The organism is Streptomyces sp. NPDC005775, assembly GCF_042871565.1.
GTDB lineage: Bacteria > Actinomycetota > Actinomycetes > Streptomycetales > Streptomycetaceae > Streptomyces.
Genome location: NZ_JBIAIU010000007.1, coordinates 171456 through 227382 on the forward strand (window position 1 = coordinate 171456; position 55927 = coordinate 227382).

52 protein-coding genes (2 of these 52 only partly in view) are annotated in these 55927 nt (G+C 72.1%); 21 read left to right on the plus strand and 31 right to left on the minus strand.

All coding sequences use genetic code 11. The features are described from left to right. A protein-coding gene (locus ACFYPA_RS18395) for an amino acid adenylation domain-containing protein (RefSeq protein ID WP_389132866.1) crosses the window boundary here: on the plus strand, positions 1-411 show its final stretch. Its footprint begins 10473 nt before the window's first position; the window shows 411 of its 10884 coding nt (coding positions 10474-10884); its start codon lies off the left edge, out of view; the stop codon is at positions 409-411. Further along, entirely contained in the window at positions 398-2098 is a 1701-nt protein-coding gene (locus ACFYPA_RS18400; RefSeq protein WP_359079223.1) for an ABC transporter ATP-binding protein, read from the plus strand. The genes ACFYPA_RS18395 and ACFYPA_RS18400 overlap by 14 nt, the downstream gene beginning before the upstream one ends. On the opposite strand, the gene ACFYPA_RS18405 is transcribed toward ACFYPA_RS18400, so the two are convergent. Continuing rightward, positions 2074-3204: an alpha/beta hydrolase-fold protein gene (locus tag ACFYPA_RS18405; RefSeq protein ID WP_389132869.1), complete on the minus strand. Its 1131-nt coding sequence runs from the start codon at positions 3202-3204 to the stop codon at positions 2074-2076. The two genes, ACFYPA_RS18400 and ACFYPA_RS18405, sit on opposite strands and share 25 nt — an antisense overlap. Before the next feature lie 155 nt (positions 3205-3359). On the opposite strand from ACFYPA_RS18405, the gene ACFYPA_RS18410 reads away from it, so the two are divergent. From ACFYPA_RS18410 to ACFYPA_RS18420, 3 genes are all read left to right on the plus strand, one after another. After that, positions 3360-3572 carry an MbtH family protein gene (locus ACFYPA_RS18410; protein ID WP_359079228.1) on the plus strand — a complete coding sequence of 71 codons (213 nt, stop codon included), beginning with the start codon at positions 3360-3362 and terminating at the stop codon, positions 3570-3572. Between the two features lie 207 nt (positions 3573-3779). Beyond that, positions 3780-4535: an IclR family transcriptional regulator C-terminal domain-containing protein gene (locus ACFYPA_RS18415; RefSeq protein WP_359079230.1), complete on the plus strand. Its 756-nt coding sequence runs from the start codon at positions 3780-3782 to the stop codon at positions 4533-4535. A gap of 79 nt (positions 4536-4614) precedes the next feature. Next, on the plus strand, positions 4615-6408 hold the full coding sequence (locus ACFYPA_RS18420; RefSeq protein ID WP_359316649.1) for a protein kinase: 1794 nt from the start codon (positions 4615-4617) through the stop codon (positions 6406-6408). 74 nt (positions 6409-6482) lie between these two features. Here the strand turns inward: ACFYPA_RS18420 and ACFYPA_RS18425 are convergent, their stop codons facing one another. Beyond that, a complete protein-coding gene (locus ACFYPA_RS18425; RefSeq protein WP_359079233.1) occupies positions 6483-6896 on the minus strand; it encodes an organic hydroperoxide resistance protein in 414 nt (137 codons plus the stop codon). Between the two features lie 115 nt (positions 6897-7011). On the opposite strand from ACFYPA_RS18425, the gene ACFYPA_RS18430 reads away from it, so the two are divergent. Beyond that, on the plus strand, positions 7012-7554 hold the full coding sequence (locus ACFYPA_RS18430) for a MarR family transcriptional regulator (protein ID WP_359079235.1): 543 nt from the start codon (positions 7012-7014) through the stop codon (positions 7552-7554). Between the two features lie 29 nt (positions 7555-7583). On the opposite strand, the gene ACFYPA_RS18435 is transcribed toward ACFYPA_RS18430, so the two are convergent. From ACFYPA_RS18435 to ACFYPA_RS18465, 7 genes are all read right to left on the minus strand, one after another. Beyond that, positions 7584-8264 carry a hypothetical protein gene (locus ACFYPA_RS18435; RefSeq protein WP_359316651.1) on the minus strand — a complete coding sequence of 227 codons (681 nt, stop codon included), beginning with the start codon at positions 8262-8264 and terminating at the stop codon, positions 7584-7586. 191 nt (positions 8265-8455) lie between these two features. After that, positions 8456-8803 (minus strand): DoxX family protein, encoded by a 348-nt coding sequence (locus tag ACFYPA_RS18440; protein ID WP_359079239.1) that lies wholly within the window; start codon positions 8801-8803, stop codon positions 8456-8458. Between the two features lie 174 nt (positions 8804-8977). Continuing rightward, complete coding sequence (locus ACFYPA_RS18445; RefSeq protein ID WP_359079241.1) at positions 8978-9610, minus strand: methyltransferase domain-containing protein; 633 nt, start codon at positions 9608-9610, stop codon at positions 8978-8980. 49 nt (positions 9611-9659) lie between these two features. Continuing rightward, a complete protein-coding gene (locus ACFYPA_RS18450; protein ID WP_359079243.1) occupies positions 9660-10445 on the minus strand; it encodes an SAM-dependent methyltransferase in 786 nt (261 codons plus the stop codon). A 147-nt stretch (positions 10446-10592) separates the two neighbouring features. Then, positions 10593-11606 carry an NAD(P)/FAD-dependent oxidoreductase gene (locus ACFYPA_RS18455; RefSeq protein WP_389132876.1) on the minus strand — a complete coding sequence of 338 codons (1014 nt, stop codon included), beginning with the start codon at positions 11604-11606 and terminating at the stop codon, positions 10593-10595. Then, positions 11603-12124 carry an isoprenylcysteine carboxylmethyltransferase family protein gene (locus tag ACFYPA_RS18460; RefSeq protein WP_359079247.1) on the minus strand — a complete coding sequence of 174 codons (522 nt, stop codon included), beginning with the start codon at positions 12122-12124 and terminating at the stop codon, positions 11603-11605. Before ACFYPA_RS18460 ends, ACFYPA_RS18455 begins: the two co-directional genes overlap by 4 nt. Before the next feature lie 12 nt (positions 12125-12136). Continuing rightward, on the minus strand, positions 12137-13192 hold the full coding sequence (locus tag ACFYPA_RS18465) for a 3-oxoacyl-[acyl-carrier-protein] synthase III C-terminal domain-containing protein (RefSeq protein WP_359079249.1): 1056 nt from the start codon (positions 13190-13192) through the stop codon (positions 12137-12139). Positions 13193-13311: 119 nt separating this feature from the next. Between ACFYPA_RS18465 and ACFYPA_RS18470 the strand changes: the two genes are divergently transcribed. After that, a complete protein-coding gene (locus ACFYPA_RS18470; RefSeq protein ID WP_359079251.1) occupies positions 13312-14184 on the plus strand; it encodes a UbiA family prenyltransferase in 873 nt (290 codons plus the stop codon). A 16-nt stretch (positions 14185-14200) separates the two neighbouring features. On the opposite strand, the gene ACFYPA_RS18475 is transcribed toward ACFYPA_RS18470, so the two are convergent. The 3 genes from ACFYPA_RS18475 to ACFYPA_RS18485 form a co-directional block, all read right to left on the minus strand. Next, positions 14201-14719 carry a hypothetical protein gene (locus tag ACFYPA_RS18475; protein WP_359079253.1) on the minus strand — a complete coding sequence of 173 codons (519 nt, stop codon included), beginning with the start codon at positions 14717-14719 and terminating at the stop codon, positions 14201-14203. A 39-nt stretch (positions 14720-14758) separates the two neighbouring features. Next, entirely contained in the window at positions 14759-15493 is a 735-nt protein-coding gene (locus tag ACFYPA_RS18480) for an SDR family oxidoreductase (RefSeq protein WP_359079255.1), read from the minus strand. Positions 15494-15691: 198 nt separating this feature from the next. Next, a complete protein-coding gene (locus tag ACFYPA_RS18485) occupies positions 15692-15871 on the minus strand; it encodes a DUF6381 family protein (RefSeq protein ID WP_359079257.1) in 180 nt (59 codons plus the stop codon). A 181-nt stretch (positions 15872-16052) separates the two neighbouring features. On the opposite strand from ACFYPA_RS18485, the gene ACFYPA_RS18490 reads away from it, so the two are divergent. Further along, positions 16053-16742, plus strand: a complete 690-nt coding sequence (locus ACFYPA_RS18490) for a ribonuclease H (RefSeq protein ID WP_359079259.1) — start codon at positions 16053-16055, stop codon at positions 16740-16742. 153 nt (positions 16743-16895) lie between these two features. Continuing rightward, the gene (locus tag ACFYPA_RS18495; RefSeq protein ID WP_359079261.1) at positions 16896-17627 is read left to right on the plus strand and encodes a CDP-alcohol phosphatidyltransferase family protein; all 732 of its coding nucleotides are present in this window, start codon (positions 16896-16898) and stop codon (positions 17625-17627) included. On the opposite strand, the gene ACFYPA_RS18500 is transcribed toward ACFYPA_RS18495, so the two are convergent. Continuing rightward, positions 17596-18042, minus strand: a complete 447-nt coding sequence (locus tag ACFYPA_RS18500; protein WP_359079263.1) for an adenylyltransferase/cytidyltransferase family protein — start codon at positions 18040-18042, stop codon at positions 17596-17598. The genes ACFYPA_RS18495 and ACFYPA_RS18500 overlap by 32 nt on opposite strands. Before the next feature lie 215 nt (positions 18043-18257). On the opposite strand from ACFYPA_RS18500, the gene ACFYPA_RS18505 reads away from it, so the two are divergent. Genes ACFYPA_RS18505 through ACFYPA_RS18515 form a run of 3 tightly spaced genes read left to right on the plus strand, consistent with a single transcriptional unit; the run spans position 18258 to position 22497 of the window. Beyond that, complete coding sequence (locus tag ACFYPA_RS18505) at positions 18258-19520, plus strand: glycosyltransferase (RefSeq protein WP_359079266.1); 1263 nt, start codon at positions 18258-18260, stop codon at positions 19518-19520. Continuing rightward, positions 19517-21256 (plus strand): lipopolysaccharide biosynthesis protein, encoded by a 1740-nt coding sequence (locus tag ACFYPA_RS18510; protein WP_359079268.1) that lies wholly within the window; start codon positions 19517-19519, stop codon positions 21254-21256. Before ACFYPA_RS18505 ends, ACFYPA_RS18510 begins: the two co-directional genes overlap by 4 nt. Continuing rightward, a complete protein-coding gene (locus tag ACFYPA_RS18515; protein ID WP_359079270.1) occupies positions 21253-22497 on the plus strand; it encodes a hypothetical protein in 1245 nt (414 codons plus the stop codon). The genes ACFYPA_RS18510 and ACFYPA_RS18515 overlap by 4 nt, the downstream gene beginning before the upstream one ends. Here ACFYPA_RS18515 and ACFYPA_RS18520 read toward each other — a convergent pair. Further along, positions 22466-23980, minus strand: a complete 1515-nt coding sequence (locus ACFYPA_RS18520) for a hypothetical protein (protein WP_359079272.1) — start codon at positions 23978-23980, stop codon at positions 22466-22468. The two genes, ACFYPA_RS18515 and ACFYPA_RS18520, sit on opposite strands and share 32 nt — an antisense overlap. A gap of 122 nt (positions 23981-24102) precedes the next feature. On the opposite strand from ACFYPA_RS18520, the gene ACFYPA_RS18525 reads away from it, so the two are divergent. After that, complete coding sequence (locus ACFYPA_RS18525) at positions 24103-25263, plus strand: glycosyltransferase (protein WP_359079275.1); 1161 nt, start codon at positions 24103-24105, stop codon at positions 25261-25263. 1 nt (position 25264) lies between these two features. On the opposite strand, the gene ACFYPA_RS18530 is transcribed toward ACFYPA_RS18525, so the two are convergent. The 4 genes from ACFYPA_RS18530 to gmd all read right to left on the minus strand — a co-directional run bounded on the left by ACFYPA_RS18530 (position 25265) and on the right by gmd (position 30295). Further along, positions 25265-26092 carry a glycosyltransferase family 2 protein gene (locus ACFYPA_RS18530; RefSeq protein ID WP_359079277.1) on the minus strand — a complete coding sequence of 276 codons (828 nt, stop codon included), beginning with the start codon at positions 26090-26092 and terminating at the stop codon, positions 25265-25267. Next, positions 26089-26784, minus strand: coding sequence for a hypothetical protein (locus ACFYPA_RS18535; RefSeq protein WP_359079280.1), 696 nt, complete (start codon positions 26782-26784; stop codon positions 26089-26091). The genes ACFYPA_RS18530 and ACFYPA_RS18535 overlap by 4 nt, the downstream gene beginning before the upstream one ends. After that, on the minus strand, positions 26781-29039 hold the full coding sequence (locus ACFYPA_RS18540) for a LamG domain-containing protein (RefSeq protein ID WP_359079281.1): 2259 nt from the start codon (positions 29037-29039) through the stop codon (positions 26781-26783). The genes ACFYPA_RS18535 and ACFYPA_RS18540 overlap by 4 nt, the downstream gene beginning before the upstream one ends. A 242-nt stretch (positions 29040-29281) precedes the next feature. Next, the gene (gmd, locus tag ACFYPA_RS18545; protein WP_359079283.1) at positions 29282-30295 is read right to left on the minus strand and encodes a GDP-mannose 4,6-dehydratase; all 1014 of its coding nucleotides are present in this window, start codon (positions 30293-30295) and stop codon (positions 29282-29284) included. 113 nt (positions 30296-30408) lie between these two features. On the opposite strand from gmd, the gene ACFYPA_RS18550 reads away from it, so the two are divergent. Continuing rightward, positions 30409-31392 carry a GDP-L-fucose synthase gene (locus tag ACFYPA_RS18550; RefSeq protein WP_359079285.1) on the plus strand — a complete coding sequence of 328 codons (984 nt, stop codon included), beginning with the start codon at positions 30409-30411 and terminating at the stop codon, positions 31390-31392. 99 nt (positions 31393-31491) lie between these two features. Here ACFYPA_RS18550 and ACFYPA_RS18555 read toward each other — a convergent pair whose 3' ends face one another. Beyond that, on the minus strand, positions 31492-32994 hold the full coding sequence (locus tag ACFYPA_RS18555) for a sugar transferase (RefSeq protein ID WP_359079287.1): 1503 nt from the start codon (positions 32992-32994) through the stop codon (positions 31492-31494). Between the two features lie 416 nt (positions 32995-33410). Here ACFYPA_RS18555 and ACFYPA_RS18560 point away from each other — a divergent pair, with 416 nt between their 5' ends. Beyond that, positions 33411-34670 carry an FAD-binding protein gene (locus tag ACFYPA_RS18560; protein WP_359079288.1) on the plus strand — a complete coding sequence of 420 codons (1260 nt, stop codon included), beginning with the start codon at positions 33411-33413 and terminating at the stop codon, positions 34668-34670. Between the two features lie 35 nt (positions 34671-34705). On the opposite strand, the gene ACFYPA_RS18565 is transcribed toward ACFYPA_RS18560, so the two are convergent. Both ACFYPA_RS18565 and ACFYPA_RS18570 read right to left on the minus strand, forming a co-directional pair. Further along, the gene (locus ACFYPA_RS18565; RefSeq protein WP_359079824.1) at positions 34706-35701 is read right to left on the minus strand and encodes an MASE1 domain-containing protein; all 996 of its coding nucleotides are present in this window, start codon (positions 35699-35701) and stop codon (positions 34706-34708) included. Positions 35702-35764: 63 nt separating this feature from the next. Further along, positions 35765-36595, minus strand: a complete 831-nt coding sequence (locus ACFYPA_RS18570; RefSeq protein WP_359079290.1) for a PP2C family protein-serine/threonine phosphatase — start codon at positions 36593-36595, stop codon at positions 35765-35767. A 274-nt stretch (positions 36596-36869) separates the two neighbouring features. Between ACFYPA_RS18570 and ACFYPA_RS18575 the strand changes: the two genes are divergently transcribed. Continuing rightward, the gene (locus tag ACFYPA_RS18575; protein WP_359079292.1) at positions 36870-37169 is read left to right on the plus strand and encodes a DUF1876 domain-containing protein; all 300 of its coding nucleotides are present in this window, start codon (positions 36870-36872) and stop codon (positions 37167-37169) included. Positions 37170-37254: 85 nt separating this feature from the next. Here ACFYPA_RS18575 and ACFYPA_RS18580 read toward each other — a convergent pair whose 3' ends face one another. Further along, on the minus strand, positions 37255-38559 hold the full coding sequence (locus tag ACFYPA_RS18580; protein WP_359079294.1) for a pectate lyase: 1305 nt from the start codon (positions 38557-38559) through the stop codon (positions 37255-37257). Between the two features lie 283 nt (positions 38560-38842). Between ACFYPA_RS18580 and ACFYPA_RS18585 the strand changes: the two genes are divergently transcribed. Next, entirely contained in the window at positions 38843-39466 is a 624-nt protein-coding gene (locus tag ACFYPA_RS18585; RefSeq protein WP_359079296.1) for a DUF6629 family protein, read from the plus strand. A 398-nt stretch (positions 39467-39864) separates the two neighbouring features. Beyond that, positions 39865-40356: a lamin tail domain-containing protein gene (locus tag ACFYPA_RS18590; protein ID WP_359316688.1), complete on the plus strand. Its 492-nt coding sequence runs from the start codon at positions 39865-39867 to the stop codon at positions 40354-40356. Positions 40357-40478: 122 nt separating this feature from the next. On the opposite strand, the gene ACFYPA_RS18595 is transcribed toward ACFYPA_RS18590, so the two are convergent. Further along, the gene (locus tag ACFYPA_RS18595) at positions 40479-42509 is read right to left on the minus strand and encodes a SpoIIE family protein phosphatase (RefSeq protein WP_359316691.1); all 2031 of its coding nucleotides are present in this window, start codon (positions 42507-42509) and stop codon (positions 40479-40481) included. A 263-nt stretch (positions 42510-42772) separates the two neighbouring features. On the opposite strand from ACFYPA_RS18595, the gene ACFYPA_RS18600 reads away from it, so the two are divergent. Further along, positions 42773-44662, plus strand: a complete 1890-nt coding sequence (locus ACFYPA_RS18600; protein ID WP_389132894.1) for a rhamnogalacturonan lyase — start codon at positions 42773-42775, stop codon at positions 44660-44662. A 215-nt stretch (positions 44663-44877) separates the two neighbouring features. Here the strand turns inward: ACFYPA_RS18600 and ACFYPA_RS18605 are convergent, their stop codons facing one another. The 3 genes from ACFYPA_RS18605 to ACFYPA_RS18615 form a co-directional block, all read right to left on the minus strand. Beyond that, positions 44878-45516: a hypothetical protein gene (locus ACFYPA_RS18605; protein ID WP_359352501.1), complete on the minus strand. Its 639-nt coding sequence runs from the start codon at positions 45514-45516 to the stop codon at positions 44878-44880. Between the two features lie 161 nt (positions 45517-45677). Then, entirely contained in the window at positions 45678-46616 is a 939-nt protein-coding gene (locus ACFYPA_RS18610) for an endonuclease/exonuclease/phosphatase family protein (protein ID WP_389132897.1), read from the minus strand. A 187-nt stretch (positions 46617-46803) separates the two neighbouring features. Continuing rightward, on the minus strand, positions 46804-47472 hold the full coding sequence (locus ACFYPA_RS18615; RefSeq protein WP_359079309.1) for an alpha/beta hydrolase: 669 nt from the start codon (positions 47470-47472) through the stop codon (positions 46804-46806). 155 nt (positions 47473-47627) lie between these two features. Between ACFYPA_RS18615 and ACFYPA_RS18620 the strand changes: the two genes are divergently transcribed. Continuing rightward, complete coding sequence (locus ACFYPA_RS18620) at positions 47628-48404, plus strand: helix-turn-helix transcriptional regulator (RefSeq protein WP_359316700.1); 777 nt, start codon at positions 47628-47630, stop codon at positions 48402-48404. An 89-nt stretch (positions 48405-48493) separates the two neighbouring features. Here ACFYPA_RS18620 and ACFYPA_RS18625 read toward each other — a convergent pair whose 3' ends face one another. Further along, positions 48494-49804: a DUF6777 domain-containing protein gene (locus ACFYPA_RS18625; RefSeq protein ID WP_359316703.1), complete on the minus strand. Its 1311-nt coding sequence runs from the start codon at positions 49802-49804 to the stop codon at positions 48494-48496. A 141-nt stretch (positions 49805-49945) separates the two neighbouring features. On the opposite strand from ACFYPA_RS18625, the gene ACFYPA_RS18630 reads away from it, so the two are divergent. Further along, a complete protein-coding gene (locus ACFYPA_RS18630; RefSeq protein WP_359316706.1) occupies positions 49946-51232 on the plus strand; it encodes a streptophobe family protein in 1287 nt (428 codons plus the stop codon). On the opposite strand, the gene ACFYPA_RS18635 is transcribed toward ACFYPA_RS18630, so the two are convergent. From ACFYPA_RS18635 to pgm, 4 genes are all read right to left on the minus strand, one after another. Further along, on the minus strand, positions 51229-52239 hold the full coding sequence (locus tag ACFYPA_RS18635; RefSeq protein ID WP_359316708.1) for a serine/threonine-protein kinase: 1011 nt from the start codon (positions 52237-52239) through the stop codon (positions 51229-51231). The genes ACFYPA_RS18630 and ACFYPA_RS18635 overlap by 4 nt on opposite strands. Continuing rightward, positions 52239-52838 carry a hypothetical protein gene (locus ACFYPA_RS18640; protein ID WP_359079319.1) on the minus strand — a complete coding sequence of 200 codons (600 nt, stop codon included), beginning with the start codon at positions 52836-52838 and terminating at the stop codon, positions 52239-52241. The genes ACFYPA_RS18635 and ACFYPA_RS18640 overlap by 1 nt, the downstream gene beginning before the upstream one ends. Positions 52839-52847: 9 nt before the next feature. Further along, positions 52848-55199, minus strand: a complete 2352-nt coding sequence (locus ACFYPA_RS18645; protein WP_359316710.1) for an FHA domain-containing protein — start codon at positions 55197-55199, stop codon at positions 52848-52850. Between the two features lie 109 nt (positions 55200-55308). Further along, positions 55309-55927 carry the 3' end of a phosphoglucomutase (alpha-D-glucose-1,6-bisphosphate-dependent) gene (pgm, locus tag ACFYPA_RS18650; RefSeq protein WP_359316712.1) on the minus strand. 1022 nt of this gene lie beyond the right edge of the window, so 619 of the gene's 1641 nt are visible here — the last part of the coding sequence; the start codon falls outside the window, past its right edge; the stop codon is at positions 55309-55311.

The window sequence follows — 55927 nt, forward strand, 5'->3', positions numbered from 1 at the left end:
GGCTCCGACCTGGCGTCCGTCGCCGCCGAAGTGGGCTCCGCCCTGCCGGACTTCCTGCGTCCCACGCACTACGCGCAGGTCGACCGCATCCCGCTGACCGTGAACGGCAAGGCCGACACCAAGGCGCTGCCGGAGGCCAGACCCCTGGGGGTGCTGACCACGGTGGCCGAACGCGCACCGGAGACGGAAACCGAGATCACGGTGTGCGAGTTCTTCGCCGAGGCACTGGACCTGGACGACGACGAGGTCAGCGCGGTCAGCGACTTCGTGTCCCTCGGCGGCCACTCCATGCTGGCGGTCCGCCTGATCGGGCTGCTCCGCCGGGAGTACGGTCCAGTGATCACGATCCGCGACCTGCTCACCCTGCGCACCCCCGAAGCGATTGCCGGTCACCTCGATGCGAACTGCTGACAACCGCGGGCCCCTGCGGGGAGCCGGCATCCTCCGGACCGCCCTGCGCCGCAACATCGGCGCCATGGTCTGGGGCACCCTCCTCATGGGCCTGTACCAGGCCGGCGAGACGGCCTTCCCCATCGCGCTCGGCCTGATCGTCGAGCACACGCTGCAGGACCGCAGCCCAGGTTCCCTCGGGGTGTCGATCGGCGCGCTGGCCGTGATCATCACGACCGTGTCGCTGTCGTGGCGGTTCGGGATGCGCATCCTGCAGAAGGCCAACACGACCGAGGCGCACCGCTGGCGGGTGGAGGTGGCGGCGTGCGGCCTCCAGCCGGTGGACAGGGACATCGACCTCAAGTCCGGCGAGGTGCTGACCATAGCCACCGAGGACGCAGACTCCACCGCCGACATCATCGAGGTGGTGCCGCTGCTGATCAGCTCGCTGGTCGCGGTGCTGGTCGCCGCCGTCGCGCTGGGCCTGGCGGACGTCCGGCTCGGCCTGCTGGTGATCCTGGGCACCGTCGTGATCCTCACGATCCTCAGCGTGATGTCCAAACGGATCGGGGCCAGTACCCAGGAACAGCAGGCCCGGGTGGCGCGCGCCGGTGCCAAGGTCGCCGACCTGATCACCGGCCTGCGCCCGCTGCACGGATTCGGCGGCAACCACGCGGCCTTCGCGTCCTACCGGAAGGTCAGTACGGAGGCGAAGCACCAGGCGGTCACCGTCGCCCGGGTGAACGGCGCGTACGCCGGCGCCGCGCAGGCCCTCAACGCGGTCCTGGCCGCCGCCGTGACCCTGACGGCCGGATGGCTGGCCTTCGAAGGCCGGATCACCATCGGGGAACTCGTCATGGCGGTGGGCCTCGCGCAGTTCATCATGGAACCGCTGAAGATGTTCTCGGAGATGCCGAAGTACGTGATGATGGCGCGCGCCTCGGCCGAGCGGATGGCACTGGTGCTGGCGGCGCCGCCGGTGACGGCCCCGGGGCCCGGCCTCCCGGCCACCGGCGGTGACCTGGAGATCGACGGCGTCCGCTACGGGACACTGTGCGGACTGAAGCTGCGGGTGGCCGCCGGCGAGTTCGTGGCGATCACCGCGTACCAGCCGCGCGCGGCGGCCGACTTCGCGTCCGTCCTGTCCGTGAACGTCCCGCCGCACGCCTACGAGGGAGTCGTACGGGTCGGTGGGGCGCCGATCGCGGAACTGCCGGTCGAGGCGGTCCGTGAACACATGCTGGTGAACCCGTACGACGGGGAGATCTTCGCGGGGACCCTCCGGACGAACATCGATCCTTCGGGCACCAGCGGGATGGTTCCCGAAGCCGTGGAGGCATCCATGCTGACCGACGTCGTCGCCCTGCACCGGGCCGGACTCGACCACGGCGTCCGCGACCGCGGTGCGAACCTGTCCGGCGGGCAGCGCCAACGGCTGTCCCTGGCCCGTGCCCTGGCGGCAGACACGGACATCCTGGTGCTGCACGATCCGACCACGGCCGTCGACGCGGTCACCGAGCAGCTGATCGCGCGCAATCTCGTGAAGCTGCGCCGGGGCCGTACCACCGTCGTGATCACCAGCAGTCCGGCGGTCCTGGACGCCGCCGACCGGGTTCTCGTCCTGGACGACGGCGTCATCACGGCCGAGGACACGCATCGCAATCTCCTCGCCACCGACGAGGCCTACTGCCTGGCGGTCGCGAGGTGAGCGAGCGGCTGAGGCTCGTCGCCGAGTGCCCAGGCGACGTCCCTGAGCAGAGCGTGCCGCCAGCCCGCCCGGTCGTGGCCGGACGCCGACCGTGACACCCGCACCGTCGCGCCCGCCTCCTCGGCCAGGGCCTCGACGAGTGCGCAGTGGGGCAGCATCCGCGGCTCGTGTTCCCCGACGTCGAAGGCGACCCGCAGCCCGGTCAGGTCGGGGCGCTCCCGCAGGCGGGCCGCCACGGCGCCGCCGACGGGCCCGTCCAAGGGGTCGGCCAGGTCCTTCGCGTCGGGTGTCCACCAGAACGACCCCGACTGGCAGGCGACCCGGGACACCAGTCCGGGGAGCTCCAGCGCCGCGTTGAGCGCGCTCAGCCCGCCGAGACTCTGGCCGGCGACCACCAGCCGGTCGAGCTCCGCGGTCACTCCGGACTCCGCGACGAGCGGCAGCAGTTCGTCGCGGACCGCCTCCCACAGGCCCGAGCCGGCCCCGAACTCGGCCGCCCGGTCCTTGGCCGGAAGGAAGACGAGCGTGACGGGCGGCATCGCGCCACCGCTGACGGCCGAGTCGAACGCCGCCATGGCCGGGTGCAGGTACAGCCAGTCGTCCCCGTCCAGCAGCAGAACCACCGGTCCGCCGCCGCCCGCCGGGTGGACGCGCACGGTGCGCCGCCCGCCGAGCCGCGCGCTGTTCCAGCGGAGCCGGGTTCCCGGGAGGGGGAGCACGTCGTCGGCGCCGACGACGGGCCAGTGCGGCTGGTCCGGGGCGTCCGGGGCCGAGGCGACGGAGCGGTCGGCGCCGCCCCCGACGGGGTTGAACGGGTCGGCGTACGCCTCGTCGGCCACGAGGAACTGATACGTCACCCGCAGCCGTGCCGGCATGGACACCTGTGCGTACCAGCAGTCGGTCCCGCCCCACCGGCGCAGGGGTACCTGCTCCGACCAGCTCTCGAAGGCGATGGCTGCCTCGGACCCGCGCCAGAGGAACAAGGTCACCCAGCCGCCGTCGCCGGCCGGTATCGACACGGGCCCCCGCGCAGCCGCCCAGAAGGTGTCGGAACCGGGCGTGCCGGGGAGGCCGAACGCGGCGAAGGCGTCCGTTACCGGAGGCATCAACGTCTCCTTGTGAGGGGGCAGCGGGAAGGGCTAAGCTCACATCAATTAGGGCAGCCTAACCTAATGTTGACTGCTCCTTCCAGCCCGCCGGGCTGACGTACACGCCCGACGCGGCCGTCACGGCCCGTCGGCCCCGAGGAGGTACTGACCACATGAGCACCAACCCGTTCGACGACCCCGAGGGCCGCTTCCTGGTCCTGGTGAACGGCGAGGGCCAGCACTCGCTGTGGCCGTCCTTCGCGGACGTGCCCGGGGGATGGACGATCGCCTTCGACGAGAACACCCGGGAGGCGTGCCTGGGCTACGTCGAGACCCATTGGACCGATCTGCGCCCCCGGTCCCTCGCGGGGCCCGCGGACGGCTGACCGGCCCGTTCACGCGGTGGCCCGGTGGAGCCGCCGAGTCCTCGGGGGCCGGCCCCCGCTGTCCGCGGAGCCGCAGGCACGGCGTGCGAGTGGAGCGGCCCCATGCCGGCTCGACGCCCTCGTCGGACGGGCCGAGCGGATCGTTTCGCGCTCCGCCACCGCCCGGACGCGTTGCCGCTCCCGGTTTCCGGGGTGATGCTTGACTGCATGTCGCACCATGCGGACCCTGAGCCTGTCGCGGCCGTCAGGCGTGCGCTCCGCCTGCTGGAGGCCGCGGGGGCGCACGGCGGGGCGTCCCCCGAGCAGTTGGCACGGGAGGCGGGGCTGCCGCTGGTTCTGGTCAGGGAGATGCTGCCCGCCCTGGTCCAGGACGGGTACGTGACCGAGCTGGGTGACGGCACCTTCGTCCTGGCCGACACGGGCGCCGGGCCGGGTGCGGAGCGCGACGGCCAGGTGCTGCGCAGCCGCGTCCGCCCGGTTCTCACCGCGCTGCGCAACGATCTGTCGGCCGCCGTCTATCTGACGCTGTACGAGGACGGCGAGATCAGGGTCATGGAGATAGTCGACAGCGCCCGTACCCCGCGCGTGGACCTCTGGGTGGGCTTCGAGGACGCCGGGCACGCCACCGCGCTGGGCAAGAGCGTGCTGCGGGAACTCGATGCCGAGGCGCGCGCCGAGTATCTGTCCCGGCACTCCCTGACGGGTCTCACGCCCCGGACCATCACGCACCGGGAAGAGCTCATCCAGCAGCTCGACGCCCCGTCGGCCGTCCCGCTCGTCATGGACCGGGAGGAGTACGCCCGCGGCACCACCTGTATCGCCGTGCCGGTGTACAGCGGCGATCAGGTCGGGTCCCTCGGGATCTCCTTCCGGTCGGACCGGATGTACCGGTCCGCCCAGGTCCGGGAGGGCCTGCTGGCCTCAGCGATCCGGGTGTCCAGGGGCCTCTCGCTTCCCGACTGACCGGACGGGGCCGGCAGGACGGGAGCGGAGGTTGCGCCCAGTCGGCCCGCCGCGCGGACGGGTGTGGCACAGTCGGGCCGTGGATGCACTGCGGCCCCGGGATCCCGTGCGCATAGGCGCCTACCAACTGCTCGCCCGCCTCGGCGCGGGAGGCATGGGGCAGGTGTACCTCGGCCGTTCTCCCGGTGGACGGCTGGTGGCCGTGAAGGTCATCCGCGACGACATGAGCGAGGACCCCGACGCGTCGGCCCGCTTCCGGCGGGAGGCCGCGACGGTCGGCAGGGTCCGCAGCGCGTACACGGCACAGCTGATCGAGGCCTCGCTGGACTCGTCGCCCTGCTGGCTGGCCACCGAGTACGTCGCCGGGCCCACCCTGCGGGACGCCGTGGGTGCGGGCGGGCCCTTCCCGCCGGACAGCGCGCTGCGCCTGCTCGCCGCGCTCGCCGAGGGCCTGGCCGCCGTCCATGTCCACGGAGTCACACACCGGGACCTGAAGCCGCACAACGTCATCCTCTCGCCGCAGGGCCCGCAGCTCATCGACTTCGGGATCGCGCGGGGACTGGAGCAGACGATCCTCACGCAGGAGGGCATGGCGTCCGGGACGCCCGGGTTCACGGCGCCGGAGGTGGTGCTGCGCAACGAGGCGGGCCCGGCGGCGGACGTCTTCGCGCTGGGCGCGACCCTCGCCTGCACGGCGACGGGCCGGCCTCCCTACGGCGGGGGCGACGCGGCGGTCGTGAACTACCGGGCCGTGCACGAGGACATCGACCTGGAAGGGGTCCGGCCGGACCTGGCCGCACTGATCCGCGCCTGCGTCGCCAAGGACGCGGCGGAGCGGCCCGACCCGGCCACCGTCATCGCCGGATGCGCGGTGGACTCCCCGCTGGCGTCGGACCCGCACTACCGCGCCGTGACGCGGGCGGCCGCCCCGGTACCCGTACCCGAGTACGAGGGCCCGCCACCCGCTTCGAGGGCGGAGCCCGACACCGTGCGGGCCGCGAGGACGGGGGAGGGGATCCGGGCCGAGGACCGGGGGCCGGTCGCGGACAGGACCGGGGCCCGGGCGCCGGACGAAACCCCACGCTCGCCCCGCACCACGGCGCCGTCCGACGGCCCCGCACAGCAGCGCCGCCCCGGCCGCTCGCCGAGGGGCACCACGTGGCTCGCCGTGTGCGCGGTGGCGCTCGCCGCACCGCTGACCGTCTGGCTGCTCCCCGACGCGGACCGCGAGGGCACCACCACGACCACGCCGGGGACCACCTCGTCCGGGCAGCCGGCCGCGTCCCCGTCCGCGGACGGAACCCGGCGGGACGGCGGCCCGGACGGCGAAGGCGCCGCCGCGGGGCCACCGGATCACCTGGTGAACGACCGCGTCTCGCACGACCGCTGGACCCTGTCGCAGGATCCGGGGCAGGCGGCCCTCGGCGGCGGTTCCTGCGATCCCGACAGCCTTCCCGAGGACTCGCCTCCCAACGGCCTGACGTCGTCCGTCTCGCACACCACCGGCTCGGACACGGCCACGGTGACTCTGCGGCCCAAGGACGTGGGTGAGGGGAAGCGGCCCGAGCCGTACTACATCTCCGTCGGGGTGCGGCCCCCGCACGAGACGGACCGCTCCACCGGCCGGCCGCTCACGTCCGTCGGCAAGGGCATCGGCTTCACCAGCAAACCGGTCGACCTCTACGCGCGGTGGTCCTCCGGCGGCAGCGTCCGGCTCAGGTATCCCGATGACTTCCGGGGCCACTTCGGTGAGCGCACCGTCGACGCCCTCCCGGTGGGGGACGACCGGGGCGACTGGACCGTCGTGATCTATCACGTGGAGGGCGGCCCCTCGGCGTACACCTCCGTCGTCTGCAACGGCTTCCACGCCTGACGCCGGCCCGGCCCGAGGGGGGCGGGGGAGGCGTCGGGCGGCGGGGGCATCGCCGCCGGGGTTTTGCCGCCCGGCTACTCGATGACGAGCTCGACCGGGATGTTTCCACGGGTCGCGTTCGAGTACGGGCAGACCTGGTGGGCCTGCTCGACCAGCTTGCGACCGGTGGCCTCGTCGACGGACCCGGGCAGTTCCACGCGCAGGGTCACCGCGAGGCCGAAGCCCTCGCCCTGCTTGCCGATGCCGACCTCGCCCGTCACGGCGGCGTCGGTGACATCGACCTTGGCCTGACGCCCCACGAGGCCCAGGGCGCTCGCGAAGCACGCGGCGTACCCCGCGGCGAACAGCTGCTCCGGGTTCGTGCCCTGCCCGCTTCCGCCCATCTCCACCGGGATGGCCAGCTGCAGGTCCAGCGTGCCGTCGGAGCTGACGGCACGGCCGTCCCGGCCGTGGGTGGCGGTGGCGACGGCGGTGTAGATCGATTCCATGGGAGTCGTTCCTCTCGAAGGTGATGTCCGGCAGCGGTGTGCGGCCGCTCACCAGAAGTGAAGCACACAATTCAGTTGTGCACAATCAAATGGTGTCCGGCGTTATGCTGAATCCATGACCGCCACGCCCAGCCCCGCCCGCCAGGCCCCGCCCGAGGACGCCCACCTCCGGCTCGACCAGCAGATCTGCTTCTCCTTGAACGCCGCGTCGCGCGCTTTCGGCAGCGTCTACCGGGTGCTCCTCAAGGACCTGGGGCTCACCTACCCCCAGTACCTGGTGATGCTGGTGCTCTGGGAGCACGGCGAGCTGCCGGTGAAGGAGCTGGGGCGGCACCTGCGACTGGATTCCGGCACGTTGTCGCCGCTGCTCAAGCGGCTGGAGGCTTCGGGCCTGGTGCGTCGCGAGCGGAGCGCCCGGGACGAGCGGTCCGTCCACGTCCACCTCACGGACGAGGGCGCGGCTCTGCGCGAGCGGGCGCTGCTCGTGCCGCGCCGGATCGCCGCGGCGACGGGCTTCGGCCTCGATGAGGTCGGCGAACTGCGCGATCGCCTCGACCGGCTCACGGCCGCGCTGGACGCGTCGGTGCTGGAGGACGGGCAGGGCGGCGAGGACGAACCGGACGGGCAGGGCGGGCGGAGCGGTGCCGACGGGAAGTAGCGCCCCCGCGAGGTGGTGCGCCCGCACGGTCAGGCGGCGTAGGCGCTGATCGCCAGCGTTGCGGACAGGACCTTCCACAGGGCCCACGCACCGGCACGGCTCGCCACCGCGCACAGCGCGTTCTCCGTGCAGCGGGTCGGCCGGTCCTGCCAGGCGCTCACGACCAGGTAGTGGAAGCCGAAGGTACGGCTGAACGCGAACCGGATGTGCAGACCGTCGCCGAGGTCGTGGCCGGGCAGGGTCGCGATCTGCAGATCGGTGGCACCGACGGCCTCCACCCGGACCGGGTTCCCGCCCAGCAGATCGCACTCGTCCGCCGGCCGGATCCGGGCCGGGCATCCGCCGCTCACCGGGAAGAGCCAGAAGTGGTCGGTGAGCTGCCGGCGTACGTCGTGGGGACGGGTGAAGGGGTGTGTTCCCAGCGAGTAGCTGTACCGGTACAGCCACCTCACGCCGCCGTGGCACGACGCGGGCCCGTCGTCGCACCCCTCGGCGGCGGCGACACCGCTGCCCGGCGGCCGGAGGGAGGCTGCGCCGGCGTACGAGGTCGGGGCAGCGGCGGTGAGCGCGAGCGCGGCGGCCACCGCGCAGGAAGCGGCCGCACGGGTGAACGCCGCCGCGGCCCACGCCCCCGGCGCGTCTCCTCGGCCGGCCGCACGATGGGCTGACTCGCCGAAGACGCGGCACCGAGTGCGGTTCGTCCTCCGCATCAGCACCTCCCGATGTGCGGTACGAGCCACTTGGACGGTATGTCCTGGTGCGGGGTTCGGCATCTCAGCGACAGGCGACGTGGCCCGGGCCCCCCGCACCGGCTCGCCCCTCTCGGACCGCACGGGTGCAACTGCCTTACAGGTGAAGCACGTCGGGCCGGAGACGCCCCGCGGCCCCGGAATCGATGGGCTCAGGCGGCGAGCCCCAGCACCATGGCTCCGACGACCGGCGCCGCGTACACCAGCGGGTAGGGGATGTGCGCGTACCAGCGGGCCCGGATCACCGTGACGACGGCTCCGGCGAAGTACAGCACCAGACCGGCACCCGCCAGGAAGCCGACGACCGGTACGAACAGTCCGGCGACCAGGCCCACGGCCCCGGCGGCCTTCGCCGCGCCGAGCCACGTCCACCAGGAGCGGGGGACGCTGTAGTCGGCGAGGGCCTGGACCACCCACTGGGCGCGGAAGAGCAGCGCACCGGCCGAGTAACCGGCCATGGCGGCAGCGACGAGAGTGACGATGACGTGGGCGACGGACATGGTGGAAGCTCCTCATCGGGCGGCTGCCGGTGTGTGTTCTCGCCGGCCTCGGTGGCCGGTCCGGCACTGCACTGAAACGCCCCGACGGGAAAACGTGACACGTCCGCGAAAATTAGTCTTCACACCCTGCCCGTGCGGCGCCGCGGGGCATCCCGTCCCCGCGGCGCCGCCCCGTCAGGTGCGCCGTGACAGCAGGAACAGATGCGGTTCGGGTACGGCCACCGGATGGTCCGGGGTGAACAGGACGCTCTGCCGTTCCAGGACCGTGAATCCGGTGGCCGCCACCAGTGCGGTGAAGTCGTCCTCACCAAAACTCGTCACGCGCACCGGCTGGTCCATGAACGTGCCGTTCACCCCCTCCACGTCCAGCGGCACCGTCGCCACGGCCAGATGGCCGCCGGGCCGCAGTACCCGTGCGGCCAGGCGCAGTACGTCCGTCTGCTCGGCGCGGGACAGTTGCAGGAGCGAGAAGTACACGCAGACCGCGTCGAAACTCCCGTCCTCCAGGGGCACGTCACGGACATCGGCGCAGCGGAACTCGGCGCCGGGCACCTGCCGGGACGCGATGTCCACCATCACGGGGGAGACGTCGACGCCGAGCACCTCGTGGCCGGCGTCGGCCAGGGTCCGCGCGGTCGGCCGCCCCGTGCCGCTGCCGACGTCCAGCACCCGGCTGCCGGGAGCGAGCCGCTCCAGCAGGAGCTCCAACGAGGCCCGGTGCGCGGCCGATTCGCCGAATGCCCGTTCGTAGTCGGTACCGAGAGCGTCGAACACCGACGCGGCAGTGGGGGGCTGGGCCGAATCCATCGCGGATCCCCTTCCTCTCCGGTTGTTGCGTACTTCTCCGGTTTTCGCGTTACGGGACGCGGGCCACGGCCACGTACAGCCCGCTGTGCTCGGGTTCCGGCGCGGGCGTGCCGCGGAACCATTCGGGGGCCGTCACCAGCCCCGGCTCGACGACCTCCAGCCCGTCCAGGAAGAGGGCGAACTCGGCCCGGGTGCGCAGGGCCAGCCGTATGCCGCCCTTGTCGTACTCGTCCGCGCCCTGCTGTCCCCGTTCCGGATTGACGTCGGACGCGCCCTGGGACAGCACCACGTAGCTGCCGGGTGACATCGCGCCCGTCAGCGTGCGGACGATGCCGACCGGGTCCACGTCGTCGGGCAGGAAGTGCAGCAGGCCGAGCATCGAGAGGGCCACCGGACGCCGGAAGTCCAGCACCTTGCGGGCGGCCTCGATGATGGCCTCCGGTTCGCGGACGTCGGCCGGGACGTAGTCGGTGGCGCCCTCGGGCCGGCTGATCAGCAGCGCTTCGGCGTGACGCAGGACGATCGGGTCGTTGTCGCAGTAGACCACCCGCGAGGCCGGGTTGATCCCCTGGGCGATCTGGTGGAGGTTCGGCGCGGTCGGAATGCCGGTACCGATGTCGAGGAACTGGTCGACGCCCTCCCCGGCCAGCCAGGCCGTGGCGCGGTTCATGAAGGCGCGGTTCTGATGGGCGCCGATCTTCGCCTCGACGGGCAGCTGCTCCGCCACCGCCTGGTCGACGGGGTAGTTGTCCTTGCCTCCCAGGAGCGCGTCGTACACGCGCGCCGACTGCGGCCTGCTGGTGTCTATCGGGGGCTGGGACGTCCCTGCCGTCATGGCGAACTCCGTTACAGATGAGGTGAAACCAATCCTGCGGCAGAGTCTGCCACAGCAACTCGGCGATGATCATGTGGCGTTGTGGCGTACCCGGCCGGCCGACGGTCCTGGGGCCCGCACCGGCCGGGATCCGGTACGACACCGTCTCTACTGCAGTGCGCGCACCGCCGCACCGAACAGAGCCGGAGCCCGGTGTGCGGCGGGGACGATCATCCGTGCCGTGGCGGGGCGCCGGGCCAGCGACAACAGTCCCTCCGTGAGCAGCCGGTGACGCCGGGTCAGCCGCGACCATGCCGCCGGGTAGTCCTGTGGACGGCCTGCGGCGAGCGCGTCCACCGCCGCGCCGGCCGTCGCCACGGCGAGGGCGACCCCCTCACCGGTCAGCGCGTCGACATAGCCCGCGGCGTCGCCGACCAGCAGGACCCGCCCCGCCCGACGGCCCCGCGCCCGCTGGCGCAGGGGCCCGGCGCCGCGCACGGCACCGGCCTCCCGGCCCAGAAGCGTCGCCGCGAGGGCCGGGAAGGCCGCCAGCTGGTTCCCGTACGCGCGACGCTCCCCGCTGAGCACGGCCACACCCACCAGCCCGTCCTGGAGCGGCGTCACGTACGCCTCCCCGTACCGGGACCAGTGCACCTCCACCAGCTCCGTCCAAGGGGCGACGCGGTAGTGACGGCGCAGCCCGTACCGGCGCACCGCCGTACCGGGCCCGTCCAGGCCGAGCCCGCGGCGGACGGGGGAGTGCAGCCCGTCGGCCGCGACCAGCCAGCGGGCGGTCAGCCCGCAGGCGCGGACCCGGTCGTGTTCCTGCCGTACCTCCGCGACCTTCCCCGGCACGATCCGGACGCCGAGGCCGACCGCCCGCGCGTGCAGCGCGGTGTGCAGCGCCGTCCGCCGCACCCCGAGCCCGGACCGGCCGCGGAACGCCGCCTCCACGCTCCGCGCACCCGCCACGTACCGGATTCCGTGCAGGGGGCGGCCGGGCACATCGACGCCCAGAGCGCGCAGCGCCGCCACCCCGCTGGGCATGATGCCCTCGCCGCATGCCTTGTCCACGGGGGCGGCGCGGGGCTCGACGACGACGGCCTCCATGCCGAGCGAGGCCGCCCGGATCGCCGCCGCCAGGCCGGCCGGGCCACCGCCCGCGATCAGGAGATCGATCACGCCGGCACGCCCCCGGACGGGGCGAGCGCCGCCTCCTCGCACCGCACCCGTACGGTCATGAGTGCCGCGTTGAGCAGGGTGAAGAGGACCGCGGTCACCCACGCGCCGTGGACCAGCGGCAGCGCGATCCCCTCGGCGGCGACGGCGACGTAGTTGGGGTGGCGCAGCAGACGGTAGGGCCCGCCCGTCACCAGCGGCAGCCCCGGCACCACGATGACGCGGGTGTTCCACCGGTGTCCGAGCGTACGGATGCACCACCAGCGCAGGGCCTGTGCGGCCAGCACCACGGCCGCCATCGTCCAGCCGAGCAGCGGCACGAACGGCCGGTCCGCCAGTGCGGCCTCGGCGAGACAGCCCGCCAGCAGTGCGGTGTGCAGGGCCACCATCGCCGGATAGTGACCGCGGCCCGACTCGGTACCGCCCCTGGCCAGCGCCCAGCGCGTGTTGCGCAGGGCGACGGCGAGTTCGGCCAGGCGCTCACCCGCCACAGCCAGCACCAGTGCCGTATACCAGATCATGTGTCCTCCGACCTACCAGCGCAGCAGCACCAGTTCGCAGCAGAATCCGGGCCCCATGGCCATCAGCAGGCCCGGGGAGCCCCGCTCGGGCCGCCGCTGCTCCAGCGTGTCCCGCAGGACGTGGAGCACCGAGGACGAGGACAGGTTCCCCACCTCGGACAGCGAACGCCAGGTGACGTCGAGGGCCCCGTCGGGGAGCGAGAGGGCGTCGGAGACGGCCTCCAGGACCTTGGGGCCGCCGGGGTGGCACACCCAGTGGGCCACGTCCTTCGGCTTGAGCCCGTGCTCCGCGAGGAAGTCGCCCACGTCGTCCGCGAGATGGCGGCGCACGACGTCGGGGACGCCCGGATCGAGTACGACCTTGAAGCCCGAGTCGCCGATGTCCCAGCCCATGACGTGCCCGGTGTCCGGGTACATGCGGCTGCGCGTGTCCACCACCTCGGGGCCCGCATCCGACGCCCTGCCCTCGCCGAGCGCCACCACGGCGGCGCCGCCGTCGCCGAACAGGGCGGTCGCCACCAGGTTGGCGGGCGAGGCGTCGCCGCGCTGGAACGTGAGGGAGCACAGCTCGACCGAGAGGAGCACCGCCACGTCGTCGGGCCGGCCGAGCAGATAGTCGTGGAGCCGGGCGATTCCCGCGGCCCCGGCGACACAGCCGAGCCCGAAGACCGGCAGCCGTTTCACATCCGGGCGCAGACCGAGCCGCCCCACGAGCCGGGCGTCGACGGAGGGGGCGGCCACGCCGGTGACCGAGGTGAACATCAGCAGGTCCACGTCGGTGGGCCGCAGTCCCGCTGCCCGCAGCGCGCCGCGCAGCGTCTCGGCGCCCAGATCCACGGCCGCCTCGATGAACACGTCGTTGGCGTCCCCGAAACCGTCCAGTTCCGCGTAGCGCTCCAGCGGCAGCACCATGTTCCGGGTGCGCACCCGGGCGTTCTCGTGCAGCCGGTCCAGGACGCGCCTGTCTGCCCCCGGCGGCAGACAGGCGCGGGCCACCATGTCGGTGACCTCGCGCTGGGTGTGGCGGTACGGGGCCAGGGTGCCGTGCACGGCTGCGATCCGGGTCATCCGGGGCCCTGCTTCTCAGACGTCATGGCCCATCCCTGCCCCCACATGAGGGACAAAACACCGTAAACAACCCGTGCGGCTGTCAGGCCCGCCGGGTCCGGAGTACCTACGATCACGTGATGGGCACTCAGGACCCGTCCCGCGCCTACGCCGAGACCGCGTGGCCGCTCCGCCGCACGGCGCAGGGGCTGGCACGCTCCTGCCACCCGGGACCGGTGGTCGCGGTGACCGCGATCGCCGGCGCCCTCGGTGCGGGCGTCGGCCTCGACGGTCCCCGCTGCGCGCTGCTCGTCGCGGCCGTGCTGAGCGGCCAGCTCTCCGTGGGGTGGTGCAACGACGCCTTCGACGCCCGCCGGGACGCCGCCGCCGGGCGCCGCGGCAAACCGGTGGCCGACGGGTCGGTGGGCCGCCGGACCGTCTGGGCGGCGGCGTTCACCGCCGCCCTGCTGTGCGTTCCGCTCTCCCTGGCCTGTGGCCCGCTCGCCGGTGCGGCGCATCTGACGGCCGTGGCCGCCGCCTGGGCGTACAACCTGAGGCTGAAGGCGACGGTCCTGTCCTGGCTTCCGTATGTCATCGGGTTCGGCACGCTGCCCGCCGTGGCCGCGCTGACCCTGCCGGGCAGCCCCGGGCCGACGTGGTGGGCGGTGACCGCGGGGGCGCTGCTGGGCCTGGCGGCCCACCTGGGCGACGTCCTGCCCGACATCGAGGACGATCTGCGCCACGGAGTGAGCGGCCTGCCGCACCGGCTGGGGGCCACCGCCACCGGACTGCTGCTGCCGGTCCCCCTCGTGGCGGCCTCCGCGGTTTTGGCCCTCGGCCCGGCCGGGCCGCCCGGCCCATGGGGAGCCGCGACGCTCGCCGTCGCCGCGCCGGTGGCACTCGCGGGCCTCCTGCTCGCCCGTACCTGGCGCAAGGCACCGCTCGCCGCGGCGGCCCTCGTCGCCGCGGCGGACGTGACACTCCTCCTCGTCCGCGGCACCGCCCCGGTGTGACCCGGCTCCACGACCGTCACACGGCGCGCAGCCAGTTGTCGAGCAGCCGGATCCCGGAATCGGTCAGGCCCAGCCCCGGATCGACGCGATGCAGCAGGGCGGGCCCGTCGTGATGCGCGGCGACCCAGCGCCGGTCCCGGTCGGTGATCTCGTCGTCCACCCACGCGAAGGCCCGCCCCGCCGCCCAGCCGACGAGCGTGCGTGTCTTCCAGTGCAGGCCCGCCCGCACGTCCCGCTCCTCCTCTTCGGAAGGGGCGGGCCACATGACCACACGGAGCTCCGGCAGCCCGAGCCGGGGTGCGACGACCGCGTTCGCCTCGCCCTCCCACGTCGTCGCCCAGACCGGCTCGCACGCGAGCGAGGCCAGCCGGGGCCCGAGCGCCGGGTCGATCCTGGCGATCAGGGGATGGCCCCCCGCTCCCGCCGGAAGCGGCCCTCCCGGGTACACCGGGTGCCCGCCGGGGCGGGGGCCGAACGGGATGAGGGGGCCGTCGACATCGAGGAAGAGCAGCGGCAGCCCGTCTGTACCGGTCACCGCCGCACCGTACAGCCGGAGCGAGGGCGGCCCGGGCGGTCAGCGGCCGCCCGCCACCCGCAGAATCGCTCCGGTGGCGTACGAGGCGTCGTCCGAGAGCAGCCAGGCGACAGCGCCGGCGATCTCCTCGGGCTGACCCGGCCGGCCGAGCGGAATCGCGCCGGCGGCCTTGTCAGGACGCTCGGGGTCCGCGTGGAATCCGGTCCGGATGATGCCGGGGGCCACCGCGTTGACGCGAATGCCGGCCGGCCCGACCTCCTTGGCCAGTCCGACGGTCATCGTGTCCACAGCGGCCTTCGCCGCGGCGTAGTGGACGTACTCGCCCGGACTCCCGAGGGTGGCCGCGGCCGACGACATGTTCACGATCGCCCCGCCGCCCGACCGGCTCATGTCGCGCACGGCGCGCCGCGCGCAGAGCAGATAGCCGACGACGTTGACGTCCAGGGCGCGCCGGAGCCCGGCCGCGTCGGCGTCGGCGAGCGGGCCCAGCGGGCCGCTGACCCCGGCGTTGTTGACCAGACCGGTGACCGGCCCGAGCTCCGCCGCCGCGGTGTCGAAGAGCCGGTCGACATCGGCCTCGTCGCTCGTGTCCACGCGTACCGTGACACAGCTCCGGCCCGTCTCCCGAACGGCGCCGGCGACACTTTCCGCCGCTGCCGCGTCGGAGTGGTAACCCAGCGCGATGTCATGGCCGTCGGACGCCAGACGGGTGCAGACGGCGGCACCGATGCCTCGGCTGCCGCCCGTGACGACGGTGACCGGATGACGGCTCATGGGCAGGCCCCTCACTTCTGTGCGACGCCGACGTGACGTCCGCGGTGGGGCCCCATCGTAAGGAGCGATGATCAACTTCCCGCCGGGTGGGTCTTCGACGTCCGGGCACGGGGGTCTGCGCGGCCGTGCACACGCCGATGGGCTGCCACCCCCTCATGGAAGGGCGGCAGCCCATGGTCCGCGCGTGGCCGCGGAGGACTACAGGGGGCGGTCGCCGCCGCGGCCGGCCGGCTGCTCGCTCTGCTCGTGCAGCTTCCGGGCCTTCTCCTGGAGCCGGCGCCGCTGCTCCGGGTCGCTGGTGCGCTCCGCGGCCTCGGTCATGTGCCTGGCCTTCTCGCGCATCTGCTGGGCTCGGCCGGTTTCTCCTGCAACGCTCATCGTCGCTCCTTGAACGGTAGGGAAGAGCGGTCACCCTCAGAGAAGCAGCGCTGCGTGAACAGCGCATTCCGAACCGTTACGTACGGTAAAAGGGCCAGGTGGGGTGGGTCCGAGGCCCGGATCGGCACGCGTCGCGGAACCGGCGTCATCCGGGCGTGCCGGCGCTGGCATGATCAGGGGTATGAACGAGCGCATGATCGCCGCGTGTGACGGGGCGTCGAAGGGTAATCCGGGGCCGGCCGCCTGGGCCTACGTGGTGGCCGACGCGGACGGCAGACCGCTGCGGTGGGAGGCCGGACCGCTGGGCACCGCCACCAACAACGTCGCGGAGCTCACCGCCCTGCGGGAACTGCTGGAGTCGCTCGACCCGGGCGTGGCGCTCGAAGTCCGGATGGACTCGCAGTACGCGATGAACGCCGTGACCAAGTGGCTGCCGGGCTGGAAGCGCAACGGCTGGAAGACCTCGGCGGGCAAACCCGTCGCCAACCGTGACCTGGTGGCCCGCATCGATTCCCTGCTCACCGGACGAACCGTCGAGTTCGTCTACGTGCCGGCCCATCAGGTGGACGGCGACCCGCTGAACGCGCTGGCCGACCAGGCCGCCAGCGAAGTGGCCGTGGCCCAGCGCGCGGCGGGCACCTCGCAGGGCTCCGCCGACCTGCCCGTCCCCGCACCCTCCCGCGCCACCGAGGGCCGGGGCACCGGGGGAGCGGCGAAGAAGACGGGGAGCGCGGCCCGTTCCGGCGGCGCGACCATCCGTGCCAGGTTCGCCGGCCGGTGCCACTGCGGAAAGTCGTACGCGGCCAAGGAGATGATCGCCAAGAACGATCACGGCTGGGGCCACCCGGAGTGCCGGACCGCCACCGCCTGACGCGGCACCCCCGCCTGCGGAGCCGCCACACGGCGCTCCTCCCCGTCCGGCCGCGGTGATCCCGCCCGCGCGGAGCGGTGTGCATGCCATGATGCGGCTCCGGCGGCGAGGTCGACTCGCGGCCGGAGCCGATGGCGACACGCTGGGGGGCGTATGGAAAGCACGGTTGCGGTGCTGCGTGAGCTGCGCGGGGCGCAGAAGTCGGCCAAGGGGGTCTCGCTCTACTCGCGGTACGTGAACCGGCCGGCCGGCCGGATCTTCGCGGCCGCTGCCTACCGCCTCGGCATGACGCCTAATCAGGTCACCCTGGTGAGCGCGGCGTTCACCTTCGCGGCCCTCGCGGCGGTGGCCCTCGTCCGCCCCGGCTGGGGGGTGGCGGTCCTGGTCTACCTGGGGCTGGCCGTGGGGTTCGCCCTCGACTCGGCGGACGGGCAGCTCGCCCGGCTCACCGGCCGCGGCGGTCCCGACGGCGAATGGCTGGACCACGTCGTCGACTGCGCGAAGATGATCCTGGTCCACACCGCCGTACTGATCTCCTTCCACCGCTACTTCGGCCTCGGCTCCGACGGCTGGCTGCTCCTGCCGCTCGGCTTCCTGTTCGTCGCGGTGCTCACCTTCTGTGCCGGGCTGCTGCGTGAGCAGTTGGGCAGGGCCGCGGCCCGTTCCGCGCCCACGGGCGGGGCGCCGGGCGGGCCCGTGTCCCTGCTCCGGGCGGTCGCGCTGCTGCCGGCGGACTACGGCGTGTTCTGCCTGGTGTTCCTGCTGCTCGGCGACGAGACGGCGTTCCGGACCGGATACGCCGCGCTCGCCGCCGTACACGCGCTGTTCCTGATCGCGTTCCTCGGCAAGTGGTTCAGGGAGCTGAAAGCGCTCCGGGCAGGCTGACCAGCGTGTCCAGCGCCCGGCGCAGCTGGGTGCTGGAGGTGTGCACGGTGTACGGGAAGTAGACGACCTCCACGCCGACCTCGGCGAAGTCGCGCTCCAGCCGTTTGCCCTTCTCCGTGTCGCGCCAGTCGTCCCCCTTGAAGATGACGTCGAACCTGACCTGTTGCCAGGTCTCGACCTTGTCGGGGACGGTCTCGACGAAGGCCGCGTCCACGTACCGCACGCTCCGGACGATCTCCAGCCGCTCCGGCAGTGGAATGACTGGTTTGTGACCCTTGGCCAGCGTGGCCATCTCGTCCGAGACGACACCCGCGACCAGGTAGTCGCACTGACTGCGGGCATGTCGAAGGATGTTGAGGTGGCCTATGTGGAACAGGTCGTAGACCCCCGGCGCGTAGCCGACCCTGTGCACCATCCGTTCTCTCCCCCCACGGTGTGAACGTGATCTCCGTGTCCCGCCGCCAGGTGTCCGGACATGGCATCCGGTGCGGTGGGATATCGGTATCGGTGTTGATGGTGCAACGACCTTACTGTGAAGACCACTTGCGCATCTCGTGAACGGATAAGCTCACTTTTGGGGCCGTTCCTTGGGGGGAACACAGGTGGTTCCTGGGGGAAGGTGATCGTCCTATGCCAGAAAATGAGCACCGCAAGCCGCTCGACGGCCGCCGTCTGCTGGTGGTCTCGACGAACTACGCGCCCGAGCTGACCGGGATCGGCCCGTACGCCGCGCAACTCGCCGAGCACTGGGCCCGGTCCGGCGCCGACACCCATGTGCTGACCGGCATGCCGCACTACCCCTCATGGCGGACCGAGGCGGCCTACCGGGGGGTGTGGAGGGCCGAGGAACGGCGCGCGGGCGTCACCGTCCATCGGCGAAGACACTACGTACCGCCCCGTCAGGGCGCCCTGCGCAGAGCGGCGTTCGAGGTGAGTGTGCTCGCGCACGGTCTCGTCGCCCCGCCCGCGCTGCGGCCCGACGCGGTGATCTCCCAGCTGCCGAGCCTCGCCGGCGGCGTCATCGGCGCCCGGCTCGCCCGTCGCCACGGCATCCCCTACATACCCGTCGTGCAGGACCTGATGGGCGCGGCCGCCGCGCAGAGCGGTATCCGAGGCGGCGGCAGAGCGGCCGCCCTGGCGGCTCGGGCCGAGCGGTACGCGCTGGGGTCCGCGACACTGGTCGGCGTCATCCACGAGAGCTTCGTCCCCCGGGTCACCGCCTACGGGGTCGACCCGGGCCGTATCCGGCTGGTTCCCAACTGGAGCCACGTCCAGCCCCCTTCGGCCGACCGTGCTGCGACGAGGGCCCGCCTCGGCTGGCCCGAGGGCACGCCGGTCATCCTGCACTCCGGCAACATGGGACTCAAACAAGGGCTGGACGTCCTCGTCGACGCGGCCCGGCTCGCTCCGGAGATACGCGTCGTGCTGATGGGGGACGGCAGTCAGCGCGCCGCCCTGCTGGACCGCGCGTCCGGCCTGCCCAATCTCGACTTCCTGCCGGCCGCCGGCGCGGACGAGTTCACCGACATCCTGGCCGCCGCCGATGTCCTCGCCGTGACCCAGCGCGCGTCCGTGCTGGACATGAGCGTGCCCTCCAAGCTCACCTCCTACTTCGTCTCGGGCCGCCCCGTCATCGCCTCCGTGGCGGACGGGGGCGGCACCGCCCAGGAGGTGCAGCGCTCGGGAGCCGGACTCCTCGTCGCCCCCGAGGACCCGGCCGCGGTGCTCGCGGCGGTCCGCAAACTCGTCGAGGAACCGGAAGCCGCTGACGCCATCGGCTCCAACGGACCGCGCTACGTGGCCCGCCACCTCGGCCGGGACGCCGGTCTCGCCCGCTTCGACGCACTGCTCACCGAGGTCCTTGCGGACGCCGAAGGGAGACACCGCCGATGACCCACCCGATCCGCGCCCTGGAGGACCAGGACGAACCCGCGCTGCTGAGGGACCAGTTCCGCCAGCTCCTGCGCTACCGCTCCCTGCTCGCGTGCGGTGTCGTCGTCGGACTGCTCGGCGCCGGATGGCTGGCCCTGAGCGGCGAGGACACCTACACCTCCACCGGCGAGGTGTCCGTACGCACCGCCACGTCGGACCCGTTCGCCGCCGGCGCCTCGGCCGACAAGGGCATCAACATCGGGTCCGAGCGCCAGACCGCGGTCAGCGACGCCGTGGGTACCGTCGCCGTCGGCTCACTGGCCAAGTCCGGCGACGTCGTGGAGGTGGAACCGCTGCTCTCCGGCCTCCAGGTCACCAACCCGCCCAACACCCTGGTGCTCAGGTTCTCCTACACCGGCCCCACCCCCGAAGAGGCGAGGGCCCGGGCCCAGGCCCTCGCGGAGGCCTATCTGGAGATACGCAGGGAGCGCACCGAGAACAGCATCGACAACATGGTCGACGGCTACCGCGCCCAGCTGAAGCCGCTCACCGAACAGCGCGACCGGCTGGCGGAGCAGGAGACCGGCACGGTGGGCGACGACGTGACCAGCGCACGGGCCAACCTCATCGTCTCCATCTCCGAACTGAGCCAGAAGATATCGGAGTTGCGCGCCCTCGACACCACACCCGGCTACCTGAACACGAAGCCCGTCGCGCCCCGGGCGCCCAGCGGTGCCGGGCTGCCCCTGCTCCTCGGGCTCGGCGGTGTCGTCGGCCTCGCGCTCGGCCTGCTGCTGTCCTGGGTACGGCTCGTCTTCGACCCCGCCGTGCGCTCCACCAGGGAGCTCGTCCGCTCGCTCGGCGCCCCGCTGCTCGGCACCCTGCCCCGCGAACGCGCCGCGGCCGGGACTCTGCTCGCCATCGGTCGCGGAGGCAGCAGACTGGCCGAGGAGTACCGGGCGGTGGCCTTCCGGCTCGCCTACGACCCGTCGTTCACCGAGCGCCGCCGGCTCCTGGTCACGGCGCCCCGCGGCGACAACGACATGGCGACCGCCGCGGCGGCCAACCTGGCGGCGGCCTTCGCCGAGATGGGGCGCGACGTCCTGCTGGTCGAGGCCGATCTGAGGGCCCCCTCCCTGGCCGGGGAACTCGGCGTGACCGGCCGCGGCGCCCGGCCCGGCTGGGCCGTCGGCGACGAGCGCACCTGGCCCTCGGACAGCCGCACCAACGTCGACGTGCCCGGGTCGGGAGCCTTCACCCTGGTCGCCGGCCGGCGTACGGACAACGTGTCCCGCGCCCTGACCTCCGCGCCCCTGAACCGGATCCTCGCCGAGGGCGGCCGGCCGGGAGCCGTCGTCATCGTGCTGGCCCCGCCCGTGCTCTCGTACGCCGACGCCGTCGCGCTCATCGACCGCGTGGAGGGCGTCGTCGTGGTCTGCGACCCGCGCGAGGTGCACCGCAGCGACCTGGAGCGCATCCGCGAGGTCATCGGCGCCGCGGGCGGCTCCGTGCTCGGCACCCTGCTCCACCCCGGATACGGTCGCCTGGAGCGGCGGGCCCGCCGGAAGGCGGCCGGACGCCGTGGCCGCGGCGGCCCGACACCGGCGCACGGTTACGACGGCGTGGAGGGGGACGCCCTCGACCGGGCGGACGATGCCGGGCACACCGGCGACCCCACCGAGACGCTCGGTCTGCGCACGCTGGACAGCGGCAACGGACGCGGCGGCGGCCACAGCAGCACCGCGGGACACAGATGAGGGCACGCACCGCGGTCGTCTGCTCGATCGCGGACCAGGGGGTGGCCGCGCTCACCAACATCCTGGTCCTCGTGGTGGCGGCCCGGCTCTCCACCGTCGCCGACTTCGCCCGCTTCTCCGCCGTCTACCTCGTCTTCTCCGTACTGCTGGGCGTGTCCGGCGCCTACACGGGACAGCCCCTGGTGCTGCGCCGGGGGACGAGCGACGCGACACGCGGCGCCTGCCGGTCCGCCGTCGGCTTCACCCTGCTCGCCTCGGCCCTCGTCGGCGGCCTGCTCGCCGCCGTCTGCGCGATGCTGCCGGGGGAGACGGCACGGGCACTGACGGTGCTCGGGCTCGTGCTGCCGGTCGTCCTCGCCCAGGACACGGCCCGGTACGCCTTCGCGACCCTGCACGCCCAGCACGTGGCGCTGGCCGCCGACACCCTCCGGCTGATCTGCGTCCTCGGCGCGCTGGCCGTACAACCGCACGGCACCCCGGCGACCCGGCTGGTCACCGTCTGGGGACTCTCCGCCCTGCCCGCGCTCCTGCTGTCCGCGGTCGTGCTGCACCGCAGGACGGCCGGCACCCCGGTGCTGCTGAAACCCCATCTGGGCAAGGGACACCTCGGCCGGCGGTTCGTCGTCGAGTTCGGCGTGGGCAACGCGACGAGCCAACTGTCCGTGCTCGGGCTCGGCGCGGTCGGCAACCCCCTCGTCGTCGGCGCCCTGCGCGGCGCCACCACCCTCTTCGGCCCGCTGAACGTGCTGTTCACCTCGGCCACCGGCTTCGGCCCCCCGATCCTCGGACGGCTCGCCACCGATCGCCTCAGGGTGCGCGCCACCGCGGCCCTGGCCGGCTCCCTGGCGGTGACCGCCGCCGGCTGGGCCACCGTCCTCGCCCTGCTCCCCGGCTCGGTCGGCCGCCAACTGCTCGGCGACACCTGGCCGACGGCGGCGGCGCTGCTCCCGGCGACCGGCAGCCAGTACGCGGCGATGGCCGTCGGCACCTGCGGCCTGCTGGCGCTCAGGCTGCTCGATCCGCGCACCACGCTCGCCATCCAGGTCGTCTTCTCCCTCGCCGCGGTCGCCTTCCTCACCGGCGGCTACCTGCTGGGCGGGGTGCTGGGCGCCGCCTGGGGCCTGTGCCTGGGATCCGTCTGCAAGGCCGTCGCCACCTGGACCCGGGTGGCCCGGCTCACCCGCCGGGGAGAGACGGGACACCCCCCGGTCAGTGCGACCGCCGTCGGCTCCGGTCCGTGAAACTCGTGACGAGCGCCAGGCACAGTGCCGCGATGGCGAGCTTGCCGACGGCCTGGAGCAGCGGCCCGCGCAGCAGGATGAAGGTGTAACCCGCGATCAGCGGCGCCGCTATCGCCAGGACGCTGCCGGGCCCCGGCCCGTCCCGCGACACCGCCCGCGCATACCGGCGGTCGGTGCGCGCCGCCGCGTATCCGATCAGGGCGAGCCCGCCGATCAGGCCCGGCGCCCCGAAGTCCACCCACAGCTCGGTCCACAGCGGCGCGGAGAGGTTGGTCATGTTCATCCCCATCCACTGCCCCACCCGCACCCCGGTGTCCTCCGGCTTGCCGCTCCACGCCGCCCGTGGCACGAAGAAGAAGGCGGAGCCCGCCAGTTGGCGGCCGTAGGTATGGCCGAAGGTGTCGACCCAGGAGATCGTGTTGGCGAACATCACCGTCTGGTCGTAGTCCTTGGTGGCCAGCGGCTCGAACACGGACGACGACTGGACCGGCCGGTACCCGGAGTCGTCGTAGCGGAACCTGTCCGCGTACGGGAACAGCACCAGGGCGCCCACCACCCCCATGGCCAGCACCGAGCGGTACATCGCCGCGCTGCTGGGGAACGCCGTGAACAGCAGTGAGACCAGCACGGTCAGGAACCAGTAACGGGCGTTGGATATGGGGTTGTTCACCACCAGGTTGACCGCAGCCAGCGCGGTCCACACGAGGACGGTGGACGGCGAGCGCCGGGCCCGGCGCGACGTCACCAGCCGCCGCGTGCAGAAGAGCAGCGCCAGCAGGGCCGGGACCGTGCCGAAGCCCTTCAGGAACGCCGAGCCCACATTCGACTCCCCGGACGTGACGCCGCTCGCCGCGACCGAGGCGCTGATCTCCTGCCTGCTGGAGAAGAACACGGCCGGCCCGCCGAGCTTCATCACGTAGTAGCCGCTCGCCGCGAACGCGAGCAGCACCAGGAGCCGCAGCCTGACCGGGTGCGCGATCGCGGGTCTGCCGCCGCCCCGGGCCGTGGTACGCCGCCGCAGCGGACGACGGGAGGCCAGCAGCGCCCCCAGGTCGAAGGCGGCGCACCCCACCAGGATCAGCGCGATCGCCGTGACCAGATCGGAGCGCGGCCCGACCATCGGCGTGGGCGTATGACCGATGACCGCCTGGGCGAACGGCGCGACCCCCATCGCGATGTACACGAACATCCAGAAGACGCCCTGCAGCAGGCGCCGCCCGGTGGACAGGATCATGGTGGCGAGCCGGGCCCCGGCGTAACACGTCAGCACGAGTTGCAGCCAGTACGCGGTGTCCCGTGAGCCGGTCCCGGGCTGGGCGGCGATCAGCGCGGGCAGGAAGCAGACCAGCCCCAGGATGAGCGGCACGGCCATGGCCCGCGACAGCATCGCCCAGGACATCGGCCTGGCCGGCGGCTCCACCGTACGGCGCGGGCCGCTCCCGCGGACGGACGTGGACGGCGGAGTCCGGTGCACGGACGTCATGGTTCCCCCCGTTCCGTGAATCCGTGAGCCGGTGAGGCTGCGAACACCTTAACGAATCAACCCACTTGAGGTGAGGTGATGACTAGTCTGTGAGCAGTCGGCCGAGGTTGAGGGGAACCCTGGTGAAGATCCTGCACATCGTCACTCTGCACACCCCGGACCACGCCTTCGGCGGTCCGACCCGCGTGGCGCTGAACCTTTCGAAGGTCCAGCGCGCCGGGGGTGACGACGCGCGGATCATGGCCCTGGGCGACGGCTTCGACGGCCCGCTGCCCGGCGAGGTGGAGGGCGTGCCCGTCCACCTCTTCCGGGCCCGCCACCTGCTGCCGATGTTCGAGGTGAGCGGCATCACCTCCGGATCCCTCCTGCGCACAGCTCGCCGCATGATGCGCGGCGCCGACCTCGTCCACGTTCACCTGATGCGCGACCTGGTGACGCTGCCGGCCGCCCTGCTCGCGCTGGCCACCCGCACCCCGCTCGTCGTCCAGACGCACGGCATGGTGGACCCCACGGAGAAACGGGTGGCCCAGCTGACCGACCTCCTGGGCGTACGGAAGGTCCTGCGCGGCGCGGACGCGGTGCTCCACCTGACGGAGGCCGAACGGATCGATGTGAACGCCGTAGCGGCCCCCGTCGCCCTCACCCGGACCGTACGCCTGGTCAACGGCGTGTGCCCGCAGGAGTTCAAGCCCGCCCGTGGCCCCGCCCGTGCTCCGACCGTGCTCTTCCTCGCCCGGATCCAGGAGCGCAAGCGACCCGAGGACTTCGTCGCCGCGATGCCCGCGGTCCTGGCGAAGCATCCGGACGCACGGTTCGTCCTTGCCGGGCCCGACACCGGCGCACTCGCCGCCACGCTGCGCCTGGCCCGCGGCCTGGGCGTGCTGGACTCACTCGACCACGTCGGACCGCTGGACCACGAAGAGGTGCTGGCCGCCGGACGGCGGGCCGATGTGTACGTCCTGCCGTCGATCGAGGAACCACTGGGCGTCTCGGTCCTGGAAGCGATGTCCGTCGGAACCCCCGTGGTCATCACCCGCACCTGCGGCCTCGGCCCCGACGTCGCGCGGGCCGGAGCCGGCCGGGTGATCGACAGCCGGGCGGGTGAGGACGAGGACAACGCGGGCAAGGTCGCGCAGGCGGTCCTGGAACTGCTGGAGCCCGAGGCCAACGCGGAGGCGGGGAGGGCCGCCTGGGAGCTGGTCAACGGGCACTTCACCATCGACGTCGTGACGGGGACGCTCCGGCGGACCTACGAGGACGTGGTCCGCCGGAAGCGCGCGTGAGTCAAACAGCCGGGCCCTCCCGCGACTTGAGCGCGATCTGCCATCGGTAGAAGCTCATCGCGAGGGCGAAGTCGAGTCCCGCCCGCCCGTCCAGGAAGCCCCGCCGGTACACGTACATGTACGCGAAGGACACCAGCGGTTTGAACGGTGCCTTGTGGAAGAGCTGCCCCTGCCGGGACTTGACCCGGCGCACCTGCTCCTTGACGTCGGGGTGGTGCTCCAGCCACGCCTCCCAGTCCGAGTACCGGTTGTGCCGTTCGAACCAGGCCGTCACCGGGTCGAGGTCCTGGTGCTCGATCGGATTGCGGAGCGATCCCGCACTCTCCGCGACCGGCTGGTAGTGCCCCTCCACCTCGCCGATGCCGGGCGCGGCGAGATCCCCCACCTCCGGGTAGTGGCTGCGCGTGCGGTCGGTCAGCGAGCGCTTGCGGATGGTGTAGCCGTGCCGCAGCCGCTTGCCCGAGAACCAGTAGCCCAGCGGGATGTCGTACGCCGCCGGCCTGGGCGCGTCCGGATCGGCGAAGACCTGGCGCAGCTCGGCCAGCAGGCCGGGGCTCAGCCGTTCGTCGCCGTCGAGCAGCAGGATCCAGTCCAGGTCCGTGCGGACGTGGTCCAGGCACCACTGCTTCTTCCGGGGGTGCCCCCCGTCCCAGGTGTACATGACGACCTCGGCCCCGCACTCGGCGGCGATCTTCGCCGTGTCGTCGGTGCTGTGCGAGTCGACGACGACGACCGCCTCGAAATGGCCGAGGACCGAGTTCACCGCCTCGGCGATGTTGAGCCCCTCGTTCTTCGTGGGGATCGCCACGGCTATCGGCAGTCTGCTCATCCGTTGTCTCCTTCGGGCAGCCAGGCGTAGCAGCCTGTGGAGGTGAAGGCGCGGGCCGCCTCCGGGATCGTGATGACGGTCCGTTTCCCGTCGTCGGACGAGCCCTGGGCCAGGTCTTTGCCGTCCGGCCCGGTGATCTGCCAGCCGCACGTCTTGGTGGGGGCGACATCGCGGTAGCGGCCCGGACGCACCTGCTTGCCCGTGTACGTGCCGTCGGCGTACCCACCCGAGGCACGGTCGACCAGCGCCTCGTGCTGTGTGCACAGGTGCTCGACGGCGGGTTCCGCGTGGGCGATCTCCCCCGTGATGATCGCGCCCACGGCCGTGTCCCGGTCCACCTTGACCAGGTACGTCAGCCGGTCGCAGGTCTCCTGCCCGGTCTGGAGCACGGCTGCGGGGTCCATGCCCCTGGGAACCCGGTCGACGAGGTACTCCTTCTGCTTCTTCGTGAACGAGCCCGTTGCCGGGCTGAGTTCGCCGGCCGGAATCTTCGGCGGCTCGCTGGACGGGGAGGCCTGCGGACCGGTGGAGTCGGCGGCGGCGGCGGGTCCGGGTCCGGCGACCGGGCCCGAGGTGGCCGCCGGACCCGCGCCGGCCGCCTTCTCCTCGCCCCCGCCCGAGGACGAGCCGCAGGCGGCCAGCGCCGCCGCCATCACGACGGCGGCGGCGCCGGCCAGGAACGGATACCTCATCCACCCGTCCTCAGCGCGTAGTGGGCGGAGATCTTCGTGCCGCTCAGCGCGGTCGGGTAGACCGCCGTCTCGTCGATCTGCCCGGCGAAGAAGTTGCTCGTCGGACGGTTCGGCCAGCCGGCCATGTTGTCCCCGCCGACCCGCCAGTAGCCCTGGTAGCTCCGGTTGCCGGTGTACAGCGGATTGGACGCACGCAACTGCCCGTCGACGTACAGTGCCATGCCTCCTGAGCCCTGGGTGGCCACCACGTGGTGCCAGGCCCCGTCGTTGTAGGCGGCCGGGGTGGTCACCGTCCGGTAGCCACCGCTGTACACCCCGAACATCAGGCGACCGTCATTGCGCATGTAGACCTGTTTGTCGTGCTGGGCGCTGTTCTCCATGGTCATGTTGCCGAACCCGATGATCTTCCCTCCCCTGGTGGTCGTGGTCTTGATCCAGGTTTCCGTGGTGAACGTGGCCGGCTGGGCGTGCGGCCGATTGCTGTACACGTACTCGTCCGTGCCGTTGAACCCGATCGCGGTCGAAGGACCGGCGATCGCGGCCGGAGTCTGCCGGTACGAGGGGGCGTTGCGCAGGAAGCCGTTGTTCAGCCCTCCCGAGGCATCGGCGGCGAACGTCGACGTGCCCTCGTCGTAGCGCCAGTACAGCGAGGCGCCGTCGGCGATCACTCTGGCCGGGTAGGCCTCCGGAGCGGACGCCACGGCCGCGGTCGCCGCAGGTGACTTGGCGCTGGTGTTGGTGCCGTCACTCGCGCTGATCCGGTACGTGTGCGTCTCACCGGGTGCCACGTCCCGGTCCGTCCACGTCAGCTGCGGCCGGTTCCAGAACAGCGAGGTCGCCGCGACCGTGTGCACGGGAGTGCTCGCACCGTCCTTGTAGATCCGGTAGGTCAGCTCCCCGTCGTCGGTGTCGAAACTGGTCTGCCAGTTCACGTCCACCTCGCCCGGCCGTACCGTGGAGACACTGGCGTTGGGCACCCAGGGCGCCCCCGTGTCGGGGCCGTCGGCGAACCGGGTCAGGCCCTGCTGCGCCGAGCCGTTGACGGTGGTGAACTCGCCGCCCACCCACAGGTAGTGGTGACCGCCCTTGTCCGTCTGCGCCATCACCCGCGGGCCGACCGGCTCCCCGATGCCGTCATTGGTGTCCGGGAACCACGGCAGCAGCTTCGGGTCGTCCACCGCCTGGGCCAGCAGGTGCTTGCGCGGCTGGTCGGGGAACTCGCCCATGGACGAGCAGTCATGGGCGTGGCTGCCGCTGTACAGCACCCCGTCATGCACCAGCAGGGCCTGCGTCGCACCCAGGCAGGTGTCGCGCCAGACCTGGGAGAAGGTGGTCAGGTCGAGCGCGATCCGGCCGTCGAAGACGCCACCACCGGTGCCTTCGTTCGCGGTGTAGAACTGGGTGGCGTCCGAGGTCAGGTCCTGGACCGTCGAGGTGTTCGGAATGAATCCCGGATAGCTCTTGTCCAGGGCGCCCGTGGTGGCGTCCACCACGGCCAGCGCGTGCGAGTTCGTCCCGTTGACGGTGAAGAAGTCGCCGCCGATCACCACGTGCGAGCCGTCGGGGGTGACCTCCACGGCCCGGCCGACCTCGTCCGTGTTCGCGGTGAACGGCTTGAGCTGGGCGCCGGTGGTCACGGCGGCGAACTTGTTCCGCGTCTGCCCCGCGACGCTGTTGAAGTCGCCTCCGAGATACACCGTGTCGTCGGTGACGGCCAGCGCCCGCACGGTCGCCGAGACGGCGACCTTGAAGTTCTGGCGCGGGGTGCACGTGGCCGTGTCGACGGCCGCGATGTTACTGACCCCGACCCCGTTGACCGCGCCGAACTGGCCCCCTGCGTAAAGGGTGTCACCGTCCGGGGACAGTACGAGGGAGCGCACGGTCGCGGTTCCGGAGGAGAGGGTGAACGACAGGCTGCAGCCCGTCGGCGCACCCGTCGCGGCGTCGAACGCGGCGAAGTTCACCGCGGGCTGTTCCGATGTCCCGGCTGCCGCGTCCGGCGGCCGGACTGTGGAGAAGGTGCCGCCCGCGTAGACGACCCCGTCGGCGGAGGCGGCCATCGACCAGACGATGCCGTTGGTCTGCCAGGTCGACAGGTCGTCGGCGGTGAGCGACACCGGCGCGGTGAGGGCCGCTGCCGGGGAGCTCCCGGCAGCGGCGGCGCTCAGGGCCCCGGCGAGCAGACACAGCGCGGCGGCCGCGGCACGCGTGCGGCCGCGTGCGCGGGGTCTGCGCCCCGTACTTGCGTTCATCATTCAGCTCCGAAGGTGAGAACGAGCTGCGGCCGGCAGGCCGCGGTTTGCGACGTCGCCGGACCAGATGCGGAGGCGTCCGTTCCGCTGCTGGTCGGAGCGAGTGAGTAGGCGGAGCCCAGGGCCCCGCCCGGTACCGGCGCGTCCGGCTCCACCGAGTAGTCGGGGGAGACGGCTGTCGCGCCGGAGATCGTCCCCGGCACCGTCGCGGCGGGCGACGGGCGGGTGTCGCGGGTGACCGCCGGCTACCGGTCGACCCGCACGGCAGCTCCGGTGAGCTGGTCGGTCAGCAGCCGGACATCGGCGTCGACCATGATCCGGGCCAGCTCCCGCGACTTCACGGCGGGCTTCCAGCCCAGCAGTTCCGCGGCCTTGGACGCGTCCCCGATCAGCGCGTCGACCTCGCTGGGACGCTCGTACTTCGCGTCGTAGCGGACGTGCTCGTGCCAGTCGAGACCGGCGTGCTCGAAGGCGTACTCCAGGAACTGCCGGACGCTGACCCCCTCACCGGTCGCCACCACGTAGTCGTCCGGGGTGTCGCACTGGAGCATCCGCCACATGGCGTCCACGTACTCGGGGGCGTACCCCCAGTCGCGCACCGCGTCCAGGTTCCCCAGGTGCAGGTGCGTCTGCAGACCCGCCTTGATCCGGGCGACCCCGCGAGTGATCTTCCGGGTCACGAAGGTCTCCCCGCGCCGCGGCGACTCGTGGTTGAACAGGATGCCGTTGACCGCGAACATCCCGTACGCCTCGCGGTAGTTGACCGTCGCCCAGTACGAGTAGACCTTGGCGACGCTGTACGGGCTGCGCGGGTGGAAGGGGGTCTGCTCGTTCTGCGGCGGCGGGCTGGCGCCGAACATCTCCGACGAGGACGCCTGGTAGACGCGGGTGTCGATGCCGCTGGCGCGTACGGCCTCCAGCAGCCTGACCGTGCCCAGACCGGTGATGTCACCCGTGTACAGCGGGGCGTCGAAGGAGACCCGCACGTGCGACTGCGCGCCGAGGTTGTAGACCTCGTCGGGCCGGATGTCGCGCAGCAGGTTCACCAGCGCGACCCCGTCGGCGAGATCGGCGTGGTGCAGCACGAACGAACGGTCCTTCTCCTCCGGACCCTGGTAGATGTGGTCGATCCGCTCGGTGTTGAAACTCGACGAGCGGCGGATGAGGCCGTGGACCGTGTATCCCTTCTGGAGCAGCAGCTCGGACAGGTACGAACCGTCCTGTCCGGTCACGCCGGTGATGAGCGCGGTCTTCGCCACGTCTCCCCTTTCTGTGGTCGCCTGAAAGGCGGTCGGTCAACCGAAATTTCAGCGTTTGAGCGATCTGCGGCAAAGCGTCACCGTGTCGTGGAGCTGCTGGCACAATCCGAGCCATGACGACCGATCTCCCCGGCCCTCCCCAGGAATCCGTCCCATCCCTGCTACGCCCCGGCGCCCGGGTGTTCGTTGCCGGCCACCGCGGTCTGGTGGGCTCCGCGCTGGTGCGCAGGCTGACCGCCGACGGCCATGAAGTGATCACCCGCGGGCGTGACCGCCTCGATCTGCGTGACGCCGGGCGGACCGGCGCCTTTCTGCGCGGGGCCCGTCCCGACGCCGTGGTGCTGGCCGCCGCCAAGGTGGGCGGGATCATGGCCAACAGCACGTATCCCGTGCAGTTCATCGAGGACAACCTGCGCATCCAGCTGAGCGTGATCGCGGGCGCGCACGCCGCCGGGACCGAGCGGCTGCTCTTCCTCGGCTCGTCCTGCATCTACCCCAAGCTGGCCCCGCAGCCCATACCCGAGACCGCGCTGCTCACCGGCCCGCTGGAGCCGACCAACGAGGCCTACGCCCTCGCGAAGATCGCCGGGATCGTGCAGATCCAGTCCTACCGCCGCCAGTACGGCGCTTCGTACATCAGCGCCATGCCCACCAACCTCTACGGGCCGGGCGACAACTTCGACCTGGAGACCTCGCACGTCCTGCCGGCACTGATCCGCCGCTTCCACGAGGCGCGGCAGAGCGCGGCCCCGGCCGTCACGCTCTGGGGCTCCGGCCGCCCCCGCCGGGAGTTCCTGCACGTCGACGACCTCGCCGCCGCCTGCGTACTGCTGCTGGAGCGGTACGACGGTGAGGCGCCCGTCAACGTGGGTACCGGCGAAGACCTGGCCATCGCCGAACTCGCCGAGACCGTGGCCGAGGTGACGTCGTATCAGGGGCGGGTCGAGTGGGACACGGCCAAGCCGGACGGCACACCGCGCAAGCTCCTGGACGTGTCCAGGCTGTCCTCCCTCGGTTTCGAGCCGCAGATCGCGCTGCGTGACGGAATCGCGCGGACCTACGCCTGGTGGCTCGACCGGCAGGGCGCTCAGGTCTGACCGGCCTCCGGGGCCGGCGCCCCGGTCCGGGAGGCGGGCCGCGACCGCGCGACCCGCCTCCCGGACCGCTTTCTTTCCCCTCATTCGGACCGCCCGCTCTCAGTACGCCCCGCGGCCGTCGGTGACGGCGCGCAGCGTACGGGCCATGAGTCCCACGTCCGTGGCAACCGACCAGTTGTCGACGTACCACAGGTCCAGCGACACGGTCTCCTGCCAGGACAGGTCGGACCGCCCGCTGACCTGCCAGAGGCCGGTCAGCCCCGGCCTGACAGCGAGCCGCCTCAGCTCACGTTCGTCGTAGCGGGACACCTCGTCCGGCAACGGCGGCCGCGGGCCGACCAGGGACATGTCACCTCGTAGCACGTTGAAGAGCTGGGGCAGCTCGTCGAGGGACGAGCGGCGCAGCAGCCTGCCGATGCGGGTCACCCGCGGGTCCCGGCGCATCTTGAACATGGGACCGTCGTTCTCGTTCGCCGTCACCAGCTGTGCCTTGCGCTGCTCGGCGTCCACCACCATCGTGCGGAACTTCCACATGGTGAACGGCCGGTTGTGCTGTCCCTGGCGGATCTGCCGGTGGAAGACCGGCCCGGCCGAGCTGAGCCGGACCGCGGTCGCGACCGTCAGCAGCAGGGGTGCCAGCACGATCAGACCGAGCGTGGCGCCGGTGCGGTCCACCGCGGCCTTGAGGGCCTGCTGCGGGCCGCGCCGCAGTGGCGGCACGATGTGCAGCAGGGTCAGCCCGGCCGCCGACGTGGGGCGGACCCGGCTCTCGGCGATCTCCGAGAGGTGCGACAGCACGGACAGGTCGAGCCCGCCGTCGTGCAGGCCCCAGGAGAGCCGGCGTAACCGCTCCTCGGCGAGCTGCGGCCCGGGCACCACCAGCGCCAGGTCCGCCTCGTGGGCGAAGGCGGCCCCCAGTACCGTCGAGGCGTCGTCGTCGGCGGGCTGCGGCGCGAGCCGCCCCGGAACCGGTGCCTCGCAGGTCAGGGGCGCCGTGCCCACGGGCACGACGGCCACCACGAGGTAGCTGTGGTCCTTCCGGGAAGCGAGCAGCCGCACCGCCCGGTCCACCGCCGCGGCCTCGCCGACCACCAGGACGCGGCGGACGGTCCGGCGCCGCCCGGACCACGGCAGCCGCTGTGCCCCCGACGCCGCCGCGGTCGCCAGCAGGCCCGGGATCAGCGCCACGACGGCCGTCGCCGGATCGATGGTGCCGGCGGACATGGTCCAGAGCACCGCCATCAGTCCGATGAGCAGCAGCCAGTCGCCGGCGGCGGTCAGTGCGCCCGGCGGCCGGCCCGTGCCCCGCACGGCGTACCGTCCGCGCGCGGCCCGTACGGCGGACCACACCATCGCGGCCGCCGCCGCACCGGCCAGGGCCCTGGGCTGTCCGTCGGTGCGCAGGACGAGCCAGGCGGGAACACCCAGGCCGAAGAGATCTGAGCCGATGACGAGTGGCAGGTACCGGCCGGGTCGGTTCTTCGGCCCCGGCCGGGTGGAGCGGTCGCGCTGTACGGTCGGGCCCTGCCGCAGGCGGTCGAATTCCTGGCTGCTGGGCCGCTTCGAAGCAGTCCGTGGACGAGGCGCTCCCGCCAGTCCCACGGGTCCTGATATTTCGGATTCGGGTAGCTCGACATGCCCCATGAACCCCCCAGTCACAGTTGCATCGCCACAAACGGGGCGCATCCGCCGATCCTGTGGACTGACGGATGCGCCCTCGCTCGGTGCACGATATCCACACACGTGCCATTTCGCTGGAGTTCCGGTGAACTTCAGACGGCCGAATCGACCCGGAACTCGTCCCGTTCCGTGCGGGATATCAGGTTCTGTGCGCGGCTGTTGATATGTGGTGCGTGTTGCAATCGGATGGTGTGCGGATATGTACGTCTGTCTGCCAACTACGCCCCGTGGGGGCCAGGTTGATCGTTACGGCCTGCTTGCGCCGCGGTCCCTGCCGCCGTCTGGGAGAATACGGTGCCGGGGGACAGCGCCCGGCACGAGCGAAAGAGGAACGCACGGTGACTCCCGCGGAGACGAACTGGGCCGGCAACATCACGTTCGGCGCGAGGCGGTTGTGCATACCCCGTACCGAGGCCGAACTGCGGGAGACGGTCGCCGCCTGTGCCCAGGTGCGGGCCCTGGGCACCCGGCACTCGTTCAACACGGTCGCCGACACCGCGGGGGACCTCGTCTCGGTGGCCGGACTGCCGCGGATGGTCGACATCGACCGGGATGCGCGGGCGGTCACGGTCAGCGCGGGGCTGCGCTTCGGCGAGTTCGCCGGTGAGCTGCACGAGAACGGCTTCGCCCTGCACAATCTGGGCTCGCTGCCGCACATCTCGGTGGCGGGTGCCTGCGCGACCGGGACTCACGGCTCCGGCGTAGGGAACCGCTCCCTCGCGGGGGCCGTCCGGGCCCTGGACATGGTGACCGCGGACGGCGGGACGGCCACGCTGCGGCGCGGCGACCCGGACTTCCCCGGCGCGGTGGTGTCCATGGGCGCCCTCGGTGTGGTGACCCGGCTGACCCTGGACCTGGTCCCCGCCTTCGAGGTCCGGCAATGGGTCTACGAGGACTTGCCCGAGTCCGTGCTGACCGGTGGGTTCGACGAGGTCATGTCGGCCGCGTACAGCGTCAGCGTCTTCACCGACTGGCGGCCGGGACCGGTCGGTCAGGTGTGGCTCAAGCAGCGGGTGGGGGACGAGGGGCAGCAGCAGGCGCCTGCCGAATGGCTCGGTGCACGGCTCGCCGACGGCCCGCGCCACCCGATCCCCGGCGTACCGGCCGGGAACTGCACCCGTCAGCAGGGCGTACCGGGGGCGTGGCACCAACGGCTGCCGCACTTCCGGCTGGAGTTCACCCCCAGTAACGGCGACGAGCTGCAGTCCGAGTACTTCGTGGCTCGCGAGGACGCCGCGGCCGCGTACGAGGCCGTGGGCCGGCTCCGGGAACGCATCGCCCCGCTCCTGCAGATCTCCGAGATCCGGACCGTGGCCGGCGACGACCTGTGGCTGAGCCCCGCGTCCGGCCGGGACTCGGTGGCCTTCCACTTCACCTGGGTGCCCGACGGCGCGGCGGTCGCGCCGGTGCTCGCGGAGATCGAGGAGGCGCTGGCGCCGTTCGGTGCCCGTCCGCACTGGGGAAAGGTCTTCGGTACCGGCCCCGACGTCCTGCGCACGCTGTACAAGCGGTACGAGGACTTCGAGGAGCTGACGGCCCGCTACGACCCGGCGGGCACCTTCCGCAACGACTTCCTGGACGCGCACTTCCCGCGGTGACCCCCGGCGGCGGATCCCCGCCCCCTCCGACAGGGTCAGCGGCTTTCGCGTTCGTCCCTCACCCGGTACGGCCAGGCGGCCGTCGGTCTGCCCGGCGCGAGCTGATCGACCAGGTCGGCCAGCTCCTCGCAGGCACCCTCGATCCGGCGGCGGACGTTCTGCTGCTCGGCGACGAGGGCGGCCAGCAGGAGGGCGGTCAGCGCGACGGCCCCGTTCAGGATCGTGAGGTTGACCATGACCTCGAGCGTGGAGTGGCCGACGAACGGGCCCACCCGGTCCGTCCCCGCGAGAATCGCCAGGACGGACATCAGCAGCGCGCACGGCGCGCTGCCCGCGAGCTGGAAGCGCAGCGCCGCCCAGATGAGGATCGGGAACACCAGATAGAGCATCGACAGTGAGCTGCGGGTGGCCAGCAGCGTGCCCAGGACCGCGACGACCAGCAGCGCCCCGCCCTCCACCCACCGGTCGGTCAGCTGCGGCATCCGCAGTCTGCGCAGTACGAGCAGCAGCGGGGTGACCACCAGCACACCCATCGCGTCCCCGGCCCACCACGCCGCCCAGGCCGACCAGAATCCGCTCGCCGGGAGTTTGCCGTCGACCAGGAGCACGGCCGTGCCCGTGGTCGCGCTGATGACCATGCCGGCCAGCGCGCCCAGGAAGACCAGGATGACTCCGTCACGCAGCCGGTCCAGCTCGGTCCGGAAGCCGGCGCTGCGCAGCAGGAGGAAGGAGCAGACGGGAGCGATCGTGTTGCCCGCCACGACGAGGGCGGTGGACGACGTCACCGATCCGGTGAGCGTGGCGATGACGAGCAGGGAGCCGAGCGCGATCCCGGGCCATACGCGCAGGCCCATGTACAGCAGGGCGCTCAGCGCGATCCCGGTCGGTGGCCACAGCGGCGTGACGACCGCCCCGTGGACGTTCACCTGCCGGAGGAGGCCCACGTCCGCGGCCGCGTAGTAGGCACCGGCGACGGCCAGGACGCGCAGTAAAGCCATGGCCCCGCGTCGGTTCTTCTCGCTGTGGATCACGGTTCTCATGAGACACCGGCCGTGACGAGTGGCCGCTGCGTGACACGCGCCGGTCCCCCGGCCTCATCCCGCGGCGGGAAACGCCGCGTGCCGCAGGACGAGTACGGCGGCGTCGTCCTCGTGCCCGGTGCGCTCGGCCGTCCCGAGGATCGCGTCCGCCAGTACGTCCGCGTCGTCACCGACGCGCGAGCGCACCAGCCGCACCACGGCGTCCAGCCCCTCGTCGATGGGGTACGACGGTCCTTCGATCACGCCGTCCGTGAGCAGGACGAAGGCCCCGTCGGCGGTGAGCCGCCGGGTGGTGACCGGGTACTCCTCACCGCTCTGGATCCCGAGCGGCAGACCGCCCTCGTCCTCGGTGACGCCCGACCGGCCGTCGGCCGTCGCCCACACCGCACCGACGTGACCGGCACGGGCACTCTGGAACTCCCGGGTCCGCGGATCGAGCCGGACGAAGGTGCAGGTGGCCAGGAGCCCGGAGCCCACCGACAGCAGCAGGTCGTTGGTCCGGCCCACCACCTCGCCCGGATCGGCGGTCGTGGCCGCGACCGCGCGCATCGCGATCCGGATCTGGCCCATGAAGGCGGCCGCCTCGACGTCGTGGCCCTGTACGTCCCCTATGGCGAAGGCCAGTGAACCGTCCGGCAGCCGGAACCCGTCGTACCAGTCACCGCCGATGTCCAGGCCGCTGCGCGCGGGGGTGTAGCGGGCGGCGGTCCGGAGACCCGGCAGGGACGGCAGTGCGGAAGGGAGCATCCCCCGCTGCAACGCCTCGGCCAGCTCGACCCGTGCCTGATGCAGCTCCACCTCGCGGCGGGCCCGCGAGGTCAGGTGCTGGAGCGTGGTGAGCAGTTCCTCGGCACTGGCCGGACGGGGAGGACGACGCCGGTTCATGGGCCGCTCCGCAGGGCAGATGGTGGCCGTCCGCACGACGGATCCGTCGTGGCGGGCCGATCCGGGAGGTCGGCGCCGGTGGCCCGGCGGGCAAGGGCCGCGGCCCGGCTGCTGCGGGCCCGGCCCCTGCATCCTATTTCGGTCCGGGGCTCCGCGCAGGCCGAGCCGGACCCGGGGGGCGGGGACGGGCGTGCCGGGCCGGTTGGGTGGATGCTGGAGGTGGACCCGTACGGCGGCGGGCGCCTGCCTGCCGGTGCGAACCGGGAGGTGCGCGATGAATCGCACGATGGAGTGGACCGTCCACGTCGATCTGTCGGAGGACGACGGGATGACCAAGGCGGAAGCGGTGCTGGACACGGGTACGGCCAAACTCACCGGCCACGGGGTCGCCCGATGCAGCCCGCAGGACCCGGACGTGCCCACCATCGGTGACGAACTGGCGGCGAGCCGCGCGATGCGGGACGTGGCGGGTCAGCTGATGAGCGTGGCCGACCGCGAGCTGGGCCAGGTCGGCGCGGGATCCGGAAACGGGCCCGTTCCACCGCCGTACGCCTGGTCGGACGCGACGGCCTGAGGCCGGTCCGCCTCCGCGGGCGGCAGGGGCGAGGACCCGCCCGCCCCGGTGTCCGGGACGGGCGGGTCCGGCACGTCACCGCTGATCAGTCGACATAGGTGATGTCGGAGGTGGCGTACAGACAGTTCGTGCTGTCCGGGCCGGTGCCCGTCTTGCTGGGCTCGCCGCTCGTCACACCCTTGTACTTGGTGCAGATGTCGATGTCGCGGTCGCCGTCGTCGTAGATCGTCACGCCGCTCAGGCGCGCCGTGTCGCCGTAGTTGGGGTTGATCCCCACGAGCCCGTCGCCGGGCGCGGTGATCCAGACATTCTGCACCTGGACGTGGCGGCCGTACTGGGTCGAGCAGTTGCCGCACGAGCGGTAGAGCTTGCCGAAGTCCCTGACCTGGAAGTTCTTGATGATCAGGGTGCCCCCGCCGTTGTGCTGGAACACCTTGTCGTCCGCCAGCTTCGCGCCGCCGCCGTCGATCGTGCGCACCAGCGAGGAGGAGCCGCCGAGGAAGGTGGCGGCGTCCTCGCCCACGTCCTCCCACCACACGTTCTTCAGTGTGCAGGCGCCCAGGCAGTGCACGCCGTCCGCGGCGGGCGAGCCGAGGATGACGTTTTGCAGCGTGGCGCCGTCCGCCAGCTCGATGAGGGCCGGCTGGTCCTCGTCCTGGCCGTCACTGCCCAGGTCACCGCTGCCGTAGAAGCGCTTCAGGTTTCCGTCGTAGGTGCCGGAGAGCTTCATCGTGGAGGACACGGCCTGGCTGCTGGTCGCCGTCGGCCAGGCGGGCGGGGAGCCGGGGTCCGTCGGCGGGTCGGTCGGCGGATCCGTGGGCGGGTCGGTCGGAGTCGACCCGGCCGCGGTGAACGTCCAGCGCTTGCTGGTCACCGAGTCGCAGGAGTTCTGCTGGACGAGGGCGCCGGACGCGGTCGAACTGTCCTTCACGTTCAGGCACTTGCCGCCGTTGGCGTTGACGACCCGGTACGTGCTGCCGCTGACCTGGGCGAGCGTCCACACCTGGCCGGCGCCGCCGGTGCAGGTCTGCTGTTCCACGGCCTTGCCCGCGCTCGTCGACGCGCCACGGACCCCGGCGCATTTGGCGCTGTGCGCGGCGCTCAGGGTGTAGCCGCTGCCGGAGGTCTTGAGTTGCCACGTCTGGTTCGCGGCACCGCTGCACGACCGCTGGCCGAGCTGGACGCCGTCGGAGGTTCCCGCTCCGGGAACCTCCAGACACAGCCCGCTCGCGGCGTTCGACAGGCTGTACGAGCCGGCTGCGGGGGCCGCCGTCGCGGAACCGGTGGCGAAGAGTGCGGTGAGCCCCGCGAGAACGAGCGAGGCTATCGCGACGAACGCGGCGGCTGCCCGGCCGCCTCTGCGTCTGGCATGCTGATTTCTGGTACGCACTGGGGTGTTCCTTTCACCGCCTGCGGTGTCCCCGCAGGCACCAATGAGTGGTTTTGGTGCGGTGGCAGGCAATCCCTCGACCATCGGAACGACGTCCCGTGATGTTCCGTATGGTGAACCGAGTTCTTGTATGCGAACAGCGGTGACGGTACGTCAACGGCATGGACCGGTCAAGAAGTGGGAGTGTCATGATTCGGCTCCCGCCGGGCGGGCCGTAGCGTGCAGGGGGGAGCGGCCGCGGCGTGGACCGGCCGCCGCGTACGAGAAACCCCTGGGTGACGCCATGTGCTGGAGTGCCACCGCCGACCTCGTCGCGGGTACGGCGATCGCGGCGATCGGTGCGGCCTGCGTGGCCCGCACCCGCCGGACCCGCGACCTTCCCCTCGCGGCGCTGCCGCTGCTCCTGGGGGCCCATCAGATCATCGAGTCCGTGGTCTGGCGGGCGGAGGGCGGGACCGGGCCGGCCATCGTCGCCTGGGCGGTCATCGCGCTGCCGGTCCTGGCGCTGTGGGTGCCGCTGGGTGTGCTGTGCGCGGCCCCGCCGACGGCCCGGCGCCGGCTCGCGCTGCCGCTGGCGGCGGGGGTGGCGACCTCGGCCACCCTCGCGTACAGCCTGGCGACCCGGCCGGTGACGGCGCAGATCCGTGGGCACACCCTCGGGTACGCCCTCGACCTGCCGCGTCCGGAACTGGTCGTGGCGGGCTACCTCCTGGCCACCGTCGGGGGGTTGCTCCTGTCCGGCGACCGTGTGCTGGTGTGGCTCGGCGTGCTGGTCGCGGGCGGAGCCGCGCTCTGCGCCGCGCTGTGGCGCCTGGAGTTCATCTCCACGTGGTGCGCGTTCGCCGCCGTCTGCTCGGTGGTCCTGCTCGGCTGGTCCGGAAGGCGCCGGCCGGGCGCACGTGGCTGAGTGCCCAGCTCTCGGCCGGTGTTCGAGAGAACCCGCGTTCTGCTGTCCCGGGGTAATGGAACGCGTGTTCAGATTCGGCCGGGTGGCTGTTGTTACGCAGCCGGGGCCCTGTTCGGCCGGGCCCCGGCGGTAGCGCGACGGGCATGCGGCGGTGCGCAGGGGGCCGTCAACGCGGCGCCGCGCGGGTGGATGCAGCGGGCAGGGATTGACAGGTACCCGGAGGTTCCGGTGGATGTCGCGTACACCCGCGTGTGACGGAAATGTCTGCATCGTGTAACACGGCTCCGGGGCTGTTTCCAGACACCGGGCAACCGGGTCAAAGTGTGCCTTCCCGGCACCACGCCGGGGTCGAAAAACGCCCGGACCGCAAGGCCCGGGCCTGTACTTGAGGGGTCTTCATGTCCCGTTCCGCACGACGGATCACCGCTGCCGTTCTCGCCTCCGGCGCACTGGTCGTCGCCGCCGCCCTCCCGGCCGTCGCAGACGGCCGCGGTAACGACCACGGCCACGGCCACGGCCGCGGCAACGCCCAGCACTCGGCCGTCGTTCTCGGCAAGATCCAGTACAACAGCCCCGGCCGCGACAACGGTTCGAACCGCAGCCTGAACGGTGAGTGGGTCACCGTCACCAACACGAGCCGGCACGCGGTCAACCTGCGCGGCTGGACCCTCCGCGACGAGAGCCACCGCACCTACCGGTTCGACCTGCGGCTGCCCGGCCGCTCCTCGGTGCGCGTGCACACCGGCGTCGGCCGCGACACCCGCACCGACGTGTACCAGGACCTGCGCCGCTACGTCTGGGACAGCCAGGACACGGCGACCCTGCGGGACGCGCACGGCCACAAGGTCGACTCCAAGTCGTGGGGCCACCGCCACGGCGGCCGTCGCTGACCCGTCGGCAGCCGTCCACTGAACCCGGGGCGGCTGCCGGCGTCCTGACCGCGGCGCACCACGGACCGACCCCCGTGGTGCGCCGCACCCATGTCCGCGTCCTCAGGAGGCGTCGGCCGCCTTCACCCGCTCCTCGTCGAGTGCTGTGGGACCTCCTGCTCGGTCCACAGGGCCTTCCCGTCGGTGCTGTACCGGGTGCCCCAGTGCGTGGCGAGCTGCGAGACGATGAACAGGCCGCGGCCGCCCTCGTCGACGGTGCGGGCGTGGCGCAGATGCGGTGCCACCGGGCTGGTGTCGTGGACCTCGCAGGTGAGGGTGCGGTCCAGCAGCAGCCGCAGGTGCAGCGGCGGGGTTCCGTAGCGGACCGCGTTGGTGATCAGCTCGCTCACGATCAGCTCGGTCGCCTCGATCGTCGCCTCGTCGAGGTCCCAGCCCTCGAGCCGGTCGCGGACCAGGGTGCGGGCGATGGCGGGCGTCGTCCGGTCGTGGGCCAGCTCCCAGGTCGCGACCCGGTCGGGCGGGACCACGCCCGTCCTGGCGAGCAGGAGCGCGGCACCGTCCGGGTGCGTGCCGGCGGGGAGGTTGTAGACGATGGCGTCGCACAGCTCCCGCAGCCGCCGCCGCGGATGGGCGAGCGCGTCCCGCACCCTGGCCACGGACTGGTCGTCGGACAGCAGCGAACCGGTGAGGAAGGCCAGCACACTGCCCTCGGCGAGCTCGATCGTCGCCGTGGCGAACGGGGCGCTGTCCTCGGAGAACAACGGCGGCCCCTCGGGCACGTCGAGGTCGATCGGGCGGCCGCCGGGATCGACGGCGACCGGCGCGGGATGGCCCGCCCGCGCCACCGTGCAGGTCCGGGCGAAGGGGTCGTAGACCGCGTACAGGCAGGTCGCCGTCAGCGGCTGGCGGTGCAGCGAGTCGCCCGGCGGCAGTGACCGGCGCTCCCGGGCGAGGCGGTCGGCCGTGTCGTTGAGGCGGGCCAGTACCTCGTCGGGGTCCAGGTCGAGACCGGCCAGGGCGTGGAGGGCCGTACGCAGTTGCCCCATGGTGATGGCGGTCTGGAGCCCGTGCCCGGCGACGTTGCCGATGATCAGCGCGGTCCGGGCACCGGACAGCCCGATGGTGTCGAACCAGCAGCCGCTGTTGCGTCCCGGAAGCAGCACATGAGCGGTCTCCACGGCGATCCTGGCGCCGTCGTGCTGGGGCAGGAGCCTGCGCTGGACGGTCGAGGCGATCACATGGTCGTACGCGTAGCGCCGCGAGGCCTCGATGCTCAGCGCGGTGTGGGCGGCGGCCGTCAGCGCGAGAGTGAGGTCCCTCTCGTCGAAGGGCTCGGAGCCCGGGCAGCGGTACAGGCTCGCCAGGCCGAAGAAGGCCCCGTGCAGTTTCAGCGGTGCCACGATCAGGGAGTGGGCGCCGGTCGCCGCGACCAGGTGCGCGGTGGCCGGATCCGATTCCAGCCACGGAGTGTCCGGGCCGAGCCGCCCGAGCCGGGGCCGCAGGTCATTGGCGGCGAGTGCGTACGGCGTGCCCTCGGGCAGATGCCGTGTCACGCCCACCGGCGTGCCCCCGTCCGCCCCGAGCTGGGCCGCGCGGTGCAGGCAGACCTCGGGCGGCACCGGGCTGAGCGGTGCGCCCGAACCGCGCAGCACCTCGTCCACCACCTCGATCACGGCGATGTCCGCGAACTGCGGCACCAGCGCCCCCACGAATCCCTGGCAGATCGCCTCCATGTCGAGGGAGTGCCCCACGTTCCTGCGGATCGCGGCCAGGGCGTCCACCCGGCCGCGTGACTTCTCGCCCTCGTTGACGTCGACGACGGCCGCCAGCAGTCCGAGCGGCCGGCCGGAGGGGTCGTCGAGGCGGTGGATGGTGACCATCAGGCTGCGGTCGGGCCCGGGCGCCCCCATGAGCTGCCCCCGGATCATGTGGTTCACGACGGGCACACCGCTCTCCAGCACGCCGCGCAGCAGGTCCTCCGACTCCTCGGGGTCCTGGAGCCGGTACGCCTCGGTGAAGTGGAGCCCCATGATCTGCTCGGACGCGACGGCATCGGACAGGGCGTTGACCCGTTCCACCCGCAACTCCGTGTCCAGGACGTGGAGTCCTACCGCGGACTGGCTGAACAGTGTGTCCAGGAGCGCGCTCGCCATCCTGTCGGCCTGGGGCGTCCCTGGGACCGGTGCACCGGCGTCCGGCACGTCGCACCCCCATCTGGCTCCGCCACCCCTGCGAATCGGCAGCTCTGCGGACAGCCTGCGCATACCCCGGGCGGCCCGCCACCGCGCTGCGGCAGACGGGTGAATCGGGCCCGTGCGGCCCCGGCCGCCGATCCGGTGCGCCGCGACGGCAACCTTTGCGGCTCCGGCGGGCACTGAGGTGTACCGACCCACCCCCACTCCGGAAGGCACGCACCGTGGCTCCTGAGCATCCCCGATCCCCCCGCAAATGGCGTACGACCCGCACCCGTGCCCTGATCGGTGCCGTCACAGCCGGTCTGCTCGCCGCCGCCGCACTGGTCGCCACCGGCCAGACCTCGCAGGCCGCGACCGCGCGCCAGGCGGAAGCGCTGGACCGCGGCGTCGTCAGCGTCCACACCGACGCCGGCAACCTGATCAGCTGGCGCTGGCTCGCCACCGACGCCGACACCGTCTCCTTCAACGTCTACCGGGCCGGCACCAAGGTCAACGCCTCGCCGGTCACCGGCTCGACGAACTACTTCCACGCCGGGGCTCCCAACTCGGCCGACTACACGGTGCGTGCGATCGTCGGCGGCGTCGAGCAGGCCGACTCCGTGCACGCGATCCAGTTCCGCAGCGGCTACAAGGACGTGCCCATCAGCCCGCCCGCCGGCGGCACGACCCCCGACGGCGTCGCCTACACCTACGAGGCCAACGACGCGTCCGTCGGCGACCTCGACGGGGACGGCGCACTCGATTTCGTACTGAAGTGGCAGCCCACCAACGCCAAGGACAACTCCCAGTCCGGCTACACGGGCAACACGATCGTCGACGGGATCAAGCTCGACGGCACCCGGCTGTGGCGCGTCGACCTGGGCCGCAACATCCGCTCGGGCGCGCACTACACCCAGTTCCAGGTGTACGACTACGACGGCGACGGCAGGGCCGAGGTCGCCATGAAGACCGCCGACGGCAGCGTCGACGGCAGGGGCACGGTGATCGGCAGTGCGTCGGCCGACCACCGCAACTCCTCCGGCTACATCCTGTCCGGCCCCGAGTACCTGACCATGTTCAACGGGCAGACGGGCGCCGCCATGGGCACCGTCGACTACGTACCCGCACGGGGCACCGTCTCCTCCTGGGGCGACAGCTACGGCAACCGCGTCGACCGCTTCCTCGCCGGCACCGCCTATCTCGACGGTTCCAGGCCCTCGCTGATCATGGCCCGTGGCTATTACACACGTACGGTGATCGCCGCCTGGGACTGGCGGAACGGGGCGTTCACCCGGCGCTGGACCTTCGACACCAACAGTTCGACCAACTCCGGCAAGGGATACGACGGCCAGGGCAACCACCAGCTGTCGGTCGCCGACGTCGACGCGGACGGCAAGGACGAGATCGTGTACGGCGCCATGGCCGTCGACGACAACGGCAACGCCCTGTGGACCACGAAGAACGGCCACGGCGACGCCATGCACGTCGGTGACCTGGACCCGTCCCGTTCGGGCCTGGAGGAGTTCAAGGTCGACGAGGACAGCTCCAAGCCCTCGTCCTGGATGGCGGACGCGAGGACCGGCAAGATCATCTGGTCGACGCCCGCCGACGGCGACAACGGACGCGGCGTCAGCGACGACATCTGGTCCGGCAGCGCCGGCGCCGAGTCCTGGTCGTCGGCGGCCGACGGGGTACGCAACCCCAAGGGCGCCGTCGTCGCCAGCCGCAAGCCCTCCAGCGCCAACTTCCTGTCCTGGTGGGACGGCGACACCACGCGGGAACTCCTCGACGGTACCCACATCGACAAGTACGGCACCTCCGGCGACACCCGGCAGCTGACCGGGGCGTCGGTCCACTCGAACAACGGGACCAAGGCCACGCCGGCGATCTCGGGCGACCTGTTCGGCGACTGGCGCGAGGAAGTGGTCTGGGCGACCACGAACAACACCGCTCTGCGGATCTACTCCACGCCGTACGAGACCACCACGAAGATCACCACGCTCCTCCACGACACCACGTACCGCACGGCGCTGGCCTGGGAAAACACCGCCTACAACCAGCCACCGCACCCGAGCTTCTTCATCGGCAGCGGGATGCCGACGGCGCCCCGGCCCATGGTGTCGACGCCGTAGCCGGGCGAACGCGGGTCCGGCGCCCGCGGGACGGCGGCCGCGGATGACTCATCCGCGGCCGCCGACCAGCCGACCAGCGGGCTGAGTAAGGGTTTCACCTGGCAACCCCACCGTCACGCCGTTTGCCGACTGGGTGGCGCCGAGGAGCCGTACCGTCCTCTTCACGCAGCCCCCCACTCGCTCGTGTCCGAGGCCAGAAGCCGCAGCTGGTGAGCCTACGGGCAGGACTCGTCGAACTTCACGGCTGCCAACTCAACCGGCTGCCCGTTGAGGGCGGCTCCCGGGCTGGGGGACTGGGTGCACACCTGCCAGTTGCTCTCCATCAGCACCATGCGGTCCTCGCCGGCGTCCTTGACGGTGATCGACGTGCTTGAGTCGAGGGCGCCACGGGCGGCCTTCACGGACTTGCCGGCCAGGTTCGGCATCTTTCCGCCCTCGACCTTCGGTTCCTGCTGGTCCTTCGCCGGGCAGGTCTCCTCCAGTTTCACGGCGCCGAAGTCGAGCTCGGTGTCCGTGGGGATCGTCTTCCCCACCGCGTGGTTCTGCGAGCACACCTTCCAGTTGCGGTCGAGCGCCTGCATCCGGTCCCGGCCGGTGCTGTCATGCGAGGTGAGGAGGTAGAACCCGTCGGCCTGCGCCTTGTCCTGCGCGGACTGCAGCCCCATGCCGACGAAGTTGGCGACCGTCCTGCGCTCGACAGGCTTGTCACTCTCCACTGACGGCGACGGATCAGCCGCTGTCGTAGCCGGCGGCGGGGTGTCAGATGACTTGGCCGCGGGAGCAGCCGGGTCGCAGCCGACCAGCGTGACGACGGTCAGACAGCCGAGCGCGGCGGCGAGTGTGCGGATCTTCAAGTGGTCCCCCGGGGAGTTCGTGGAGGTATGACCTTAGCGTCGGCAAAACGCGAAGGGGATCCCGGTGTTCCGGTAGGGACGGAGTTGTGACCGAATGGCGGGGGAGGGGTGGAGCCGGCAGGGGAGTCGGGCGGTGGTGGGCCGCTGCGATCCGGTGCCGGTCAGACGAGCGGTGCGGTTCCCGGTGGACTGCGCCGGGAAGAAGCCGCCGAACTGTCGCGGGACGAGTTGACTCGCGGGACCGCCGGACGAGGCCGCGGAACCCGCCTCAGATCGGCCTGCACCAGATCGTGGTCCGAGTACGGAGTGAGACGCACATCCTGCTCAAGCGGGGCGAAGCCGCGCAGAAAGACGTAGTCGAACTTGCTGCGCCAGTCGGTGGTCGGCTCGCACGTACCGGCCGCCGAGGGGCCACACCCGGGGTCCGCGTCCGCGAACAGGCGCCACATCCCCGCGAGTTCGGCGGCTTCCGGAACCGCGTTGAAGTCACCGAGAACGATCGTGCGGTCATACCGGCGGACCGCCTTCGCCAGTACGCCGGTCTGCTTCGCACGGACTGATTCCTGACGCCGCTGGGCCAGGTGCGTGTTGAAGACCCGGACGGGCCGGCCGTCCACGAGGGTAGTGACGGCCAGGTACCCCCGGTCCTCGGAACCGCCTTCGGGGTACTCCGCGTTCACGGGGTCGGTCATCGGAGCGGCCGAAAGGATCGCCTGGCCGAAACCCCCCGGCTTCCATGGCACTCCTCCGCAGCGGCTCCAACTCCGCAGAACCGATCCGTACTCGACGTGGTAGATCAGCCCGTACAGATACTGCAGATGATCCCGGATCCTCTCCACGTCACCCACGCACGCTTCTTGAAGGCCGATGACCTGAGGCGCGTACGTGGCGATCTCCGCCGCCCGGCCGATGTTCTGGCCGCTTCCCTTGCAGGGATTGCAGATGTTCCACGTCATGACGCGGTTCGGCACGACCTCCTGGGGCGCGCCGGCCGGCAGCGGCTTCGCGGTGTGGGCGCCGTTCGGTGCGCTGGGGCCGAGGAGCAGCACGCAGGCCACGATCAAGGAGCCCGCGAGCCACCGCGTGCCGGTTCGGGTCACCTTCGCCTCCTCGAAGTAGAGACACACGCCATCATGTGAGGTCTGCCCGTACGAGGTTATGTGACGGGCCGTATGCAGCACATGAGATGCCCGGTCCTCGGAAACCGCGCGCTCGGCCCGGGGCACGTGACGCTGTTCCGTAATCCGGTCTTCACCACTGATCGACTACGTGAAGACGCGTCCGCGATCACCCCGCGAGCAGGAGGGCAGCGACCGCCTCCGGGGCTTCGTGCATGGCGTCGTGTCCGGTGGGGAGGTCGTGGACCTGCCACTCGGGGTCGGCCCGCAGACGGGAGCGGAGTCCGGCGAACGGCGTCCGGTCCTCCCAACCCGAGCAGTAGACGAACTCCCGTCGGGCGACCGGGGCGCGCGCGCCGGTGAGCCGGATCGTTTGCAGGAAGGAGGCGAGGGGGTGGGGCCGGCGGCGGGGATCCCCGCCGCCCGGCGGCCGGACGGCGTAGCCGGTGGCCGCGGCGCCGGCCGCGAACACGTCCCGGAAGTGCTCGTTCGTCGACGACCAGCACGACTCGCCATCGCGCGGTACGTAGGCGTCGAGATGCACCAGGCGTGAGATCCGGCCGGCGGCGCGGTCGGCGGCGGCGGTGATCACCATCCCGGCGTAGCTGTGGCCGACCAGCGTCGCGCCGGTGATGTGGTGGCGATCGAGGAGCCGCAGGACATCGTCGGCGTGCGTGTCGAGGTTGGCGCTCGCGACCGTCGCGTTGTCGTCGTCCGGCCGCAGACCGGTCAGGGTCAGGGCGTGAACGGCGTGACCGGCATGCTCCAGCAGCGGAATCACCGCCTCGAACGACCAGGAGCCCTTCCAGGCGCCGGGCACGAGGACGAACGTCGCCATGTGTTTCTCCTTCTCCCGAGCTGCGGCATCGAGGCGCGCTGCCTCACAACCTGAAGACCGCTGCACGAAGGAGTCTCACCGGATCAAGGGGCGGCTCGCTACCGCTAAAGTGCCAACTGATGCCTGTTCGCCGCCAACCTCGTCCGATCGCCGGTGTGACGTCTCATGTGTGGCCGTCCGGCGGGCGCCACCTCTGGCCATCCGGCGAAGCGAGCGCGACGCAGTCGCACGCGCGGGGTCATCTGGTCTATGCGGCCGCCGGTGTCCTCGCGGTGCACACGGCGCGGGGCACGTCGATCGTTCCCGCCGACCGGGTCGCCTGGACGCCCGCCGGCTTCACGCACTTCCACCGCGCCCACGGCGACACCGATATGCGCATCGTCTTCCTCGCACCCTCACTCGCCCGGCTCATACCGGACCGTCCCGCCGTGTTCCTGGTCTCCGGCCTGGCCCGCGAGGTCCTGCGCGCCCTGACCGGCCTCTCCCGCGACGACGACGCGCCGGACTACAGCCGCTCGGCGCGCACGCGCCTCCTTCGAGTCCTCATCGATGAACTCCAGGAGGTGCACGAACAGCCCCTGCACCTGCCGGAGCCGCGGGACGACCGACTGCGAGCCGTTGCCCGACTGCTGTACGAGACACCGGCGGACAACTCCACACTGGCCGAACTCGGGAAGGCGACGGGAGCCGGCGCCCGCACCCTCAGTCGGCTGTTCCGCGATGAACTCGGCATGACCTTCTACGAGTGGCGCACGCAGCTGCGCATCCATCACGCGCTCGTGCTCCTGGCCGAGGGCCACGACACCACCCGGACCGCCTCCGCCTGCGGATGGGCCAACCCCAGCAGTTTCATCGTGGCGTTCACCCACGTCATGGGGACGACCCCGGGCCGTTTCCGGACCGGTTGCCGGGCCACCACCCACACCTCTTGAACTCCCGTCACCGGCCGAGTCCCCGAAGCGATGTGTAGGCGTGTGTCCCGCCCCGGCCGGCTGAGTCGACGTACTGCCGGTCCCGAGCCCTACGCCGTTCCGTCCGTGGTGCCGTCCCCGGGTGCCTGCGGCGCGGGTGGAGGTGCCTGCGACTCCGCGGTCTGCGGGGTCACGGGCTCGGGGGCCGACTCCGACGTCGGCGGCGGTTCCTCGGAGGAGGGCGGCGGCGAGGGGGGAGGCTCCTCGGACGACGGGGGCGGCGGGGGCGGCCCGGTCGACGGTTCACCGGGTTTCGTCGTGGGTGCCGACGGCTCATCGGACGACGGGGAACGTGAGGAGTCCGAGGAGCGGCAGGGCTTCGCCGGGCCGTCGCCCGACTTCGGGGGACACGGCGACGCGCTCGAGTCGGCGGGTGGGTCGGTCTTCCTGTCGTCGCCCCCCGTGTCACCCGCGCCGCGCTCGAACCAGCCCTCGGTCCCGGGGTCGAACATGATGAACACGTCCACCGGCTGCGCGGCCGGCTCCACCACCACGACGTCTCCGGCCCGGTATCCCGGCCAGGCCTCGCCCTTCTGCTGCGGCGTTCCCTTCAGCGCGACCGGCGGCAGCAGCGGGTTGCCGCAGGCGCACCGCACCCTGGGAACTCCGCGGTCGTCGATCAGGACCGCCGTTCCGGCCTGGAGGACCGCCTGGTAGCTCGTCGCCGAGCCGTTCCTGAAGCCGTGGTTGGTCACTCGGGTGTCCAGCCGCAACTGGACCGGCGTGAGCGCGCGCAGATACGCCGGGACGCCGGCCGGGGCGATGCCCTCGACCGAGGCGAAGGCCTTGTTCTTGGCGGGCTGGTCCGTGAGGGCGCTGATCTGCTTCTCCACGTCGCAGGCGGCGACCTTGCGGGTGCCGCCGTACAGACCGGGGGCCGAACCATCCACCCCCCGGGTGACGTGGGGCCCTGTCCGGGTGGCGCTCGCCACCGGACTCGGTACGGCGGTCGGTGTCGCGTCCCCGGCGCTGCTGCGCGCGGTCGAGCCGGTGAACGGGTCGGGGCCGGTCGAGCCCGCAGCCTGGAGGAACACCTCCCCGCCCGCCTTGTCCGAACCGTCCGGCCGGGTGAGCACGACAGCCAGCACCACCGCCGCCACCAGGACCACGGCGATCGCCGCCACCTTGGGGACCGAGAGCCACCAAGGAGTGCGGGGGCCGTTCCCCGGGCCCTGGGGCGTCTCTCCCGAACCGCCGGAACCGCCATGGCCACCGCCGGAGGGCGGACCGGAGGGCGGACCGGAGGGCGGCCCGGACGGGCGCTCGGGGGGAGGCGGGACGGCCCCCTCCTGCGACGGGCCCGAAAGTGGTCCTGAGGGCGGCCCCGTGGGGCGGCCGGACGACGGCGGCTGGTCACTCACGGCTCTTCTTTCCCACGCCAGGGTCGTTACCGAATTCTTTCGGTATCAGCCATTCTGTGCCGGGTACCCGCACGCCCCGCAAGCCGACGCGGTCGGCCCACCCGAGGGGCGGCCCGCAACGCGGCTGCCTAGCGTGGGCCCGTGAGCACACAGGGACCGGGCGGCGGGAGCGACGACGGGAGGCGCGTCGCACACGGCTGGGGCGACGCCCTGATGACCGCTCTCGCGGGGCTCGTAACCATGGGCGTCACCGGCGCCCTCGGTCTGTGGGCGGCGGGTGCCGCGGAACTGCCCGGCGGTTCCTTCCCCCGCGTGGTCGCCGCTGTCGTCGTCATGGCGGCGGGCGGATCGGTCGCACTGTCGGGGAACGCGGGTGACCTCGCCCGGACGCACGCGGACATCTCGGCGCTGCCGCTCTCGGTCACCCTCGTCGGCGCGCTCGTCCTCGCCGCCGGATTCCTTCGCCCACTGCGGCACAGGGCCGTCGCCACCACGCGCGAGCTGGCCGGATGGGCCGGCCGGATCGCGGTGCTGTGGCTCCTGGTGCTCATCGGTCTGTCCCTTCTGGCCCGGCAGACCTTCGACGTGCCCGGCGCCGATCCCACGGGCGGTGTCATCGGTGACGTGTTCGACGCCTCGCCCCGGGCCGGATTCCGGGCCGAGATCCCGCTCACCCTGGTCCTCGGCCTGGTCTGGCTGGCCGGTGTCCTCGTTCTCGCCCTGCTCGTCTCGCGCGGCGCGCCGCTCCCGGCCGGGCTGGTGCGCTTCCAGGAGTCGGTGCGTCCGGTCGCGTACGCGATGGTGGCGCTGCTCCTCGCCTACGTGCTGGTGGGCCTGGTCATCGCACTCGTCGTCGTGGTGACCCGCGGGCATCCGGCCGAGACGTTCGCGGTGATCCTGCTCGGACTGCCCAACCTCGTCTGGCTGGTGTTCACCCTGGGGCTCGGGGCGTCCTGGGAGGGGAAGGCGGACGGGCCGTTCGGACTGCCGATGCCGCAGGTGCTTGACTCCGTCCTGAGGGCCCCGGACCTGTCCACGCTCAACGTCGGCACGCTCGCCGACCAGGACGGCCGTGTCTGGTGGTGCGTCGTCGTCGCCGCGTTGTTCACCCTGGCGGCCGGGTTCCTGGCGGCGGCGCGCTCCCCGGCCCGGATGCGTCCCTGGCAGCACGCCGTGCACATGGCCGCGGCGCTCGCCCTCACCGTGCTCGCCGTGTGCCTGCTCGTCCGGATCTCCGCGCACTACGGCCTGTCCCTGCTCGGCCTCGGCGACCTCGGCGGGGGGCTGGGCGGCGAGGTGCTGCTGCGACCCCGGCTGTGGGGCGCGCTGGGGCTCGCCGTCGCGTGGGGCCTCGTCACCGGCTTCCTCGGCGGACTGCTCGCCGCCCGCGTCCACCGGCGTGGCGAGGTGGGCCCGGCGAGCGCCTAATCACGGAACACCGGCAACGCCCACCGAGGGGGGCCGGGCGGGGGTTCGGGTCCGGACGACCATCCGCCGATCCGCCCGTCCACCTGCGTCGGCGGATGACCGCCCCGCATCTCGCCCCGGGCCGCCGCGCGCAACGCGGACACGAACGCGAGGCACGAGTCGTAACGGTCGTCGGGGCTCTTGGACAAGGCCTTCGCCAGTACCGCGTCCACACCTGACGGGAGATCGGGGCGCACTCCCGTCAGCGCCGGTGGCGGATCGAACTGGTGCGCCCACAGCAGGGCCATGTCGTCGTCGCGCTGGAACGGCGGGGTTCCGGCCATCATCTCGTGCACGACGCACGCGAGGCTGTACACGTCGCAGCGCCCGTCCACCGGGCGGCCCGAGATCTGTTCGGGCGCCACGTAGTCGAGCGTTCCGACGAACTGGCCCACGGAGGTGAAGCCGGTGAGCGACAGCGACTTCTTCGTGAGGCCGAAGTCCGTCAGGTACACATGCTCGGGATGGTCGCTGTCGGTGCCCGCCGCGACCAGGATGTTGCCCGGCTTGACGTCCCGGTGGACCAGGTCGTGATCGTGGGCGGCATCGAGGGCGGACGCCACCTGGGCGGCGATACGGACCGCGGTTCCCAGCGGCAGCGGCCCCTGCCGGTCGATGAGGGCACGCAGATCCTGACCGGCCACGTATCGCATGGCGATGTAGAGGATGCCCTCGGTCTCACCCGCCTCGAAGACCGGCACGATGTGGGGGTGGTCGATCGCGGCCGCCACCCGCGACTCATGAGTGAACCGCTTGCGGAAGGTGTCGTTGCGGGCGAGTTCCGGGGCGAGCAACTTGAGGGCGACCGTGCGGTCCAGCCGCAGATCCCTGGCCCGGTAGACGACCGCCATCCCGCCGCGCCCGATCTCGCCCTCCACGAGGTAGTCGGCGATCTGCCTGCCGGTCAGGTCCAGGGGCCGGCCGGCCGGCAGTGAGGAATCGTCCGGGGAGCCGGTGGCCGGAGCCATCACGCATCACCGGGCCGGGTCCGCGGATGCGTGGCCGGGTCGATGAGCCGGGTCGCTTCCGGGCCGGCTCCACGGGGCGGGCCGCCGCCGCTCGCCGGGGCGCTGCTCGGCCGGCCGGGGCCGGACTGTGCCGCGTAGGTCGTCAGCCGGGCGCCGTCCGTGTACACCCAGCGCTCGTGCTCCGCGTCGAACAGCCACACGGCCTCGCCGTCGACGACCACACCGGCGCGCAGCCCCTGGGTGCGGCGGCGGAACGTCTCGCCGTCGATGTGGCCGTCGACGAGTTCCTCGGACGCCCGTCGGAAGCGGTCCAGCGACTCCTGGACCCGGGCCAGCAGCGGCTGCGGATCCGCGGTGCGGGCCATCGGCTGTCCGGCCCGTGGCGGATCGTGCGGTACGGACACGAGCAGCCGGCCGTCGACCCACGCCGACCAGCCGTTGGCGCACAGGACCTGGCCCCAGTCGCCGCGCCGGTCGAGCAACTGGACGGGAAGCAGCGGGTCGAGGGGCTCGGTGGGCCGGGACACGTCGGGCGCCTCCCAGGCGGGCAGCCCGTCCCGGGGGACGACGTGGGTGGGGCGGAAGTCCTCGGTCTCCATGGGCCGCTCCTACTTCCGCATGATGGCGGGCTCGTGGCGGCGCAGGAGCCTGGCCACCGCGAATCCGAAGAGGGCGGACAGCACCACCAGCATCCCCATGTTGAGCAGCCAGATCCCGGCGGAGTGCTCGAACAGGGGATCCGCGGTCAGCTTTCCGGGCACGATCCTCGCCAGGCCGATCGTTCCCGCCATGGCGCCCAGTGCCCAGCGGGAGGGGATCAGCCAGGACAACTGCTCGATGCCGGGCACGCCGTGCAGTTTCAGCAGGGCGCCGCAGAAGACGACCTGGACGATCGCGAGCAGCACGAGGAGGGGCATGGTGACCTCCTCCTTGCGCACCAGCGCGGACACCAACAGCCCCAGCATCATGGCGGTGAAGGACAACAGCGCCACCGTCAGGGTGATTTCGGCCAGGGGCGGCAGAAGAACACCCTTTCCGCCCGGGGCATTGAGATCGACGCCGACGAGGCCGACCAGCGTCAGCACCACGGCCTGGAGCACCGTGATGGTGCCCAGCACCACGACCTTGGACATCAGGTACGCGGATCTGGACAGGCCGACGGCCCTTTCCCGCTGGTAGATCACCCGTTCCTTGACGAGTTCCCGTACCGCGTTGGCCGCGCCCGTCAGGACACCCCCGACACACAGGATGAGCAGCGCGTTCATCGCCGTCTCCTGCGTCAGCCGGCTCCCGGCCAGGGCTCGTGTCATCGCGCCCATCACGAACGGCAGCGCGATCATGATGACGAGGAACGTCCGGTCGGCGCCGAGCGCGGCCGCGTACCGGCGCACGAGGGTCCGCAACTGCGCGCCCCAGCTGCGGGTCTTCGGCGGCGGGGCGACCGCTGCGGCCGCGGCGTGCGGCAGCCGGGGTTGCGAACTGGCGTTGGCGATGTACTGCCGGTGGAAGGAGGAAGCGGCGAACTCCTCGGCCCAGGGCCGGTCGCGGTCGTTCTCGAACGCCTCGAACGCCTCCGGCCACTCGGCGAATCCGAAGAACGCCAGCGCGTCCCCCGGCGGACCGTAGTAGGCGATCTTCCCGCCCGGCGCGAGCACCAGCAGCCGGTCGCAGACGTCCAGGCTCAGCACACTGTGCGTCACGACGATGACCGTGCGCCCGTCGTCGGCGAGGCCGCGCAGCATGTGCATCACCGAGCGGTCCATGCCGGGGTCGAGACCCGACGTCGGCTCGTCGAGAAAGAGCAGGGACGGCTTCGTCAGCAGTTCGAGCGCCACGCTCACCCGCTTGCGCTGGCCTCCGGAGAGACTGTGGATCGGCTGGCCGGCCCGCTGCTCCAGTCCGAGTTCGCGCACGACTTCGGTGACCCGCTCCCGGCGCTCGGACTTGGCCGTGTCCTGCGGGAAGCGGAGCTCGGCGGCGTAACCGAGTGCTCTGCGTACGGTCAACTGGGCGTGCAGGATGTCGTCCTGTGGCACCAGGCCGATGCGCTGGCGCAGTTCGGCGTAGTCGTGGTAGAGATCGCGGCCGTCGTACAGGACGGTCCCCTCGTCGGCGGGGCGCAGTCCGGTCAGGGCGTTGAGGAGCGTGGACTTGCCCGCGCCACTGGGCCCCACCACTCCCAGGAGGCACTTCTCGCCCACCGGGAACGCGACGTGGTCGAGCAGCGTCTTGCGTCCCCTGTCGACGGTGACCGCCAGGTCCTGGACGTCCAGGGACACCTCACCGGTGTCGACGAATTCCTGCAGCGTGTCCCCGACCAGGCAGAACGCGGAGTGCCCGATGCCGACGATGTCTCCGGGGAGGACCGGTGCGCGGTCGGCCGGCTGGCCGTTGAGGAAGGTCCCGTTGTGCGAGTCCAGGTCGACGATCTCGTACGTGCCGTCCGTGTGCGCCAGCAGTTCGGCATGGCGTCGGGAGACGCTCAGATCGTCGACGACCAGGTCGTTCCCGGAACCGCGGCCGATCCGTACGGTGCGGGACGGCAGCGGCCGTACGGTGGTCGGCCGGCGGAACGTGCCGGTCGCGGCGGGCACCGAGACGGCCGACGGGCGGTCCGGCGGATGCGTCGGCTCCGGAGCGGGCCGGTCCCGGAGCACCGCCCGCGGACCGTCCTGCGGGTGACCGAAGCGAAGGAGGGTACCCGGCCCGACGCCCGACTCATCGATCCGGCGGCCGCCGGTGTAGGTGCCGTTCGTGCTGCCCTCGTCCTCGATCGACCAGCGGCCGTCCAGGGCCCTGAGCACCGCGTGGTGCCACGAGACCCGGACGTCGTCGATGACGATGTCGCTCAAGGGGTCGCGTCCGACGTGGTACTCCCGGCCCGGACTCATCACCGTCGACCCTGCGTCGGTTTCGAGTACGAGCTCGGGCGCGGTCGGCGCGACAGGCCGCTCTCCCATGCCCGAATTCTATCGACCGGTACGGTTATGTGCCCGACCAGTCGGCTGTGTGCAGGGCCCACGCGCCGAGGCTCCCCCACACCGGCACGTGCGGGGGAGACGTGTTCGGTCAGGCGTCCAGAGCCGCGGAGACGACCGCCTTCGCCTCCTCCTGGACACGGGTGAGGTGCTCGGCGCCCCGGAAGGACTCCGCGTAGATCTTGTAGACGTCCTCGGTGCCCGAGGGCCTCGCCGCGAACCAGGCGTTCTCCGTCGTCACCTTGATGCCGCCGATCGCGGCCCCGTTGCCCGGCGCCGAGGTGAGAACGGCCGTGACCGGTTCGCCCGCCAGGGTGTCGGCGCTGACCTGCTCGGGGGAGAGGCGTGCCAGCACGGCCTTCTGGTCGCGGTCGGCGGGGGCGTCGATCCGCGCGTAGGCCGGCTCGCCGAACCGGGACGTCAGCGCGGTGTAGTGCGCGGACGGGGAATCGCCCGTCACCGCGAGGATCTCGGAGGCGAGCAGGGCCAGCAGGATGCCGTCCTTGTCCGTCGTCCAGACCGATCCGTCGCGGCGCAGGAACGAGGCGCCGGCCGACTCCTCCCCGCCGAAACCGAGTGTCCCGTCGGCCAGGCCGTCCACGAACCACTTGAAGCCGACCGGCACCTCCACCAGCTCCCGGCCGAGGTCGGCGGCAACCCGGTCGATCATGCCGGACGACACCAGGGTCTTGCCGACGCCCGCACCCGCC

Bases quoted from the DNA above. Each gene is read 5' to 3' on its own strand.
- ACFYPA_RS18400 (WP_359079223.1), top strand. From the start codon at position 398: ATGCGAACTGCTGACAACCGCGGGCCCCTGCGGGGAGCCGGCATCCTC.
- ACFYPA_RS18405 (WP_389132869.1), bottom strand. From the start codon at position 3,204: ATGCCTCCGGTAACGGACGCCTTCGCCGCGTTCGGCCTCCCCGGCACG.
- ACFYPA_RS18410 (WP_359079228.1), top strand. From the start codon at position 3,360: ATGAGCACCAACCCGTTCGACGACCCCGAGGGCCGCTTCCTGGTCCTG.
- ACFYPA_RS18415 (WP_359079230.1), top strand. From the start codon at position 3,780: ATGTCGCACCATGCGGACCCTGAGCCTGTCGCGGCCGTCAGGCGTGCG.
- ACFYPA_RS18425 (WP_359079233.1), bottom strand. From the start codon at position 6,896: ATGGAATCGATCTACACCGCCGTCGCCACCGCCACCCACGGCCGGGAC.
- ACFYPA_RS18430 (WP_359079235.1), top strand. From the start codon at position 7,012: ATGACCGCCACGCCCAGCCCCGCCCGCCAGGCCCCGCCCGAGGACGCC.
- ACFYPA_RS18435 (WP_359316651.1), bottom strand. From the start codon at position 8,264: ATGCGGAGGACGAACCGCACTCGGTGCCGCGTCTTCGGCGAGTCAGCC.
- ACFYPA_RS18440 (WP_359079239.1), bottom strand. From the start codon at position 8,803: ATGTCCGTCGCCCACGTCATCGTCACTCTCGTCGCTGCCGCCATGGCC.
- ACFYPA_RS18445 (WP_359079241.1), bottom strand. From the start codon at position 9,610: ATGGATTCGGCCCAGCCCCCCACTGCCGCGTCGGTGTTCGACGCTCTC.
- ACFYPA_RS18450 (WP_359079243.1), bottom strand. From the start codon at position 10,445: ATGACGGCAGGGACGTCCCAGCCCCCGATAGACACCAGCAGGCCGCAG.
- ACFYPA_RS18460 (WP_359079247.1), bottom strand. From the start codon at position 12,124: ATGATCTGGTATACGGCACTGGTGCTGGCTGTGGCGGGTGAGCGCCTG.
- ACFYPA_RS18465 (WP_359079249.1), bottom strand. From the start codon at position 13,192: ATGACCCGGATCGCAGCCGTGCACGGCACCCTGGCCCCGTACCGCCAC.
- ACFYPA_RS18470 (WP_359079251.1), top strand. From the start codon at position 13,312: ATGGGCACTCAGGACCCGTCCCGCGCCTACGCCGAGACCGCGTGGCCG.
- ACFYPA_RS18480 (WP_359079255.1), bottom strand. From the start codon at position 15,493: ATGAGCCGTCATCCGGTCACCGTCGTCACGGGCGGCAGCCGAGGCATC.
- ACFYPA_RS18485 (WP_359079257.1), bottom strand. From the start codon at position 15,871: ATGAGCGTTGCAGGAGAAACCGGCCGAGCCCAGCAGATGCGCGAGAAG.
- ACFYPA_RS18490 (WP_359079259.1), top strand. From the start codon at position 16,053: ATGAACGAGCGCATGATCGCCGCGTGTGACGGGGCGTCGAAGGGTAAT.
- ACFYPA_RS18495 (WP_359079261.1), top strand. From the start codon at position 16,896: ATGGAAAGCACGGTTGCGGTGCTGCGTGAGCTGCGCGGGGCGCAGAAG.
- ACFYPA_RS18500 (WP_359079263.1), bottom strand. From the start codon at position 18,042: ATGGTGCACAGGGTCGGCTACGCGCCGGGGGTCTACGACCTGTTCCAC.
- ACFYPA_RS18505 (WP_359079266.1), top strand. From the start codon at position 18,258: ATGCCAGAAAATGAGCACCGCAAGCCGCTCGACGGCCGCCGTCTGCTG.
- ACFYPA_RS18510 (WP_359079268.1), top strand. From the start codon at position 19,517: ATGACCCACCCGATCCGCGCCCTGGAGGACCAGGACGAACCCGCGCTG.
- ACFYPA_RS18515 (WP_359079270.1), top strand. From the start codon at position 21,253: ATGAGGGCACGCACCGCGGTCGTCTGCTCGATCGCGGACCAGGGGGTG.
- ACFYPA_RS18520 (WP_359079272.1), bottom strand. From the start codon at position 23,980: ATGACGTCCGTGCACCGGACTCCGCCGTCCACGTCCGTCCGCGGGAGC.
- ACFYPA_RS18530 (WP_359079277.1), bottom strand. From the start codon at position 26,092: ATGAGCAGACTGCCGATAGCCGTGGCGATCCCCACGAAGAACGAGGGG.
- ACFYPA_RS18535 (WP_359079280.1), bottom strand. From the start codon at position 26,784: ATGAGGTATCCGTTCCTGGCCGGCGCCGCCGCCGTCGTGATGGCGGCG.
- ACFYPA_RS18540 (WP_359079281.1), bottom strand. From the start codon at position 29,039: ATGATGAACGCAAGTACGGGGCGCAGACCCCGCGCACGCGGCCGCACG.
- ACFYPA_RS18550 (WP_359079285.1), top strand. From the start codon at position 30,409: ATGACGACCGATCTCCCCGGCCCTCCCCAGGAATCCGTCCCATCCCTG.
- ACFYPA_RS18570 (WP_359079290.1), bottom strand. From the start codon at position 36,595: ATGAACCGGCGTCGTCCTCCCCGTCCGGCCAGTGCCGAGGAACTGCTC.
- ACFYPA_RS18575 (WP_359079292.1), top strand. From the start codon at position 36,870: ATGAATCGCACGATGGAGTGGACCGTCCACGTCGATCTGTCGGAGGAC.
- ACFYPA_RS18585 (WP_359079296.1), top strand. From the start codon at position 38,843: ATGTGCTGGAGTGCCACCGCCGACCTCGTCGCGGGTACGGCGATCGCG.
- ACFYPA_RS18590 (WP_359316688.1), top strand. From the start codon at position 39,865: ATGTCCCGTTCCGCACGACGGATCACCGCTGCCGTTCTCGCCTCCGGC.
- ACFYPA_RS18595 (WP_359316691.1), bottom strand. From the start codon at position 42,509: ATGGCGAGCGCGCTCCTGGACACACTGTTCAGCCAGTCCGCGGTAGGA.
- ACFYPA_RS18615 (WP_359079309.1), bottom strand. From the start codon at position 47,472: ATGGCGACGTTCGTCCTCGTGCCCGGCGCCTGGAAGGGCTCCTGGTCG.
- ACFYPA_RS18635 (WP_359316708.1), bottom strand. From the start codon at position 52,239: ATGGCTCCGGCCACCGGCTCCCCGGACGATTCCTCACTGCCGGCCGGC.
- ACFYPA_RS18640 (WP_359079319.1), bottom strand. From the start codon at position 52,838: ATGGAGACCGAGGACTTCCGCCCCACCCACGTCGTCCCCCGGGACGGG.
- ACFYPA_RS18645 (WP_359316710.1), bottom strand. From the start codon at position 55,199: ATGGGAGAGCGGCCTGTCGCGCCGACCGCGCCCGAGCTCGTACTCGAA.